50 protein-coding genes (1 of these 50 cut by a window edge) are annotated in these 56,434 nt (G+C 69.0%); 24 read left to right on the top strand and 26 right to left on the bottom strand.

All coding sequences use genetic code 11. The annotated features are described in order from the left end of the window. Window positions 1–307, top strand: partial view of a cation diffusion facilitator family transporter gene (locus tag AC0NZN_RS13850; RefSeq protein WP_474592896.1) — the end only. It extends 659 nt beyond the left edge of the window; 307 of the gene's 966 nt are visible here — the last part of the coding sequence; the start codon falls outside the window, past its left edge; the stop codon is at window positions 305–307. A 6-nt stretch (window positions 308–313) separates the two neighbouring features. Continuing rightward, a complete protein-coding gene (locus AC0NZN_RS13845; protein WP_474592895.1) occupies window positions 314–1,225 on the top strand; it encodes an LLM class F420-dependent oxidoreductase in 912 nt (303 codons plus the stop codon). Window positions 1,226–1,237: 12 nt separating this feature from the next. On the opposite strand, the gene AC0NZN_RS13840 is transcribed toward AC0NZN_RS13845, so the two are convergent. Then, window positions 1,238–1,690 (bottom strand): nucleoside deaminase, encoded by a 453-nt coding sequence (locus AC0NZN_RS13840; RefSeq protein WP_474592894.1) that lies wholly within the window; start codon window positions 1,688–1,690, stop codon window positions 1,238–1,240. A 31-nt stretch (window positions 1,691–1,721) separates the two neighbouring features. On the opposite strand from AC0NZN_RS13840, the gene upp reads away from it, so the two are divergent. Further along, a complete protein-coding gene (gene upp / locus AC0NZN_RS13835) occupies window positions 1,722–2,354 on the top strand; it encodes a uracil phosphoribosyltransferase (RefSeq protein WP_474592893.1) in 633 nt (210 codons plus the stop codon). Window positions 2,355–2,381: 27 nt separating this feature from the next. On the opposite strand, the gene AC0NZN_RS13830 is transcribed toward upp, so the two are convergent. Then, window positions 2,382–2,678, bottom strand: coding sequence for a DUF3467 domain-containing protein (locus tag AC0NZN_RS13830; protein WP_474592892.1), 297 nt, complete (start codon window positions 2,676–2,678; stop codon window positions 2,382–2,384). Between the two features lie 64 nt (window positions 2,679–2,742). Continuing rightward, a complete protein-coding gene (locus AC0NZN_RS13825) occupies window positions 2,743–6,297 on the bottom strand; it encodes a TM0106 family RecB-like putative nuclease (protein ID WP_474592891.1) in 3,555 nt (1,184 codons plus the stop codon). Between the two features lie 84 nt (window positions 6,298–6,381). On the opposite strand from AC0NZN_RS13825, the gene AC0NZN_RS13820 reads away from it, so the two are divergent. The 3 genes from AC0NZN_RS13820 to AC0NZN_RS13810 all read left to right on the top strand — a co-directional run bounded on the left by AC0NZN_RS13820 (window position 6,382) and on the right by AC0NZN_RS13810 (window position 11,391). Then, entirely contained in the window at window positions 6,382–8,427 is a 2,046-nt protein-coding gene (locus AC0NZN_RS13820; RefSeq protein WP_474592890.1) for an NAD(+) synthase, read from the top strand. Window positions 8,428–8,492: 65 nt separating this feature from the next. Continuing rightward, the gene (locus AC0NZN_RS13815) at window positions 8,493–9,926 is read left to right on the top strand and encodes a phytoene desaturase family protein (protein ID WP_474592889.1); all 1,434 of its coding nucleotides are present in this window, start codon (window positions 8,493–8,495) and stop codon (window positions 9,924–9,926) included. A gap of 4 nt (window positions 9,927–9,930) precedes the next feature. After that, window positions 9,931–11,391: a lipase maturation factor family protein gene (locus AC0NZN_RS13810; RefSeq protein WP_474592888.1), complete on the top strand. Its 1,461-nt coding sequence runs from the start codon at window positions 9,931–9,933 to the stop codon at window positions 11,389–11,391. A 31-nt stretch (window positions 11,392–11,422) separates the two neighbouring features. On the opposite strand, the gene AC0NZN_RS13805 is transcribed toward AC0NZN_RS13810, so the two are convergent. The 4 genes from AC0NZN_RS13805 to AC0NZN_RS13790 form a co-directional block, all read right to left on the bottom strand. After that, complete coding sequence (locus AC0NZN_RS13805) at window positions 11,423–12,253, bottom strand: SGNH/GDSL hydrolase family protein (RefSeq protein ID WP_474592887.1); 831 nt, start codon at window positions 12,251–12,253, stop codon at window positions 11,423–11,425. 93 nt (window positions 12,254–12,346) lie between these two features. Continuing rightward, window positions 12,347–15,400: an AAA family ATPase gene (locus AC0NZN_RS13800; protein ID WP_474592886.1), complete on the bottom strand. Its 3,054-nt coding sequence runs from the start codon at window positions 15,398–15,400 to the stop codon at window positions 12,347–12,349. After that, window positions 15,397–16,551: an exonuclease SbcCD subunit D gene (locus AC0NZN_RS13795; protein WP_474592885.1), complete on the bottom strand. Its 1,155-nt coding sequence runs from the start codon at window positions 16,549–16,551 to the stop codon at window positions 15,397–15,399. Before AC0NZN_RS13795 ends, AC0NZN_RS13800 begins: the two co-directional genes overlap by 4 nt. Window positions 16,552–16,614: 63 nt before the next feature. Then, window positions 16,615–16,911 carry a DUF2277 domain-containing protein gene (locus tag AC0NZN_RS13790; protein WP_474592884.1) on the bottom strand — a complete coding sequence of 99 codons (297 nt, stop codon included), beginning with the start codon at window positions 16,909–16,911 and terminating at the stop codon, window positions 16,615–16,617. 110 nt (window positions 16,912–17,021) lie between these two features. On the opposite strand from AC0NZN_RS13790, the gene AC0NZN_RS13785 reads away from it, so the two are divergent. Beyond that, window positions 17,022–17,252, top strand: a complete 231-nt coding sequence (locus tag AC0NZN_RS13785) for a hypothetical protein (protein ID WP_474592883.1) — start codon at window positions 17,022–17,024, stop codon at window positions 17,250–17,252. 10 nt (window positions 17,253–17,262) lie between these two features. Here the strand turns inward: AC0NZN_RS13785 and AC0NZN_RS13780 are convergent, their stop codons facing one another. The 7 genes from AC0NZN_RS13780 to AC0NZN_RS13750 all read right to left on the bottom strand — a co-directional run bounded on the left by AC0NZN_RS13780 (window position 17,263) and on the right by AC0NZN_RS13750 (window position 25,676). Further along, window positions 17,263–17,562, bottom strand: coding sequence for a GNAT family N-acetyltransferase (locus tag AC0NZN_RS13780; RefSeq protein WP_474592882.1), 300 nt, complete (start codon window positions 17,560–17,562; stop codon window positions 17,263–17,265). A gap of 39 nt (window positions 17,563–17,601) precedes the next feature. Beyond that, complete coding sequence (locus tag AC0NZN_RS13775; RefSeq protein ID WP_474592881.1) at window positions 17,602–18,999, bottom strand: GH1 family beta-glucosidase; 1,398 nt, start codon at window positions 18,997–18,999, stop codon at window positions 17,602–17,604. Next, entirely contained in the window at window positions 18,996–21,212 is a 2,217-nt protein-coding gene (gene yicI, locus AC0NZN_RS13770) for an alpha-xylosidase (RefSeq protein ID WP_474592880.1), read from the bottom strand. Before yicI ends, AC0NZN_RS13775 begins: the two co-directional genes overlap by 4 nt. Further along, a complete protein-coding gene (locus tag AC0NZN_RS13765; protein WP_474592879.1) occupies window positions 21,212–22,132 on the bottom strand; it encodes a carbohydrate ABC transporter permease in 921 nt (306 codons plus the stop codon). The genes yicI and AC0NZN_RS13765 overlap by 1 nt, the downstream gene beginning before the upstream one ends. Continuing rightward, entirely contained in the window at window positions 22,129–23,148 is a 1,020-nt protein-coding gene (locus AC0NZN_RS13760; RefSeq protein WP_474592878.1) for a carbohydrate ABC transporter permease, read from the bottom strand. The genes AC0NZN_RS13765 and AC0NZN_RS13760 overlap by 4 nt, the downstream gene beginning before the upstream one ends. 79 nt (window positions 23,149–23,227) lie before the next feature. Further along, entirely contained in the window at window positions 23,228–24,550 is a 1,323-nt protein-coding gene (locus AC0NZN_RS13755) for an ABC transporter substrate-binding protein (RefSeq protein WP_474592877.1), read from the bottom strand. A 109-nt stretch (window positions 24,551–24,659) separates the two neighbouring features. Then, the gene (locus AC0NZN_RS13750) at window positions 24,660–25,676 is read right to left on the bottom strand and encodes a LacI family DNA-binding transcriptional regulator (RefSeq protein ID WP_474592876.1); all 1,017 of its coding nucleotides are present in this window, start codon (window positions 25,674–25,676) and stop codon (window positions 24,660–24,662) included. A 563-nt stretch (window positions 25,677–26,239) separates the two neighbouring features. Here AC0NZN_RS13750 and AC0NZN_RS13745 point away from each other — a divergent pair. The 7 genes from AC0NZN_RS13745 (at window position 26,240) to AC0NZN_RS13715 (ending at window position 31,192) form a co-directional block, all read left to right on the top strand. After that, entirely contained in the window at window positions 26,240–27,091 is an 852-nt protein-coding gene (locus AC0NZN_RS13745; RefSeq protein WP_474592875.1) for a winged helix-turn-helix domain-containing protein, read from the top strand. Window positions 27,092–27,202: 111 nt separating this feature from the next. Beyond that, window positions 27,203–27,877, top strand: coding sequence for a VOC family protein (locus tag AC0NZN_RS13740; RefSeq protein ID WP_474592874.1), 675 nt, complete (start codon window positions 27,203–27,205; stop codon window positions 27,875–27,877). Between the two features lies 1 nt (window position 27,878). Continuing rightward, entirely contained in the window at window positions 27,879–28,526 is a 648-nt protein-coding gene (locus tag AC0NZN_RS13735) for a 4a-hydroxytetrahydrobiopterin dehydratase (protein WP_474592873.1), read from the top strand. A 71-nt stretch (window positions 28,527–28,597) separates the two neighbouring features. After that, entirely contained in the window at window positions 28,598–29,596 is a 999-nt protein-coding gene (locus AC0NZN_RS13730; RefSeq protein WP_474592872.1) for a DNA-3-methyladenine glycosylase family protein, read from the top strand. A gap of 114 nt (window positions 29,597–29,710) precedes the next feature. Next, window positions 29,711–30,130 (top strand): VOC family protein, encoded by a 420-nt coding sequence (locus tag AC0NZN_RS13725; protein ID WP_474592871.1) that lies wholly within the window; start codon window positions 29,711–29,713, stop codon window positions 30,128–30,130. A 52-nt stretch (window positions 30,131–30,182) separates the two neighbouring features. Further along, on the top strand, window positions 30,183–30,434 hold the full coding sequence (locus tag AC0NZN_RS13720; RefSeq protein WP_474592870.1) for a hypothetical protein: 252 nt from the start codon (window positions 30,183–30,185) through the stop codon (window positions 30,432–30,434). Beyond that, window positions 30,431–31,192: an SDR family oxidoreductase gene (locus AC0NZN_RS13715; RefSeq protein WP_474592869.1), complete on the top strand. Its 762-nt coding sequence runs from the start codon at window positions 30,431–30,433 to the stop codon at window positions 31,190–31,192. The genes AC0NZN_RS13720 and AC0NZN_RS13715 overlap by 4 nt, the downstream gene beginning before the upstream one ends. A 7-nt stretch (window positions 31,193–31,199) precedes the next feature. On the opposite strand, the gene AC0NZN_RS13710 is transcribed toward AC0NZN_RS13715, so the two are convergent. Next, window positions 31,200–32,381: an ROK family transcriptional regulator gene (locus AC0NZN_RS13710; protein WP_474592868.1), complete on the bottom strand. Its 1,182-nt coding sequence runs from the start codon at window positions 32,379–32,381 to the stop codon at window positions 31,200–31,202. A gap of 86 nt (window positions 32,382–32,467) precedes the next feature. Here AC0NZN_RS13710 and xylA point away from each other — a divergent pair, with 86 nt between their 5' ends. Then, a complete protein-coding gene (gene xylA / locus AC0NZN_RS13705; protein ID WP_474592867.1) occupies window positions 32,468–33,664 on the top strand; it encodes a xylose isomerase in 1,197 nt (398 codons plus the stop codon). 101 nt (window positions 33,665–33,765) lie between these two features. After that, window positions 33,766–35,151 (top strand): xylulokinase, encoded by a 1,386-nt coding sequence (gene xylB, locus AC0NZN_RS13700; RefSeq protein WP_474592866.1) that lies wholly within the window; start codon window positions 33,766–33,768, stop codon window positions 35,149–35,151. On the opposite strand, the gene AC0NZN_RS13695 is transcribed toward xylB, so the two are convergent. Beyond that, entirely contained in the window at window positions 35,115–35,678 is a 564-nt protein-coding gene (locus AC0NZN_RS13695) for a MarR family winged helix-turn-helix transcriptional regulator (RefSeq protein WP_474592865.1), read from the bottom strand. The two genes, xylB and AC0NZN_RS13695, sit on opposite strands and share 37 nt — an antisense overlap. A 102-nt stretch (window positions 35,679–35,780) precedes the next feature. Here AC0NZN_RS13695 and AC0NZN_RS13690 point away from each other — a divergent pair, with 102 nt between their 5' ends. Continuing rightward, window positions 35,781–36,380: an NADPH-dependent FMN reductase gene (locus AC0NZN_RS13690; RefSeq protein ID WP_474592864.1), complete on the top strand. Its 600-nt coding sequence runs from the start codon at window positions 35,781–35,783 to the stop codon at window positions 36,378–36,380. Window positions 36,381–36,437: 57 nt separating this feature from the next. Here the strand turns inward: AC0NZN_RS13690 and AC0NZN_RS13685 are convergent, their stop codons facing one another. Both AC0NZN_RS13685 and AC0NZN_RS13680 read right to left on the bottom strand, forming a co-directional pair. Further along, the gene (locus tag AC0NZN_RS13685; protein WP_474592863.1) at window positions 36,438–36,848 is read right to left on the bottom strand and encodes a DUF1622 domain-containing protein; all 411 of its coding nucleotides are present in this window, start codon (window positions 36,846–36,848) and stop codon (window positions 36,438–36,440) included. A 70-nt stretch (window positions 36,849–36,918) separates the two neighbouring features. Then, window positions 36,919–38,994 (bottom strand): heavy metal translocating P-type ATPase, encoded by a 2,076-nt coding sequence (locus AC0NZN_RS13680; RefSeq protein ID WP_474592862.1) that lies wholly within the window; start codon window positions 38,992–38,994, stop codon window positions 36,919–36,921. Between the two features lie 242 nt (window positions 38,995–39,236). Between AC0NZN_RS13680 and AC0NZN_RS13675 the strand changes: the two genes are divergently transcribed. From AC0NZN_RS13675 to AC0NZN_RS13665, 3 genes are all read left to right on the top strand, one after another. Further along, complete coding sequence (locus tag AC0NZN_RS13675) at window positions 39,237–41,564, top strand: discoidin domain-containing protein (RefSeq protein ID WP_474592861.1); 2,328 nt, start codon at window positions 39,237–39,239, stop codon at window positions 41,562–41,564. Window positions 41,565–41,975: 411 nt separating this feature from the next. Then, window positions 41,976–42,884 (top strand): TIR domain-containing protein, encoded by a 909-nt coding sequence (locus AC0NZN_RS13670; protein WP_474592860.1) that lies wholly within the window; start codon window positions 41,976–41,978, stop codon window positions 42,882–42,884. A gap of 5 nt (window positions 42,885–42,889) precedes the next feature. Continuing rightward, on the top strand, window positions 42,890–43,357 hold the full coding sequence (locus AC0NZN_RS13665; RefSeq protein ID WP_474592859.1) for a hypothetical protein: 468 nt from the start codon (window positions 42,890–42,892) through the stop codon (window positions 43,355–43,357). Between the two features lie 120 nt (window positions 43,358–43,477). Here AC0NZN_RS13665 and AC0NZN_RS13660 read toward each other — a convergent pair whose 3' ends face one another. The 6 genes from AC0NZN_RS13660 to qcrB all read right to left on the bottom strand — a co-directional run bounded on the left by AC0NZN_RS13660 (window position 43,478) and on the right by qcrB (window position 50,984). Next, complete coding sequence (locus tag AC0NZN_RS13660) at window positions 43,478–45,055, bottom strand: RNA-directed DNA polymerase (protein ID WP_474592858.1); 1,578 nt, start codon at window positions 45,053–45,055, stop codon at window positions 43,478–43,480. A gap of 176 nt (window positions 45,056–45,231) precedes the next feature. Beyond that, entirely contained in the window at window positions 45,232–46,230 is a 999-nt protein-coding gene (locus AC0NZN_RS13655; protein ID WP_474592857.1) for a hypothetical protein, read from the bottom strand. Between the two features lie 125 nt (window positions 46,231–46,355). After that, window positions 46,356–46,868: a 2'-5' RNA ligase family protein gene (locus AC0NZN_RS13650; protein ID WP_474592856.1), complete on the bottom strand. Its 513-nt coding sequence runs from the start codon at window positions 46,866–46,868 to the stop codon at window positions 46,356–46,358. A 15-nt stretch (window positions 46,869–46,883) separates the two neighbouring features. Further along, a complete protein-coding gene (locus AC0NZN_RS13645; RefSeq protein ID WP_474592855.1) occupies window positions 46,884–47,180 on the bottom strand; it encodes an NUDIX hydrolase in 297 nt (98 codons plus the stop codon). Window positions 47,181–47,563: 383 nt separating this feature from the next. Further along, a complete protein-coding gene (locus AC0NZN_RS13640; RefSeq protein ID WP_474592854.1) occupies window positions 47,564–49,219 on the bottom strand; it encodes a ferritin-like domain-containing protein in 1,656 nt (551 codons plus the stop codon). A gap of 73 nt (window positions 49,220–49,292) precedes the next feature. After that, window positions 49,293–50,984, bottom strand: a complete 1,692-nt coding sequence (qcrB, locus tag AC0NZN_RS13635; protein WP_474593009.1) for a cytochrome bc1 complex cytochrome b subunit — start codon at window positions 50,982–50,984, stop codon at window positions 49,293–49,295. A 332-nt stretch (window positions 50,985–51,316) separates the two neighbouring features. Here qcrB and AC0NZN_RS13630 point away from each other — a divergent pair, with 332 nt between their 5' ends. Next, on the top strand, window positions 51,317–53,047 hold the full coding sequence (locus AC0NZN_RS13630) for an FAD-binding protein (RefSeq protein ID WP_474592853.1): 1,731 nt from the start codon (window positions 51,317–51,319) through the stop codon (window positions 53,045–53,047). A 5-nt stretch (window positions 53,048–53,052) separates the two neighbouring features. Beyond that, entirely contained in the window at window positions 53,053–53,646 is a 594-nt protein-coding gene (locus tag AC0NZN_RS13625) for a TMEM175 family protein (protein ID WP_474592852.1), read from the top strand. 4 nt (window positions 53,647–53,650) lie between these two features. Here AC0NZN_RS13625 and AC0NZN_RS13620 read toward each other — a convergent pair whose 3' ends face one another. After that, entirely contained in the window at window positions 53,651–54,064 is a 414-nt protein-coding gene (locus AC0NZN_RS13620; RefSeq protein ID WP_474592851.1) for a GNAT family N-acetyltransferase, read from the bottom strand. A gap of 265 nt (window positions 54,065–54,329) precedes the next feature. Between AC0NZN_RS13620 and AC0NZN_RS13615 the strand changes: the two genes are divergently transcribed. Together AC0NZN_RS13615 and AC0NZN_RS13610 are read left to right on the top strand one after the other, a co-directional pair. Next, window positions 54,330–54,743 carry a cupin domain-containing protein gene (locus AC0NZN_RS13615; protein WP_474592850.1) on the top strand — a complete coding sequence of 138 codons (414 nt, stop codon included), beginning with the start codon at window positions 54,330–54,332 and terminating at the stop codon, window positions 54,741–54,743. Window positions 54,744–54,754: 11 nt separating this feature from the next. Then, window positions 54,755–55,192 carry a carboxymuconolactone decarboxylase family protein gene (locus AC0NZN_RS13610; protein ID WP_474592849.1) on the top strand — a complete coding sequence of 146 codons (438 nt, stop codon included), beginning with the start codon at window positions 54,755–54,757 and terminating at the stop codon, window positions 55,190–55,192. Between the two features lie 155 nt (window positions 55,193–55,347). Here AC0NZN_RS13610 and AC0NZN_RS13605 read toward each other — a convergent pair whose 3' ends face one another. After that, window positions 55,348–56,304: an aldehyde dehydrogenase family protein gene (locus AC0NZN_RS13605; RefSeq protein WP_474592848.1), complete on the bottom strand. Its 957-nt coding sequence runs from the start codon at window positions 56,302–56,304 to the stop codon at window positions 55,348–55,350. Window positions 56,305–56,434: the final 130 nt, after the last annotated feature.

Below are 56,434 nucleotides of genomic sequence, written 5' to 3'. Positions count from 1 at the left end.
CGAGGGCGCCGACGAGCACGACCGCGCCCGCATCGAGGACGCCATCCTCGTCGGCCACGAGATCGAGAAGCTCATCCACATGAAGACGCTCTACCTCGGACCGGACGAGCTGATGGTCGCCGCGAAGCTGGGCTTCGCCGCGGACCGCAACCTGAGCGTCGTCGCCGCCGACATCGACGCCGTGGAGGCCCGCATCCGCGAAGCCGTCCCCGCCGCCCGTGTCATCTACCTCGAACCGGACGTCTACCGCCCGGGCCTCGACCCGAACCCGTCCACCGACGCCTTCGTCGTGAAGTCGGAGAACTGAGAGCTGATGGAGCACTGCCTCTTCACGGAGCCGCAGCAGGGATTCACGTACGACGAGCAGCTCGCCTTCGCGCGGGCGGGTGAGGATGCCGGCTTCCACGGCTTCTTCCGCTCCGACCACTACATGCGCATGGGCGCGGGAGACCCGCATCCCGGCCCCACCGACGCGTGGACGACACTCGCCGGGCTCGCGCGCGAGACGTCGCGCATCCGCCTGGGCACCCTCGTCTCGTCGGTGACCTACCGGTTTCCCGGAATCCTCGCGATCCAGGTCGCCCAGGTCGACGCGATGTCGGGCGGCCGCGCGGAGCTGGGGCTCGGCACCGGCTGGTTCGAGCAGGAGCATCGGGCGTACGGCATCCCGTTCCCACCGAAGCGGTTCGACATGCTCGAGGAGCAGCTCGCCATCGTGACCGGACTGTGGGCCTCCGAGGGGCCGTTCTCGTTCGAGGGCGCGCACTACACGCTCGAGGACTCACCCGCGCTGCCGAAGCCGGTGCAGGAGCGCGTGCCGGTCATCGTCGGCGGCAACGGCCCGCAGCGCACGCCCGCGCTGGCGGCCCGCTACGCGACGGAGTACAACATCGGGTTCCGGTCCGAGGAGGTCATCGCCGAGGCGTTCGACCGGGTGCGCGCGGCCTGCGAGGCGATCGGGCGCGATCCGCAGACGCTGAAGCTCTCGGTCGCGCTGCCGACACTCGCGGCGCCGGACGAGGCCACCCTGACGCGCCGGGCGGGTGCGCTCGGGCGGCCGCTCGACTCCTTCCGCGACGGCGTCAACATCGCCGGCGACGCCGACGTGATCCGCGAGAAGGTGTCGCGCCTCGAGGCCCTCGGCGCCGCCCGCGTGTACTTCCAGCTCATGGATGCGCGCGATCTCGAGCAGGTCGCCTATCTCGGCGAGGCGCTCGCCGGCTGAGCCTCGCGGTCGTCAGCGGCGGTCGGTGAAGAACTCCTGCAGCAGCCGGGTCGCCGCTTCTTCGCCGACCCCGCCGACCACCTCCGCACGGGAGGGCAGTCGCCGATCGCGCACGACGTCGTACACCGAACCGGCAGCGCCGGCCTTCTCGTCCCACGCGCCGAACACGAGCCGCGAGACCCGGGCCTGCAGCAGCGCCCCCGCGCACATGACGCAGGGTTCGAGCGTCACGACGAGCGTGCAGCCCTCGAGGTTCCAGGTGCCGAGGGATGCCGCGGCCTCGCGCAGCGCGACGACCTCGGCGTGGGCGGTCGGATCACCCGTGACTTCGCGCAGGTTGCGGCCCTCGCCGATGACGGCGCCGTGGGCATCCAGCACCACAGCGCCGACCGGCACATCACCGGCGGCGCCCGCATCCCGGGCCAGGACCAGGGCACGCTCCATCGCTGCGGAATCGGTCACCATGCTCCGACCGTAGCGCCGATACCCTGTGCGTATGCGCGTCCACATCGCCGACCACCCTCTCATCACCCACAAGCTCACGGTGCTGCGCGACCAGCGCACCCCGTCGCCGGTGTTCCGCCAGCTCACCGAGGAGATCGTGACCCTTCTCGCCTACGAGGCGACGCGCAACGTCCGCGTCACGCCGGTGGAGATCCAGACGCCCGTGACGTCGACGACCGGCGTGCGCATCAGCGAGCCGCGGCCGCTCGTCGTGCCGATCCTGCGGGCGGGACTCGGGATGCTCGAGGGCATGGTCAAGCTGCTCCCCACCGCCGAAGTCGGCTTCCTCGGGATGGTGCGCAACGAAGAGACGCTCGAGCCGTCGACGTACGCGGAGCGCCTGCCCGACGACCTCAGCGACCGCCAGTGCTTCGTGCTCGACCCGATGCTGGCGACCGGCGGGTCGCTCGGCGCGGCCATCGACTTCCTCTTCAAGCGAGGCGCGCAGGATGTCACGGCCATCTGCATCCTCGGCGCTCCGGAGGGCATCGCCGCCATCGAGCGCCAGGTGGGCGACCGCGATGTGACGCTCGTCCTCGGCGCACGCGACGAGCACCTCAACGAGAAGGGCTACATCGTGCCCGGACTCGGCGACGCAGGCGACCGCCTCTACGGGACGGTCTGAGCCCCTCGGCGCCGTCTCTGACGCAGGTCAGGGCGTGGCGCGGCGGCCCGTCTCCTGCTCCCAGAACTCGAGCTGCTGAGTGAGGGCCTTCGCCAGCTCGAACACCTGCTCCGGAGGGATGCGGATGCGGCTCACGACCCGCGCCGGCACGACCGCGACGCGTTCGCCGTCGCTCGTGTCCTCCCGCGGCGGCTGGGCGAGCGTGACGAAGTCCATGACGAAGACCGCCGGTGTGTGCCACACGTTCGCGAAGTCGGCGTAGTTCCCGGCCACCACCTCGGGCGGGAGGTCGATCTCGAACTGCGGGGGAAGCTCGTCTGGCATGGCCGCTCCTCGGGGCTGCACTGCACCTCAGCCGACGACAGGTCGGACCGTCGGTCCCGCGAGTCTACGCGGGAAGGGTGACCCCGAGGCGGTGCGGCGCCGGGGGCTCCGCATCCGTCTCGACGAGGTCCTTCTCGACAAGGCGCGCGAACCCGCTCAGTCGCGCGACGCCGTCCGGGGTCCGCGGCAGGTCGTCGAGGATCCCCGGCGCATACACGACGTACGCGGTGTGCTTCGCTCGCGAGATCGCGACGTTGATGCGGTTGCGAAGGAGCAGGAACTCGAGGCCGCGCGGCGCATCCCGCCCGCTCGATGCGGCGAGCGACACGATCGCGACCGCCGCCTCCTGGCCCTGGAACCTGTCGACCGTGCCCACCGGGACGTCGGCGAACCCGGCGGAGGCGAGTGCCTGCTCGACGAGCACCTGCTGGGCGTTGTACGGCGTGACGACGATGACATCGCTCGCGGCCAGCGGCCGCGGCGGCACCGCACCGTCGTCCGAGACCTCCGTCCAGGCGCGCCCGACGACGGAGCGGACGAGCTCGACGACGACGGCCGCCTCCTCCGGCGACGCCGTGGAGTTGCCGTGGTGGCGCACGGGCACCGGGATGACGCCGGGCTCGATCCCCTCGAGGGTGCGCAGCGCCGTGCACGGATGCGCCTCCAGCTCGCCGTCGTACGACAGGAGCGAGACGGCCTCCGCGACCGCGGGGTGCATCCGGCGCGACTGCGGAAGGAAGAAGCCCTCATCGGGCGTGACGACATCGGCACCGTCCATCACCCAGCCGAGCGCGGACGTGTCGACGGGTGCGGGATGCGTGCCCTGGCTGACCTGCGGCAGCTGCTGCGGGTCGCCGAGCAGCAGCAGCCGCTGTGCGGCGAGCGAGACGGCGATCGTCGAGGCCAGCGAGAACTGCCCGGCCTCGTCGATGACGAGCAGGTCGAGACTGCCGCGCGGGATGCGCCCCTCGTGCGCGAAGTCCCATGCGGTGCCGCCGACGACGAATCCGGTCGCGGCCCGCTCCTCGGCGAACGCGGCGATGCCGTTCTTCTGCAGCGGCGTGAACGACAGCGGTGCGTCGCCCTCGGCGGGCGCCGACTTCGGGGCCTTGCCGACGAGCCCCGCGTCGAGACCCGCCGCGACCACACGGTCGAGGAGGTTCTCGACCACCGCGTGCGACTGCGCGACGACGCCGATGCGGTACTGCCGCTCGGCCACGAGCCGCGCGATCACGTGCGAGCCGACGTACGTCTTGCCCGTGCCGGGCGGCCCCTGGACGGGCAGGTAACTGTGGTCCAAGTCGGCGACGGCCTCGACGATCGAGTCGACTCCGGCCGTGCCGCCGTCGTAGGCCGTGGCCAGGAAGACGCCGCTTCGGGTTCGCGGGGGCCTGCGGAGGAGGATGTCGGTCGCCGGGTCGAAGGGCAGTGCGGGCGCGGACTGGATGAGCGTGTCCGCCCAGGCGTCGATCGCCTTCTGCTGGTTGCGGGCCTGGGGAGGGGCCGCCGGAGCGAGGGCGACGGGGAGGCCGTTCCACGTCTCGCCGTCGACGGCGTACTCCTCGACGATCGCGCCGTCCTCGAGCTCCTCCACGACGGTGACGCCGTGCGCCGCATGGATCCAGCGGGGCGACGCATCCACGAAGAACGGTGCTGGAAGCTCGTACACGGCGAAGGGGGTCGCGCCCTCGCGCAGCTGCGTGCCGGGAGCGAGCTCGCCCCGCAGTTCGACGATCCGCCGCAGCGCGCGCGATCGGCCCTCATCGGGAATGTGCCAGTCGGTCATCACGCGACTGCGGGCCGCATCGACGGCGAGTGTATCGCGCGTCTCTTCCCACACCGACAGCGGTTCGCGCAGGCGCTGGAAGTGGCTCGCCCAGAACGCCTTCGCCTCGCGCGGGTAGTAGTCGATCGCGGCGGCTGCGAGCCTGAGCGCCTCGGCGTCGCCCTCCTGCGCGGAGGCGGCCATCGTCTCGAGGAAGCCGGCGTGCGGCGAGGGCTCGTAGACCCGCTCCGCCGCGTCGACGTCTCCCGCCGGCCGAAGACCGGCCTCGCGGGCGCGATCGACCAGCCAGTCGCGCAGCCGGCGGGTCGAGACGCAGTCGTAGCGGTTGTAGTCGGCCAGGTCGTCGAGGATGACCTGGGCCGCCGCATCCTGCCCGTTCTCGCTCAGGGCGCGCGCTTCGACGTACCGCTCGATCGACACGTCGCCCTTCTGGACGTCGCTCGTGCGCACCTCGTCGCACATGTAGAGCGGCTCGAGCTTCTTGATCGAGTACGAGCGCGATCCGACACGCAGCGCCCGCCGCACCACCGGGTAGAGGTCGACGAACACGCCCTCGCGCAGCAGCCGGTCGATGTCACGCTCGCAGACGCCATGCCGGGCGGCCATCGCCACGAGGTGGGCGGTCTCGTACGGAGCGTAGTGATAGATGTGCATCGCGGGATGCTGCTGCCGCCGCAGATTCACGATCTCGACGAAGGTCTCGAGCGCGGCCTTCTCGTCGGCGAACGTGTGCGCCCACAGCGCGGAGTACTGCTCCCGCATGTCGACCCAGCCGAAGAGGTAGTCGATGCCCCACACCCCGGGATCGCTCTCGGTGTAGAGCGGCTCGCCCTCGAAGTCGAAGAAGATGTCGCCGTGGTCGGGACGCGGCAGCGCACCGAGCGCCTGCGGGAGCACCACCTCGTACGTCGGGGCGATCGCATCCGTCGCCTCGGACTGCAGCTGCAGCCGGGCCTGCGTCCGGAGCATCGCGAAGGTGTCGGGGTTCATGCGCTCCGGACCGGCGGCCGCCTCGGCGAGAGCGTCGATCGTCATGATCCCGACGTCGCGCAGGCGCGCGCGCTGCACCGGGCGCATGCCGGCGACGAGCAGCAGATCGCGGGATGCCTCGACCTCGGCCTCGCACGTCGCGCAGCGGCCGCACGCCGCGACGCCGAGCTCGCCCCGCTCGTCGCCCCAGGCGATCGGCTCGTAGTCGACGCCGAGGTCGACGCGCCGGTCGGCGATGAGAGCGCGCAGGCGGGAGCGCCGCAGGCGGAAGGTCGGAAGCAGGTCGTCGACCTGGTGCACGCTCGTGGTGCCGTCGCCGAGCAGCAGCTCGACCCGGTCCGCGCGCGGGACGCCGAGGCGGTCGAGCTGGTCGACGTAGGCGGCGAGCTGCATGAGCGCCGTCACACGGGCGTGGCGGGCGAGCTTCGAGTCCTGGACGACCCAGCGCACCGGGTCGTCGGCATCCCTCACCAGGAAGTCGGCGAAGCCGACGAACTCGGGCGTCGCGAACGCAGCCTGATAGACCACCGTGGCATCCGAGGCGAGGGCCGCATCCGTCAGGGCGACCGCGAGGTCGAGCGCCTCGGCATCCGACGACCGCGTCTGCGGGATCGCGATGACGCGGTCGCCGAGCTCCGCCTCGTACCGCGCGAGCACCCTGCGCTCGTGGGCGTCGCCGAGGCGGCCCGCACGGGCGAGCGTCGCATCCTCCGGGTCCTCCACCGGGGCCACGCGACCGAGCTTCGCGTCGATCGCGCGCAGCCACGCGAACTCGCATTCGGCGGCGGCCTTGAGGTCGCTCGCGCTCCACACGATCCTGCGGTCGGCCTCGATGAATCTCACTCTTCGACAGTATCCGGGGTGGCGGACACGGTCGCCGCGCGGCGCCGCCGACGAGGTGTCGGGCGGGAATGCCAGACTGGACGGATGAGCCTCGCGTACGAGAGCGCCTACCGGCACGGGTTCGCCCGCGTCGCCGCCTGCACGATCTCGGTCGCGATCGCCGATCCCGCCACGAATGCCGACGCCGTGCTCGCCGTCGCGCGCGAGTGCGATGCGGATGCCGTGGCCGTCGCGGTGTTCCCCGAGTTGTGCCTCACGGGGTACTCGATCGAGGACCTCGTCATGCAGGACGTCGTCATCGACGCCACGGTGGCGGCGATCGAGCGACTGGTCGAGGCATCCGTCGAGCTGCTTCCCGTGCTCGTCGTCGGTGCGCCGCTGCGCCACCGCAACCGCCTCTACAACTGCGCGGTCGTCATCCATCGCGGTGAGATCCTCGGCGTCGCGCCGAAGTCGTCCCTGCCCACCTACCGGGAGTTCTACGAGCGGCGCTGGTTCGCGCCGGGAGACGACCTGGCGGGCGACGACATCACGATCGGCGCGCGGCAGGCGCCGTTCGGCCCCGATCTCCTGTTCCGTGCGCTCGACGTCCCCGGGCTGGTCGTCCACGTCGAGGTGTGCGAGGACATGTGGGTGCCCATCCCGCCGTCGTCCGCAGCCGCGCTGGCCGGGGCGACCGTGCTGGTGAACATCTCCGGCAGCCCGATCACGATCGCCCGCGCCGACGATCGGGCTCTCCTGTGCCGCGCGCAGTCCCTTCGCGCCAACGCCGCCTACGTGTACGCCGCGGCGGGTGTCGGCGAGTCGACGAACGACGTCTCGTGGGACGGCCAGACCATGGTGTTCGAGGCCGGCCGGCTGCTCGCCGAGTCGGAGCGCTTCCCCGACGGCCCGCGCCGCTCGGTCGTCGACGTCGACCTCGACCTGCTGCGACAGGAGCGCATCCGCACGGGCACCTTCGACGACAACCGCCGCACGGTCCAGCCCGAGACGCGCACGGTGCACTTCCGGCTCGATCCGCCGACCGGCGACGTGGGGCTGCGGCGGCGCCTCGACCGGTTCCCGTTCGTGCCCGACGACCCCGCCCGCCTCGCGCAGGACTGCTACGAAGCGTTCAACATCCAGGTCTCCGGGCTCGTCCAGCGCTTGAGCGCGATCGGCGACCCGAAGCCCGTGATCGGCGTCTCGGGCGGCCTCGACTCGACCCACGCGCTGCTCGTCGTCGCCCGGGCGATGGATCGCCTCGGCCGCCCACGCAGCGACATCCTCGCCTACACCCTGCCCGGTTTCGCGACCTCCTCGCACACGAAGTCGAACGCCATCGCACTGGCCGAGGCGATCGGCGCGACCATCGAGACGATCGACATCACGGAGCCGGCGACCGCGATCCTGCACGGCATCCATCACCCGTACGCCGGCGGCGAGCCCGTGTACGACGTGACGTTCGAGAACGTGCAGGCCGGCGTGCGGACCGACCTGCTGTTCCGGCTGGCGAACCAGAACGGGGGGATCGTCATCGGCACGTCCGACCTCTCGGAGCTCGCGCTCGGATGGGCGACCTACGGCGTCGGCGATCAGATGAGCCATTACGGCGTGAACGCCGGCGTGCCGAAGACGCTCATCCAGCACATCATCCGGTGGGTCGTCGCCCACCGCGAGGGCGTCTCGGACGAGGCTGCGGCCGTGCTGCAGTCGGTGCTCGACACCGAGATCAGCCCCGAGCTCGTGCCACCGGGCCCCGACGGCGCGGTGCAGTCGACCGAGCAGTCGATCGGCCCGTACGCGCTGCACGACTTCACGCTGTTCCACGTGCTGCGGCGCGGGTACCGGCCGTCGAAGATCGCCTTCCTCGCGGAGCACGCCTGGCGCGATGCCGGGTCCGGCCACTGGCCCCCCGGCTACCCCGAGAAGGACCACCGCGCATACGACCGCACCGAGATCGTCGAATGGATGCGGGTCTTCCTGCGCCGCTTCTTCGGCTTCGCGCAGTTCAAGCGCTCCGCCGTGCCGAACGCCCCCAAGGTGTCGCCGGCGGGCTCGCTGTCGCCGCGCGGCGACTGGCGTGCGCCCTCCGACGGCAATGCACGTGCCTGGCTGGCCGAGCTCGACGAGGTCCCGGCGAACCGGTAGCCCGGATCTTCAGTGAGGGGCGAAAGGCCCGCGCCGGCGGCGGCACTCGGTGACAGACTGGCCGCATGACGCGGAGCGCGACGGTCATCGGCAGCGGCCCCAACGGACTGGCGGCAGCGGTCTCGCTTGCCCGCGCCGGGTACCGGGTGCGGGTTCTCGAGGCTCAGCAGACCGCCGGCGGGGGCGTGCTGACCAGAGGCCTGACCCTCCCCGGATTCCGGCACGACGTGTGCTCGGCGGTGCATCCCGTGGCGCACAGCTCTCCGTTCTTCCGCGCGTTCGGGCTCGACCGCATCGAGTGGATCCGGCCGGAGATCTCCTTCGCGCACCCGCTCGACGACGGCCGGGCCGCCATCGCCTGGCGCGACCTCGACCGCACGGCCGACGGCCTCGGCGCGGACGGCACAGCCTGGCGCTCCGTCATGCGCCCGCTGAACCGCCGCCTCGAGGGGGTCGTCGATTTCACCGGCAACCAGCTGCTGCGGATGCCTCGGCATCCCCTCACCGCCGCGAGATTCGGGATGCGGGCCCTGGAGGTGGGCACCCGGGCCATCCGCACCACGTTCCGCACCGAGGAGGGGGCGGCGCTCTACGGCGGCGTGGCCGCCCACGCCAACGCCCCGGTGATCTCGCTCGCTGCGTCGGGCGCCGCGCTGCTCCTGCTCGCCCACGCGCACTCCACCGGCTGGCCGTATCCGCGCGGCGGTGCGCAGGCGATCGCCGACGCGCTCATCGCCGACCTGCGCGCGCACGGCGGCGACGTGGAGACCGGCCGGGATGTGCGGTCGCTCGCCGACGTGAGGGATGACCTCGTCCTGCTCGACACGTCGCCCCGGCTCCTGCTCACCCACCCCGACCTGCCCTCGGACTACGCACGGGCGCTCACCCGCTACGGCTACGGACCCGCCGTCGCCAAGGTCGACTTCGCCCTCGACGGACCGGTGCCGTGGGCGAATCCGGAGGTAGCGGCATCCCCCACCGTCCACGTCGGCGGCACGCTCGACGAGATCGACGCGAGCGAGCGCGCCGTCGCCCGCGGCCGCGTGACGGACCGGCCGTACGTGCTCGTCGTGCAGCCGTCGGTGCTGGACCCGACACGAGCACCCGAGGGCTCGGCGACGCTGTGGGCGTACATGCACGTGCCGCTGAACTCGAGACTCGACCCCACCGAGCTCGTGCTGACGCAGCTGGAGAGGTTCGCGCCGGGCGTCCGCGACCGGGTGCTCGCCGTGCACGCGACCTCGGCGGCGGACCGCGCATCCCGCAACCCCGCCGAGATCGGCGGAGACGTGCTGGGCGGCTCGTTCACACTCGGTCAGGCGCTCCGGCGCCCCGTCGTGTCCCGCACACCGTGGCGCACTCCCCTGCCCGGCGTCTATCTGGCGTCGGCGTCGACTCCACCCGGACCGGGAGTGAACGGCCTCCCCGGCTGGTACGCCGCGCGGCAGGCGCTCCACGATGCAGGGATCAAGGTCGAGCTCGGGGACCTCTTCGGGTGAGATCGTGGACGGTTTCGCGGCAGTCGACTTCGGGTTCGCGCGCGAAGTGCTCCAGCGTGGCATCGCCGTCCTCTACATCGTCGCGTTCGTCTCGTCGTGGAACCAGTTCCCGGCGCTCCTCGGTGAGAAGGGGCTGCTGCCGGCGCCTCAGCTCCTGACGTACGTGAAGTCGAACGCGCGGGCACGGCGACTGCTGAAGCCGACCCTGTTCCGCTTCGTGCCGTACACCGACGGCCGCCTGCGCGCACTGTGCGCATCGGGGGTCGTCATCGCCGCGGCGCTGGCCCTCGGCATCCCCCAGCTCGGTCCGGCCTGGGTGCCGATGCTGTGCTTCCTCGTCATCTATCTCGGCTACATGTCGATCGTCTCGATCGGGCAGACGTTCTACGGCTTCGGCTGGGAGATGCTGCTGCTCGAGGCAGGATTCCTCGCGGCATTCCTCGGCGGCCGCGACGAGGCGCCGCCGACCGTGGTGATCGTCCTGTTCTGGTGGCTCGTCTTCCGGCTGGAGTTCGGCGCCGGCATGATCAAGATCCGCGGCGGCCGCGAGTGGCGCGACCTCACCGCGCTCACCTACCACCACGAGACGCAGCCGATGCCCGGACCGCTCAGCCGGCAGGCGCACCTGCTGCCGCGGTGGTTCCACAAGGGCGAGGTGCTCGGCAACCACTTCGCGCAGCTCGTGGTGCCGTGGTTCCTGTTCGCGCCGATCCTCGGGCTGTTCGTGCCGGGCCCGTGGCCCGCGCTCGTCGGCGACGTCGCCGCAGCCATCATCATCGCCACCCAGCTGTGGCTCATCGTCACGGGCAACTTCGCGTGGCTGAACTGGACGACGGTCGTGCTGGGGTTCTCAGCGGTGTCGGCGCCCGCGCCGTTCTTCCAGTCCACGGCGGCACTGCCGATCTGGTGGATCGTCGTCACCTCCGTGGTCTTCGTGGGCTATGTGGTCATCAGCTGGTGGCCCGCGCGGAACCTGCTGTCACGACGGCAGCTCATGAACGCCAGCTTCAACCGCTGGCAGCTCGGCAACGCGTACGGGGCCTTCGGCACGGTCACGAAGGAGCGGGTCGAGATCGTCGTCGAGGGGACGCTCGACAGCGATCCGGATGCCGCCACCTGGGTCGAGTACGAGTTCAAGGGCAAGCCCGGGGATGTGCGGCGCCTCCCGCCGCAGGTCGCGCCCTACCACCTGCGGCTCGACTGGCTCATGTGGTTCCTGCCGCTCGGCGGATGGCGGCGGCTCGACGAGCCGTGGTTCGAGGCGTTCCTGGGCGCCCTGCTGGCCGCGGATGCGCCGACCCTCAAGCTGCTGGCGCGCGATCCGTTCCGGGGCGAGCGGCCCCAGTTGATACGCGCGGTGGCGTATCGCTACCGCTTCACGACGCACGCGGAGTACCGCCGCGACCACGTGCGCTGGGATCGCACGCGGCTCGGGACGGTGGTGGGACCGGCGCGCCTGCGCTGACCTCACGGACTGCTCGGGGTCGATGGCAGGATCAGGAGGCCCACTGCGAGGCGGCCCAGGTGATCTGAGCCAGGTGCCCCTGCCCGGTGATCGACGGGTGGAAGTAGTCGCGCGTCGAGATGTCCGAGGTCGTGAACGGGTAGTTGTAGACCGCGTTGCCGTCGAAGCGGCAATTGGCGACCGCGGCGCACTCGGCGGCGAGTGCGCCGTTGTAGGCGACGACCTGCGCCTCGACGGCATTGCGGCGCGCGACGTCGGCGGCCGCCGTGCTCGTCGGGTTCGCGAGCATCGACTTGCACGTGCCGAACAGCGCCCACCAGAAGCGCGCGGTCGGGTTGTTCTTGCTGAGGTTGTACATGCGCAGCAGGCTCGGGACGCTGGCGACGAAGATCTGCGGGTGCGCCGCACTGTTCGCGAGCGTCGCGAGGGCGTTGTGGATGTTGGCCTGGTAGGTCGCCGTCGGTGTCATGCCGGCGACCGTCGAGGTGCACGCGTCGTTCGCGCCCATCTCGATCGTGACGTACTGCGCGCCCTGGCTGACGGCTGCGGCGGCCTGGCCGGCAAGCTGCGCGGACGCCTTGCCCGACACCGCGTCGTTGTAGGACACGAGGCTCGTCGCGCCCAGCGCCTTCAGTCGGAGGGCGTGCGAGTTCACCGAGGTCGTGGTGCCGGTCGACCAGCTGTTGGCCGGACAGGACGTGAGCGCGCTGCACGTCATGGACGCCTGCGTGATGGAGTCGCCGAGCGCAACCATCCTCGCGGGGAGCGGTGGAGCGGCCGACGCGGCGGAGGCCGTGAACAGCGTCCCGGCCACGAGGGCTGCGGCGGCGGTGAGCGAAGCGACGACTCGCGATATGCGCATGATGACTCCCCAGTGAGCGATGCGAACTGGGCCGAAGAATACACCCGTGTATCGGGGCGGCGACAGAGGGCGGCGCCCCGCCGCGCCGCCGGATCAGCCGGGGACGGCGGCGCCCTGCAGGATGCGGCTCGGCCCCTGCGGCGTCGCCTCGACCTGCAGCTGCGCCGGGACCTGCTCTTTCATCGTCTCGACATGGCTGATGATGCCGACCGTCCGGCCGCCCTGGCGCAGCTCGTCGAGGGTTCTCATCGCGAGGTCGAGCGTCTCGGTGTCGAGCGACCCGAAGCCCTCGTCGATGAAGAGCGTGTCGAGGCGGATGCCGCCGGCATTCGCCGTGACGGCCTCCGCGAGTCCGAGCGCGAGCGCGAGCGAGGCGAGGAACGTCTCGCCTCCCGACAGCGACTGCGGCGACCGGGCATGACCGGTGAACGAGTCCATGACCTCGAGTCCGAGGCCCGAGGCGGTGCGCCGGCGCGCGAGCGCGTCGGTGTGCTGGAGGCGGTACCGCCCGGCGGACATCTCGGCGAGCCGCAGGTTGGCCCGCTCGACGATCTCCTCGAGCTCCGCAGCCAGCACGAACGTCTCGAGCGTCATGAGGTGCGTGTTCGGCGGACGCCCCGCGACCGTGTGTGCCAGCCGCTGCACGACGGCGTGCCGCTCCGCGAGGTCGGCCGTCGCCGCGTGTGCGGCATCCGCGCGCTGCACCAGGTCGGCGAGCGCAGCTGCGGTCTGCTTCGCCTCGGCGGACGCCGCAACGGCGAGATCCCACGTCTCTCGCGCATCGGCCGCCGCCTGCGCCGACGCCGTCCCGTCGAGCCCGGAGCCGTCGTCGTCGGCCAGGTCGAGCTCGAGCTGCAGCAGCCGCTCCTTCTCGGACGCGAGGGCGATCTCGTGCGCGCGGATGCGGGCGGCCAGGGCATCTCGCGATGCCTCGTCGCGCAGCGCCGCCTGCACGGCGGCGACCCGCTCCCCCGCGTCGGCACCGGAGTCGGCGAAGACGGATGCGTCGATCCGCCCGTCGCGCTCGCGGATTGCGCCGTCCAGCTCGGCGGTCGCAAGCGCCCGCCCATCGAGCGCGGCCACCAGGGCGCGAGCCGCATCCCGCTCCGCCGTCGCCGCAGCGATGCGCTCCGACACGCTCGCGGCGTCGCCGCGGGCGTCTGCCACCGTCCGCTCGGCCTGCTCCGCACGGGAGCGCGCGGCCGCGGCCTGCGCCGTCGCCTCCGTAAGCAGCTGTGACGCCTCGACCCGCTCCGCCTCCGCCGCGGCGTCGCGGGCGAGGAGGTCGGTGCGCTCGGCGGTCACGGCATCGCGCAGGTCGCGCGCCGCCACAGCCGCCTCGAGCGCCGCGAGCTGCTCGGCCCGACGCAGCTCGAGAGCGGCGGCCGTCTCGCCGCCGGCACGCGCCGAGGCCTCGGCGTGGGCTGCTCTCGCCTCGCGCGCCGCCGCGGCAGCGCGGCTTTCGACGTGGGCCGCGGCATCCTTCGCCTCCTCGGCGGCGGCAAGCTCGGCGTCGGTGACCGGTTCGGCACCGGCGTCCGGACGGGCGGGTCGTGGATGCTCGGGCGATCCGCACACAGCGCACGGCTCGCCGTCGACGAGAGCATCGGCGAGCTCGGCCGCGTGCCCCGCGAGCCGGCGCCGCATGAGCGCCGTGAGTGCCGAGGCCGCGCTCTGGGTCGCCTCGATCCGCGTCGCGTACGACGACTCGGCCGCGTGCAGTGCGGTCGCGAGCGTCTCCGCCTCCCGCGCCGCGGTGAGCCGCGCCTCGAGCTCGGCGACGGCGGCCGCGGCAGGCGCGACTCCCGCCGCCCTCTCGACGAGCTCGGCGAGGCGGCCGTCGAGCTGCGCGAGGCGTGCCGGTACCGCGGCGCGGCGCTCGTCGATCGCCGCGATGAGCGTCCTTCCGGCAGCGACCGCCTCGGCTGTCACACGTGCGGCTGCGCGGATGTCGTCGAGTTCGCGCTCCACCGCCTGTGCGACGTCCCACACGGCGATCCGTCCGGTCAGCATGTCGGCGTGTGCGCGGAGCTCGGCGGTGTGGGCGGGGTCCGGCCCGTCAGCCTGGGACGGCGCCGCTGTCTCCCAGGCGCGGGACGCCTCTTCCAGCGTCGCCTGGGCGGCGGTGTGTGCGCGATCCGCCCGAGCGACGGCGGCGAGGACGTCGCGCAGCTCCTCGGCGCGGGCGGCGCGGTCGAGCACGGAGCGGTCCGCCGCGATCGCCGGCGCCTGCTCCTCCAGCGCGGCGAGCGCGGCGCGCGACCGGTCGCGGGCAGCCCGCGACTGCAGACGCAGCTGCAGAGCGGCATGCGCCGCCGACGCTCGCTCGAACGCCGCACGTGCGGCATCCCGAGCGTGTGCGGCCGACTCGGCGCGGTAGGCCGCGCGCGCCACCGCCCGCAACGCGAGGTCGAGGCGATCGGCCGGATCGGCGGCGGGAGCCTCGTCGGCGTCCGCAGACGGATCACCCAGACCGCGCTCGGCGACGAGCCGGTCGACCTGATCGAGGAGGATGCCCACGAGCGCGCCGCCCTCCCCGAGCTCGCGCTCGGCGGCTCGGCGGCGATCCTCGAGGGCCTGCTGGTACTGCTCGTAGCGACGCGTGCCGAAGAGCGTCCGCAGCAGCGTCTGCCGCTCGTCGTTCTTGGCCAGGAGGAACTGCTGGAACCGCCCCTGCGCCAGGAGGATGACCTGCAGGAACTGGTCGCGCGTGAGCCCGAGGATCTCGTCCAGCGCGAGGCCGACCTCGCGCGGGCCGGAGGCCCGCGTCATCCACTCCCCGTCGTGCCATTCGTCGAGGCGGGCACGCTGACCCTCGGTCGTGACGCCCTCGCCGCGGCGCTTCGGCCGCTGGTACTCCGGCGACCGTGCCACGCGCCAGCGCCCGCTCGAGACCTCGAACTCGAGCACGACCTCACTCGGGTCGTCCGGGTCGCAGTGGTCGCTGCGCAGCCGCTTGTCGCCGTCGGCGTAGCGCGGGACCGAGCCGTACAGGGCGAAGCACACGCCGTCCAGCACGCTGGACTTGCCGGCACCCGTGCGGCCGGTGAGCAGGAACAGCCCGTCGTCGGCGAACGCGTCGAAGTCGACGGTCTGCCGCTCGCGGAAGGGACCGAACCCCTCGAGCTCGACACGGTGCAGCTTCACGCCGACGCCTCTGCGATCACGCGTTCGTCGATGATCTCGCGGATGAGGTCGCACTCGGCATCCGTCGCCCCCTCGCCCTCGCGGACGTGCTCGAGGAATGCCTCGACCAGCTCGGCGTCGCTGCGCGCGCGGCTCACCCGCTCGGCGTACGAGGTGCGACCGTCGGACGCGCGGGCGGGCGGCGTGTGTGCCACGGTCGCGCAGAACGGGAAGCGCTTCTGAAGCGCTCGCATGGGCTCGAGGCGCGGCGTCGCGTCCGTGTACTCCGCGGCGACCCACGCATTCTCGTACTCGGCGTAGACCGGGTCGGAGAGCAGCGCGTCGAAGGTGTCGTGCAGCGTCTTCAGCGGCCGCGGGACCGGCAGCGCGAGCCACTCCGCGCCCGCGAGGCCCGCGGCATCCATCGTCACGAGCCACGAGCCGCGCGGCTTGGACTGCTCGCCGAAGCTGTAGTGCAGCGGCGCCCCCGCATACCGGACGCGCTCGGACACCTGCTGCCGCCCGTGGATGTGCCCGAGGGCGACGTAGTCCGGCCCGTCGAAGACGCTGAGGGGCACGACATCCAGCGTCCCCTGGCGGATCTCGCGCTCGACGCCCGGCGTCGCCTCCACCCCCGCGGCGAAGCAGTGCGCGATCGCCACCGAGCGGCCCGGGCGCGACGCGAGATCGGCGCGCACGAGCACCATCGCGTGGGTCATCGTCTGCGCCTGCGAGCGCAGATCGGCGTCCGGCCACACACCGCGGACGATCGCCGGCTCGAGATACGGGATGCCGTAGAACCTCACCGGGCCGTCGGCATCGGCGATCTCGATCGCCTGCCCCACGGCGCGCGGGTCGGTGAGGACGTGGATGCCGTCTCGCAGCAGCTTCGCCTGGAACCCCAGCCGCGCGGCCGAGTCGTGGTTGCCGCTGGTCACGATGACGTGCGCGCCGGCATCCCGCAGAGCCGCGAGCGTGTCGGTCAGCAGGGTGTAGCACGCGGGCGCCGGGGCGGCGGAGTCGAAGACATCGCCCGCCACCACCACGACGTCGACATCGTGCTCGCGCACCTGGGCGATCAGCGCCTCGAGCACGCCGCGCAGCGCATCGAGCGTCGCGTGACCGTGGAAGGTCCGCCCGATGTGCCAGTCGCCGGTATGCAGGATCCGCATGTGATCCACGGTATGCGCGGTGTCCGACATCGCCCCGGCGACAGGCGGGGAACCGCGGGAGCGCTACGCCTGGGCGGGCGCCGGACGCGGCGCGTAGCGGCCCGAGCGCTCCGCGCGGGCGCGGGCCTTCGCCGCCTCCTCGTCGCGGTTCTTCGGCGGCGCGGCGGCCACGAGGTCCTCGAGCAGGTGGTGGGTCGCGTGGGCGATCTCGGCCACGGCGTGGTCGAAAGCCGCCTGGTTGGCCTTGGACGGCTTGGTGGTCCCGGCGATCTTGCGGACGTACTGCAGAGCCGCCGCGTGGACTTCGTCATCGGTCGCGGCCGGCTCGAAGTTGTGGAGGGTGTGGATGTTGCGGCACATGGTCCGAGGCTACGCTCGCGGCGGCCTGAAGGCCCCCTTGGAAGAACCTGGGAATGTCGGACCCCCCTCGTAGCTTGAGATACAGCAGATCACGCAGAATCCAGGGAGACATGATGTTCGAGCTGTACGGGGTCGACGTCCGATTCCACCGCGAGTCGGAGATCCGCGACCACGATATGCACATCGCCGAGCAGCGCGCGCTGCGCCTCGTGCCGGAGATCATCCGGCGCATGCACACGTGCGCCGGCGTCGTCCGCAGCACCCTGCGCGCAAGCGGAGGGGCGTGGGCACGGCCCATCGGCATCAACTCGGGGCGCGCGCGTCGCGCCGTGGCCTCGTAAGGCTGGGCGCCTACGCCGTCCGGCGTTCGTGCAGGATGCCCGCCCGCTCGGGGTGGGCCGCGAACCAATCGGAGACGTACCAGCAGACCGGGATGATCTCGCGGTCGCCCGCCTCCTCGAGGTGGGCGACCGCGCGCTCCACCAGCTCGCCGGCGTAGCCGTGTCCGCGGAAGGTCGGGACAGTGAAGGCGCGCGTCAAGGCGACGGTACGGCCATCGTCCTTGTAGTCCAGCACGCTGACCATGTCGTCGCCGTCGTGCAGCGTGTAGCGCGACGCATCCTTCTCGTCCGTGAATCGAAGCTCTGCCACGGTGTCAGGCTAACCCGGCGCCGACCGCCCGAGGGCCGTTCAGGCCGTGACCGCAGGTCCCAATGAGCGGGTGCGGATGAGCTCCGCGTACCAGTGGGCGCTGTCCTTCGGCCGCCGCTCGAGGGTGTCGAAGTCGACGCGCACGATGCCGAATCGCTTCGCATAGCCGTACCCCCACTCGAAGTTGTCGAGCAGCGACCACACGAAGTAGCCGCGCAGGTCGACTCCTGTCTCGAGCGCTGCGTGCGCCGCCGCGAAGTGGCGCCGCAGGTAGTCGACGCGCAGCACGTCGTGCACCTGCCCGTCGTCCGAGACGACGTCATCGAACGCCGCGCCGTTCTCCGTCACCATGAGGGTCTGCTCGGGGAACTGCTCCTTCAACGAGACCAGCAGCTCCGTCAGCGCCTCCGGCTCGATGTTCCAGCCCATCGCGGTGTACGGACCCGGCTGCTCGACGAACTCCACGATCTGCTCGCTGCCCGGCCACGCCGTCCCGCCGGCGACCTTGTGGCCGTCGGCCTGCTGCATCTCACCCGAGCCGTCCCAGAGCCGGACCGCCGTCGTCGAGTAGTAGTTCACGCCGAGCACGTCGAGCGGCTGGTGGATGTCGTGCAGGTCGCCGTCCTGGACGAAGCCCCAGTCCGTGACGGATGCCGTGTCCGCGATGAGGTCCGCGGGATACGCGCCGCGCAGCATCGGCCCCGTGAAGGCCCGGTTCGCCAGCGCGTCGATGCGGCGCACCGCATCCTCCGACCCCTCGCCGACCCCGCGCAGCACATGGAAGTTGAGGGTCACCGAGACGTCGGCCTCCGACACCGCGCGGAGCGCCTGCACCGCTCGGCCGTGCGCGAGGTTGAGGTGGTGCACCGCCGCGAGCGCTGAGGCAGGCTCGGTGCGTCCGGGCGCATGACCGCCCTGGCCGTAGCCGAGGTACGCCGAGCACCAGGGCTCGTTGAGCGTGCCCCACATCGCGACGCGATCGCCGAGGGCCTGCGCGGCGATCGTCGCATACTCGGCGAACGCCTCGACGGTGCCGCGGGAGGCCCAGCCGCCCTCGTCCTCCAGAGCCTGCGGGAGGTCCCAGTGGTAGAGCGTGGCGACCGGGGCGATGCCGCGTGCGAGCATTCCGTCGACGAGCCGGGAGTAGAAGTCGAGCCCCGCCTGGTTGACCGCACCGCGACCCGTGGGCATGATCCGCGGCCACGCGATCGAGAAGCGGTACGCCTGCAGGCCGAGGTCGGCCATGAGATCGAGGTCGCTCTCCCACCGGTGGTAGTGGTCGCAGGCGATGTCGCCGGTGTCGCCGTTCCACGTCTTGCCCGGCGTGTGCGAGAACGTGTCCCAGATCGACGGGCCGCGGCCGTCGGCCTGGGCGGCGCCCTCCACCTGGTACGCGGCCGTGGCCGATCCGAACAGGAACGATTCCGGGAACCTCACTCGGTGACCTCCGTGCGATCGATCTCGAACGTCTCGACGCGCCCGTCGGGAGTCGTGACCGCCACCGTAGCGAGGCCTGCGCCGCCGCGGAAGACCCGCATCCGGAGTCCGTCCAGGTAGTCGTAGTCGGGCCGGTCGTCTCTGGCACCCCACGGCAGCACCGCACCGGGCCGCACGTAGAGCGGCAGCGAGTCGAAGCCGTGGTTCTCGGTGCGCCACGCGCCCCCGGTCACGACCTCGCCGGTGAGCAGGTGCGTCCACTGCCCCGCGGGAAGGTAGAACGACACCTCTCCCGTGGCCGAGAAGACCGGCGCGACGAGCAGGTCGGGGCCGAGCATGTACTGCCGGTCGAGGTGCCCGGTAGCGGGGTCGTCGGGGAACTCCAGCACCATGGGGCGCATGAGCGGGATGCCGGTGCGGGATGCCTCGATCCCCTGCTGGTAGAGGTACGGCATGAGCCGCATCTTGAGGTGGGTGAAGACGCGTGTGACCTCCACGGCCTCCTCGTCGAACTGCCACGGGACGCGGTACGACTGCGAGCCGTGGAACCGGCTGTGGCTGGAGAGCAGGCCGAAGGCGGTCCAGCGCTTGTAGACGCCGGCATCCGGAGTGCCCTCGAAGCCCCCGATGTCGTGGCTCCAGTGGGCGAAGCCGCTGAGGGCGAGCGAGAGGCCGCCCCGCAGTGTCTCGGCCATGGACGGGAAGGTGGATGTCGAGTCCCCACCCCAGTGCACGGGCATCGTCTGGCCGCCCGTCGTGGCCGAGCGCGCGAACAGCACGGCGTCGCCCTCGCCCCGCGCCGTGACGAGCACGTCGTGGACGGCGCGGTTGTACAGCTGCGCGTAGAGGTTGTGCATGCGTGCCGGGTCGGAGCCGTCCGCCCACACGACGTCGGTCGGGATGCGCTCGCCGAAGTCCGTCTTGAAGCAGTCGACGCCCTGGTCGATGAGGGCCCGCAGGTGGGACTGGTACCACGCCGCCGCATCCGGGTTCGTGAAGTCGACGAGGCCCATGCCCGCCTGCCAGAGGTCCCACTGCCAGACCGAGCCGTCGGGGCGATGCACCAGGTATCCGAGCGACGCGGCCTCGGCGAACAGCGGCGAGCGCTGCGCGATGTACGGGTTGATCCAGACGCAGACCCGCAGGTCCTTCGCGTGCAGGCGCGCGAGCATGCCGTCGGGGTCGGGGAAGACCCGCGGGTCCCACTCGAAGTCGCACCAGTTGAACTCGCGCATCCAGAAGCAGTCGAAGTGGAAGACCGAGACCGGCAGGTCGCGGCGGGCCATCTCGTCGATGAACGACGTGACCGTCGCCTCGTCGTAGTCCGTCGTGAACGACGTCGAGAGCCACAGTCCGTACGACCACGCGGGGACGACAGGGGGTCGGCCGGTGAGCGCCGTGTAGCGCGTGAGCACGTCCTTCGGAGTCGGGCCGGCGATGACGAAGTACTCCAGCACCTCGCCCGGCACCGAGAACTGCACCCGCTCGACGGCCTCGGAGCCCACCTCGAAGGAGACGTGACCCGGGTCGTTCACGAGCACGCCGTACCCGCGCGACGAGAGGTAGAACGGAACGCTCTTGTACGCCTGCTCGCTCGAGGTTCCGCCGTCGGCGTTCCAGATCTCGATGCTCTGGCCGTTCTTCACAAGCGGGCCGAACCGCTCGCCGAGCCCGTAGATGAGCTCGCCGACGCCGAGATCGAGCTGCTCGTGGATGAACGCGGATTCCAGGGGGATCCCGTTGTCCGCGCGGTCGTTGCCGACCACGCCGTGGTCCACTGCGGCGGTGGGGTCGAGCCGCAGCCAGCCCGCCGCGCGCGACCCGCTGCCGGTGATCCGCTCGCCGGCGACCTCGAACGAGAGATCCCAGGGGGCGCCGTCCGCGATGCGCGCCGTGAGAGGCCCGGTGGTCAGCATCCCGCCCCCCTCGGTGAGCGATGCCGACCCCACAGGTCCCTGATCGGCCACCGCGAACCCGCCATGCCAGGCACGGCCCTCGTGGTGCGCGATGCGCACCCGCACGACGCCTTCGAGGGGCGACGAGAGGGTCACGGTCAGCACCGGACGATTGAGGGTGTCGCCGCGGCCGCGGATGACCGTGGTGGGCGCGGTCACGCGGAGAGTGCCATCCGTCGCCTCGACGTCGTGCGCCTCCTGCGCGTAGAGCGCCGTGACGCCGGGGCGGACCTGCCAGTATCCATCGGTGAACTTCATTACTTGACTGCTCCTGCGGTGATGCCGCGCGTGAGGGTGCGCTGGAAGATGAGGAAGAACAGCAGGGTCGGGATGACGCCGAGAAGCGCGGAGGCGCTCGTCGTCGTGACGTCCATCAGCCGGTCGCCCTGCAGCACGCTGATCGCGACGGGGACGGTCTGATTCGCGTTGGAGACCAGGAAGGTCAGCGGGATCAGGAACTCGTTCCACGTCCAGATGAAGAAGAAGATGAGGAGTACCGACAGCGTCGGGCGGCTGATCGGGAAGATCACGCGCCACAGCGTCTGCCACCGGGTCGCCCCGTCGATCGCCGCGGCCTCGAGCACCTCCTTCGGGAACGTGCCGTACACGCTCGAGAGCAGGTAGGTGCCGAAGGCGGCCTGGATGACGGTGAAGACGATGATGACCGACCACACGTTGTTGTACAGGCCGACCGCCTTGAACATGTAGTACAGCGGGTAGAGGAGCGCCTCCTGGGGAAGCAGGTTCGCCAGCAGGAAGAGCAGCACGACCCACGTGCGCCCGCGGACGCGGCCGATCCCGATGGCGAACGCGTTCAACACCGACAGCAGCACCGCGAAGACGGCGACGGCACCCGAGATGAACACCGAGTTCCACACCTTCTCGGGGAAGTTCACGCGATCCCAGAACTTCTGGATGCCGTCGAAGGAGAGGTGCGTGGGCGGGACGAGCGGGCCGCTCGACGCATACTCCGCCGGCGACTTGAACGAGTTGATCAGGATCAGGTAGAACGGCGCGACGATGACGATGCCGGCCGCGATCGCGAACAGCAGCATGAGCCAGTCGATCGCGCGGCGCTTGCCGCTCGCTCCGCCGGCGCGGGGCCGGCGCGTGCGACGGACCTTTGCCGGCGCGTCGACGCGGCTCGCGGGACGTTCCAGGGTGGCGGTGGCGGTCATCGCTGACCCTCCCTCTCCTTGCGTTCTGCGTGGTTCTGCGCAACGACGAACAGGATCGCGACGGCGGCGATCACGATCGTGAGCGCGGTGGCGATGGTCGCGCCGTAGCCGACCTGCTGCGCCTGGAAGAACTCGCTGTAGGCGTAGTACGCGGGCACGATCGTCGACGTGCCGGGGCCGCCGCGCGTCAGCACGTACACCGGGCCGAAGACCTTCAGCGCGGCGATCGTGCAGGTCAGGGCGACGACGAAGATCTCGGGACGGATGCTCGTCACGGTGATGGCCCGGAAGCGCTGCCACCAGTTCGCGCCGTCGAGCTCCGCGGCCTCGTAGAGCTCGGGGTCGACGCGCTGCAGCGCGGCCATGAAGACGACGATCGGGTAGCCGATCTGCACCCAGACCATGACGGCCATGATCGAGGGGAGCGCCGTCTGCGGGTTGCCCAGCCAATCGTGGGCGAGGAAGCCGAGCCCGATGTTCTCGAGGATCGTGTTGAGCGCGCCGTCCTCCGGGCGGAGGATCCACCCGATGACGATGCCGGCGATCGCCGCCGGCAGCAGCTGGGGCAGGTAGTACGTCGCGCGCAGGAAGCTGGCCGTGCGGCCCCCGAACTTGCGCCCCACGAGGTCGAACAGCAGCGCGGCGAGGATCAACCCGATGATGGTCGGGATGATCACCATCGCGACGATCATCCAGACGCTGTTCTGGAACGAGGTCCAGAACTTCTCGTCGGTGAGCAGGTGCTGCCAGTTCTTCAGGCCGATCCAGCGGGGCGGACGGATGCCGCGCCACATCGTGAAGGTCAGGTAGACGTTCCACACGAGTGGGACGACCACGATGAGCGTGAGCAGCACGAAGCCGGGCAGGAGGTACAGCCAGTAGCCGCGTGCCCCGCGGCGGCCGCGGTGCGGGATGAGCGGCTCGTCGGCGTCGCGGCGACCGCGCAGCGGGGAGAGACGGTCGTCTGCGGTTCGCGCCGGCCGCCGCGGGCGGCGCACGAAGGGGACGGTGGTCATGTCGGTTCCTTGCGTCGGTTCCTGGTGTCGTGTGGGCCGTCCGGGGCGGGGCGAGGAGCACCCGCCCCGGACGGGGTCGTCACTTCAGGGTGGAGACGTACGACTCGTACTCGTCGCCGAGCGACTTCTGCACCTGCGCGGGCGTCGAGGTGCCGTTCACGAGGTTCTGGAACTGCGCGACGAGGGTGTCGTAGAACGTCGGCGTGGGCCAGTCGGGGTAGAACGACAGCCCGTCCTGCTTGGTGATGTCGGTGAACGCGGAGATGAGCTCCTTGCTCTTGGCATCCGTGATGTCGGACTCCTTGGCCGCCACGGGGACGCCGCCGTTGTTGCCGATGATCGCCTGGATCTGGGGGCTCATCGTGATGTCGATGAACTTCTCAGCGAGGTCCTTGTTCTTCGAGTTCTCGGGGACGACCCAGAGGTTGCCCGACGAGCCGAGGCTGAGCTTGCCGCCCGGGAAGGGGAAGATGCCCCAGTCGTAGCCCTTGATCTCGTTGACGAAGCGGCCGTACCACCAGCTGCCCGAGACGAACATGGGGTACTTGCCCGCGATGAACGCCGTGCCCGCGTCTTCGGCCTTCATGCCGGCGACGTCCTTGGAGAGGTAGCCCTTCTGCTCGTACTCCTTGAGCGTCTGGGTGGCGTACGAGATCTCGTCGCCCTTCCAGTCGACGGGCTTCTTGTACAGCTGGTAGTCGTTCACGAAGGCGCGGTCCGCCTTGCTCAGAGCGAGCTGGTACCAGAGCTGGCCGAGCGGGTACTCGGCGCCGGCCTCGGCGAGCGGTGTGACGCCCTTCGCGACGAACGCGTCCATGACCTTGACGAAGTCGTCGTAGGTCTTGGGGACCTCGAGTCCCGCATCCTGGAACATCTTCTTGTTGTAGTAGACCGTGACGAACTCGCCGTAGTTCGGGACGCCGTACCAGTCGCCGGAGCCCATGATGCCGTTCTCGTCGTACTTCGCCGTGGTCTGCAGCGACGGGGCGAGCTTCTTGTCCCACCCGTACTTCTTCACGGCATCGTCGAGGTTGGCGAGCAGGCCCTGGCTGGCGAGGAGGCCCGCTGTGGCATTGCCCTTGTTGTACTCCAGGATGTCGGGCGCCTGGTCGGAGTTGAGCACCTGGCTCGCCGTGGAGCGGATCTGCTCGAAGCCCTTGGCCTCGAAGGCGACCTTCGCGCCGGTCTCCTGCTCGAAGGTCTTGATGGCCTGGTCCCAGGCCTTGCCCATGGCGCCGTCGGCACTCTCGTAGTGCCACAGCGTGAGCGTGCGGCCCTTGCCGCTCGTGGGAGATGCGTCGATCGCGCTCGCTCCGCCGGAGCATGCGGCCAGCGCGACCGCCGCGACCGCGAGTGTGGCTGCAGCAAGGATGCGCCGCTTCCTGGGGTGTTGCTGTGCCATCGTCGGCACTCCTTTCTTCTCCCGCCGGAGCGGGGTGATCGGGTGGGGATATGAAGTTGTCGAAGCGCTTCGATGAATAGCGTGGCGAAACGCTTCCGAGCGGGGCGGCTCAGCTTCCGGGTGGGGCTGCGACCGACCCGCGGTCGATGTAGTGCGGGGGAAGGAGATGAAGGCCCGGGCGCTGCGCACCCTCCTCGACGGCCGCGAGCGCGAGCTCGACGGCGAGATCGCAGGACTCCTGCGCGACGAGAGGGACGCTGTCGATCGGGGTGGGCAGCGTGTCGGGATCGAGCGAGTTCGCGAGGGCGATGACCGAGACGTCGCCGGGCACGCTCAGTCCGCGCCGTCCGAGCTCGTCGACGACGGCCATCAGCACCTCGGCGGGCGAATGCACCGCGATGGCGGTCACGCCGGAGTCGGCGAGCTCGTGCACGATGCTGCGCACCCGCGCGAGATCCGGCGTCTCGTCGCAGCTCGCCCGGAGGACATGCGCCACGCCGCGCTCCGCGGCGCGACGGGCGTAGGCCGATCGCACGCGCGGCGGGAAGTTCGACCTCTCATATCCGACGGACGGGAAGCCGATGAGCGCGATCGAGCGATGGCCGGCGTCGGCGAAGCGGTCGACGGCGAGGGATGCCGCGGCCTCGAAGTCGAGGTCGACGCAGACGAGTCCCTCGCGGTCGTCGGGAACGCCGATGAACACGGTGGGCACATCGATCTGACGCGCGATCGCGACCCGCTCGTCGTCGGGTGCGACGTCGAGGACGAGCACGCCGTCGACGAGGCCGCTGGAGGCGACCCGGCGCATCCCGGCGGACGCCTCCTCCTCCGTGAGCAGGAGGATGTCGTACTCGCTGCGCCGCGCGGCGATCGAGGTGGCGAGGACGAACGCCATGTGCGTGGGGGCGTGCGTGTCCGGGCGGAACGGCTCGGTGAGCGCGAAGATGTTCGTCCGGCGTCCGGCGAGCATGCGAGCCCCGGCGTTGGGCCGGTAATCCAGCTCGCGCACGGCGGCCTCGATCCGCTGTCGCGTCGCGACCGACACGGGCCGCTTGCCGCTGAGGGCATACGACACGGTGCTGATGGAGACGCCGGCGGCCTTGGCCACCTCGTCGATCTTCGCCATCGGACTCCCTTGTCGTTCCGCCGGATGATGCTGTCGAAGCGCTTAGACGGAAACGCTTCGACACGAAGATAGAACAGCTTCGGCCTCCGCGCAAGCGATTTGTGGAATCAGCCAACAAATTCTTTCGCGAGTCGTCTCGAGGACGATTCGCCAGAGCGGTGGACGAATATGACGTCATCGTCACACTTCGTCATGGACACCGGCGGCATCCCTGTGCTATTTGACCTTCGCCGTCATGATCCGTCATAATCGGCCTCATGACTGACAACGCACGCACTCTGTCCGCCTGGGAGGCGAACGGGGCTGCCGGCTGCATGATGGCCGGCCGCGTTGTCATGTGCTGTCGAATGTGCAGCTGAGACGGTGACCACCGCCGGGCTCTCGCGCCGCGTCTGACCTGACGCTTGGAGTCAATCCGCGCCGAGCCCCCGAGACACCGGGATCCCGCGCTTACCCGCGCGCCCGCGTTGCTCGCACCCGCCCTCGATTCCGATATCTCGAGGGCCGCGCTCACAGCACCCGAACCCGACCACCGGGTTCCGGCCCTTAAGGACAGCACTGCCATGACTACCGTTCTCGACGCTCCCGTCCGCACCGCGACCGCTGCCGCCACAGACACGGCCGCTCCCGCCAATCCGGCGGAGGGCCTGCGCGCTTACGCCGCACTGACGGCCGCGACCCAGGGGCCCACCGCTGCCCAGCAGCTCGCCGCCGCCCGCGCCGCCGCCGCTCAGGAGGCAGCCGCTCAGCGCGCTGCCGCCGCAGCAGCCGCCGCCCCGGCCGCGCCCGGCGCCGGCCGCAGCCTCCCCACCGGCACCGCCCCGCGCGGTTTCGCCCTCTACGTCGGCATCGACGAGGCCAAGGCCGCCGCATCCGGTGTGTCCCTCGGCGTCCTCGTCGACGCCCTGCGTCGCACGCTGGCCGATCTCGCCCCCGCGGCCGAGACCTACGCGACCGTCGCGCTCGCCCCCGCCGGCGCCGGCGGGCGCGATGTCGACGTCGTCCGCCTCGCCCTCCACGAGCCGAGTGCGGTCGCCCGCACCAAGCCCGAGCCGGAGCCCGAGATCGAGACCTCGCCGGGCGTCATCGTCGACATCTCGCGCAAGCGCGTCGTGATCGACGGCGAGTCGGCCGCCTTCACCTTCAAGGAGTTCGAGCTCCTGCAGTACCTCGTGCTGCGCGAGGGCCGCACCATCGAGCGGGCCGAGCTCGTCTCGTCGCTGTGGCAGGGCTCGACGGACGAGGATGCGCCGGGTGAGCGCACGATCGACGTGCACGTGCGGCGTCTGCGCGCCAAGCTCGGCCGCTACGAGGACATCGTCCGCACCGTGCGCGGCGTCGGCTACCGTTTCGACCGTCACGCGGACGTCGTCATCCGCTACGGCCACGGCACGCCGTCGCCCGACCGCTTCTGAATCGACCGCGGCGGTCGCCGGTCTCCTTCTGAGCGCACCCTTGCGGGGTGCGCCGCCGTAGACGGATGTCGGAAGACGGGTCTAGCCTCGTGCGCGAGCGGAGGGGCGCAGATGAGCGACGCAGTCGGGACACCCGCGCAGCACATCAGCGCGGCGCAGTTCCACAAGGCACCAGGCACGGAGGGGTGGCACGTCCTCTACGGCGGAGCGCAGGCCGTCTTTCCCACGGACTCGCTGCAACAGGGCGCAGAGTTCGCACAGCGGGTGGCGGATGCTGCGGTCGACCTCGGCCGGGAGCCGGACATCGACCTCCGTCCGCATGCGGTGGCCGTGTGCACCGCGCGCAACCGACGCGGTCGGCTCGATCAGGTCGATGCCGAGCTCGCCCGGCAGGTATCGCAGATCGCCCGTGGGCGCGGGCTCACTCCCGACGCCTCGCGCCTTCAGACGATCCAGATCGGAGTCGCCGCGGCCCCCGGCATCGACACGACGGAGTTCTGGTGTGCAACGCTCGGCTACGAGCGCGTCGAGGATGTGCTCGTCGACCCGCTGCGCCGCGGACCGCGACTGTGGTTCTACGAGTTGGACACGCCGGGCCGCGGTCGCACCCACATCGACGTGGCCGTGCCGAACGACCAGGGCGCATCGCGGGCCGAGGCCGCTCTGGTCGCCGGCGGGCGGCTCGCCCATGCCGACGACGTGCCGGCGTGGTGGGGTCTCGCCTCGCCCGACAACCACAGCGTGGACATCGCCGCGTGGGGCGACGTCGCGCAGCAGGTGCTGTGACATGACCGACGAGACGATCACACCGAGGATGTTCCACGACGCTGACGGCGTCACGGAGTGGCGGGTGCTCTACGACGGGGCGACCGCGCATTGGCGAACGGCGTCCCTCGTCGACGGCGCGCGGTTCGCCGGGCAGATCTCAGCCGCGGCACGGGAGGTCGGCCGCGATCCCGACATCGACATCCGGCCGCGAGATGTGGTGGTCACGACCCGCCGCGAGGACGGCAGGCTCGACGCCCGAGACATCGCCCTGGCGCAGCGCGTTTCGCGCCTCGCCCGCGAAGGGGGCCTCGAGTCCGACCCGAGCGTGCTGCAGGCGATGCAGATCTTCGTTGCGGCGGCGCCGGGCGTGGACGTCCGGCCCTTCTTCCGGGCCGCATTCGGGTACGACGATGTCGGCGAGTCGGATGCCGCCGATCCGAACCGCCGCGGCATCCCCCTCGCCTTCAATCCCATCGAACGCGTAGGGCGGGGGCGCACCCACATCGACGTGTCCGTCCCCGCCGACCAGGCCGAAGCGCGCGTGCGCGCCGCCGTCGCGGCCGGTGGCCGTCTGGTCGACGACTCGCACGCTCCGTGGTGGTGGACCCTCGCATCCCCCGACAACCATGGCGTGGACATCGCGGCGTGGACGGATATCGACGGGTGACGCCCCGACGGCCTCAGCCCGGAGCCCGCATCCACCGGTCGCGTGTCGCGGCCCGCGCGTAGGGTGAGGAGATGACGTCGACCCTCCCGCCGCGCGGGCCGCGCCACACCCTCGGCGCCCGGACGGCGCCGCGGGAGCCGGCCGGCGTTCCGATTGGGAAGGCCGTCGAGACGGAGTACCGTCCCGCCGCGCCGGCGGAGGTGCGAAGCACACTGCTGGCGCATCGGCGCGGCCCCGGCGACCCCACGATGGTCGAGGATGCCGGTATCGTCTGGCGAGCGGCCCGCACCCCGGAGGGTGTGGCGACCATCGCGATCACCGCCTCGAGCGCCTCGATACGTGCGGCCGCGTGGGGGCCGGGAGCCGAGTGGGCGATCGCACAGCTGCCCGCCCTGTGCGGAGCCGACGACGACGCATCCGGCTTCGATGCGTCGCTGCATCCCCTGATCGCCGAGGCCCACCGCCGCAATCCCGGCCTGAGGATCGGGCGCACGGACCTCCTCTTCGACGCCCTCGCCGGCTCGATCATGGAGCAGAAGGTCACCGGGCTGCAGGCGTTCGGCGCATGGCGGCGCATCCTGCAGTGGTGCGGCGAGCGCGCACCCGGTCCGACGCCGCGCCCGATGTTCGCACCTCCGACGATCGACGGCTGGCGCAGCATCCCGTCGTGGACGTGGCACCGGGCAGGTCTCGAGCCGCCGCAATCCCGCACGATCGTGGCCGCGGCTGCCCGCGGACGGTCGATCGAACGGGCGATGTCGGCCGTCACCGAGGGCGACGATCGCGACCGCATCCTGACGAGCCTGGAGGGAGTCGGGCTGTGGACCGCGGCGGAGACCCGCATCCGCACCTACGGCGACCCCGATGCGGTCAGCGTCGGCGACTACCACCTCGCGCACGAGGTCGGCTACGCGCTCACCGGATCGCGTACGGACGACGACGGGATGCTGGAGCTCCTGGCCCCCTGGGCGGGTCAGCGTCAGCGGGTCATCCGCCTCATCGAGCGCGCCGGAGCGCGCGAGCCCCGCCGTGGGCCGCGTCTGCATCCTGAGGATCATCGCAGCCGCTGAAGCGCCGCGATCGATGCTGTCGCGGCGACCCGTTGTGGATGTCGGAGCCCCTCGGCACACTGGGCCATGCGCGCGTCCAGGCGGGCGGCGCTTCCACACTCAAGGAGCACTTCCGTGGCCATCCTCAACCCTTACCTCTCGTTCAAGAACAACGCCCGCGAGGCGATGGAGTTCTACCAGTCGGTGTTCGGCGGCACGCTCGACGTGTCGACGTTCGGCGACATCCCCGGCATGGCCGAAGACCCGGCCGAGGCCGACCTCGTGATGCACTCGCAGCTCACCACCAGCGACGGCTTCACGATCATGGGGTCCGACACGCCCGACCGCATGCCCTACAGCCCGCCCGCGGGAGTCACGATGTCGATCAGCGGCGACGAGGAGTCGAAGCTCGAGGGCTTCTGGAATGCTCTCGCCGACGGCGGCCAGATCACGATGCCCCTCGACACCCCGCCGTGGGGCGGCAAGTTCGGCATGCTCATCGACCGCTACGGCGTCCCGTGGATGGTGAACGTCAACGCCGCGCCGGCCGCCTGAGCGCGGCGACATGGTCTGAGCGCACGGGCCGGAGCCTGGATAGTCTCGTCGTATGACGTACTCTCCGGGCTCCGGACCCTCGCCCACTGGCTGGCCGCGCGGGCGCAAGCAGTGGATCTTCGGCACGATCGTGCTCATCGGGCTCGGAGCGCTGGTCGGGCTGCTCCTCGGCAACATCTGGATCGGGCTGCTGCTCGCCGCCGTCGTCTCGATCGGCTGGATCATGGCCTACGAATCGTCGCGCGGGCGCAACGTCGGGATGAACGAGCACGACGACGGGGACGACAACGGCGCACGGCTATGACCGCACTCCGCATCGGCGTCGCGGGAGGCCGCGGCGAGATGGGCGGGCTCGTCTCGGCGATCGCGACGGCGCGCGGGCACGAGGTCGTGTCGCTCAGCCGGCGCGATGGCGTGGATCTCACGAACGGCGCCGGCGCCGCGGAGGCCCTTGAGGGAATCGATGTGGTCGTCGACGTGCTCAACGGTCCGGACACCGGGACCACCGAGGGGTCGCGCGCCTTCTTCGGCGCGACGACGACGACTCTCCTCGCCGCCGAGAAGGCTGCGGGCGTCCGCCACCACCTCGCGATGTCGATCGTCGGCATCGATGACGCTCCCTACGACCACTACGCGGGTAAGGTCCTCCAGGAGCAGCTGATCACCGCCGGAGACGTGCCGTGGACGATCCAGCGCTCGACGCAGTGGCACTCGTTTCCGCGCTACATCTACCCGCGGCTGAAGATGGGGCCGATCCGCGTGGCCCCGCGGGCACGCCTGCAGCCCGTGGACCCGGCCGAGGTGGCGGAGCGGCTCCTGGATGCGGCCGAGCGCGGGCCCGCGGGCCGGGCAACGGACTTCGGCGGCCCGGAGGAGCTGAACCTCGCGGATATGGTCCGCATGTACGCGCACGCGATCGGCGACCGCGGGTGGATGCCGACCGTGTCGCAGCCCGGCGACTTCGGCCGCGCGGCGCGCAGCGGTGTGCTCCTGCCCGGCCGTGATGCCGACCGCGGCACGCGCACCTACGCCGAGTGGATCGCCGAGGTCGTCGCGCGCTGACGCCGGGTCACGACATCCATCTCGCCGCCGTCTGCAGGGGCACCCGCAGCAGATCGCGGTAGGCGATCTCGGCCGCGCCGACGAGCAGCCGGTCGACGCCGAGCATCGCGGGCCGGATCTCGAGGTCCTCGCCGTTGGCAGGCATGCATTGGGCGCGCACCTGCTCGAGCAGGTCGCCCGGTGCCTCGGTCGCGAGCGTCGAGAGGAATCCGCCGAGCACGACGACCGAGGGGTTCAGCACGTTGACGGCGTTTCCGAGCGCTGTGGCGAGGATGCGGGACTGCCGCGCCAGTTCTGCCGCCACGGCCGGATCGTCGCAGGCCGCGATGGCAGCGGCCAGGGCGGGCTCGTCGAGCCCGGAGATGCCCAGCATCGCCAGCACCCGGTCGCGGTTGACCTCGTCCTCGAGGACGCCGCCGGGAGCACGCCGGTCGTCCTGCGCGCCGATGCCCGGGCGGTTCTGGCCGAACTCGCCCGAGTATCCCGCAGCGCCCGAGACCGGCATCCCGTGCACGATCAGTCCGCCGCCGATGCCGCTGGCGCTGTCGAGGTACACGACGTCGTCGACGCCGCGGGCGGCGCCGTACAGGTGCTCGGCGACGGTGCCGAGGCTCGCGTCGTTGTCGACGTGCGCGGGCAGCCCGGTTGCCCGGGCGACGAGGTCGCGCAGCGGCGCGTCCCGCCAGCCGAGGTGCGGCGCCTGGCGCACGAGACCGTCCGCCGCCCGGACGAGCCCGGGCACGGCGATGCCGACGCCGACGATCCGGTGCCCCATGAGCTCGTCGGAGGCCCAGTCGCGCACCCGCTCGCCGATGAGGTCGGCCGTGGCCTCGGGGCTGAGCGGTCCGTCCACGGCGATGCGCTCGCGGACGGCGACCGTCTGGTCGAGCCGGACCGCTCCGAGGGTCACGGCATCCACTTCCGTGTTCGCCGCGATCGCGACGACCGTGGGATTAACGGAGGCCACGGGCGACGGGCGACCGACGCGCTTCGTGGGCTCGGGCGCGCTCTCGTCCACGAGGCCGAGGTCGATCAGCTCCGCGACGAGGCTCGCCGTGGTCGAGCGGTTCAGGCCGGTGCGCTCGGTGAGGGCGGCACGCGACTGCGGCCCATCGAGGTGCACGATCTGCAGCACCCTGCCGAGGTTCGCCTCGCGCGCGCCCAGCGCCGCATCCATCGCCACCGTCATCCCCTCACTGTACCCAGCCGGTGTACGACTCCAGCATATATGTTGTATGCTTCAACAAATACTCTTCGACGACGAACAGGACGGCCATGCCCACCCTCACGCCCACGCGCGACGACAAGTTCTCCTTCGGCCTCTGGACCATCGGCTACAACGGCGCCGACCCCTTCGGCGGCCCGACGCGCCCCGCACTCGATGTCGTCCACGTGGTCGAGAAGCTCTCCGAGCTCGGCGCGTACGGACTCACCTTCCACGATGACGACCTCTTCGCGTTCGGGTCGACGGATGCCGAGCGCCAGACGCAGATCGACCGCCTCAAGGGCGCGCTCGCCGACACCGGCCTCATCGTGCCGATGGTGACCACCAACCTCTTCTCCCCGCCGGTCTTCAAGGACGGCGGCTTCACCTCGAACGACCGCCAGGTGCGCCGGTACGCGCTGCGCAAGGTGCTGCGCAACCTCGACCTCGCCGCCGAGCTCGGCGCCAAGACGTTCGTCATGTGGGGCGGCCGCGAGGGTGCCGAGTACGACGCCGCCAAGGACATCCGCGCCGCGCTCGAGCGCTACCGCGAGGCCGTCAACCTCCTCGGGCAGTACGTGACCGACAAGGGCTACGACATCCGCTTCGCGATCGAGCCGAAGCCGAACGAGCCCCGCGGCGACATCCTGCTGCCGACCGTCGGCCACGCGCTCGCGTTCATCAACTCGCTCGAGCGCCCCGAGCTCGTCGGCCTCAACCCCGAGGTCGGGCACGAGCAGATGGCCGGCCTCAACTTCGCCGCCGGCATCGCCCAGGCGCTGTACCACGACAAGCTCTTCCACATCGACCTCAACGGCCAGCGCGGCATCAAGTACGACCAGGACCTCGTGTTCGGCCACGGCGACCTGCACAACGCGTTCGCCCTCGTCGACCTGCTCGAGAACGGCGGCCCGGACGGCGGCCAGGCCTACACCGGTCCCCGCCACTTCGACTACAAGCCGTCGCGCACCGAGGACGAGACGGGCGTGTGGGACTCCGCCGCCGCGAACATGCGCATGTACCTGCTGCTGAAGGAGCGCGCCCAGGCCTTCCGCGCCGACCCCGAGGTGCAGGAGGCGCTCGCCGCCGCCCGCGTCGACCAGCTGCGCACGACGACGCTCGGCGCGGGCGAGTCGTACGACGACCTGCTGGCCGACCGCTCGGCGTTCGAAGACTTCGACCCGAGCCAGTACTTCGGCGGCAAGGGCTTCGGGTTCGTGCGCCTGCAGCAGCTCGCGAGCGAGCACCTCATGGGCGCTCGCTCCTGACCCCATCCCCTTGACTTGCCCTAGAGGTACGGCACGCCCGGCGTGTCGCGTGCATCTAGGGCAGGTCAGCGATTGAACCAGCACATGAGAGAGGAAGCGCGATGACCCTCGTCGCCGGCGTCGACTCGTCGACGCAGTCCTGCAAGGTCGTGATCGTCGACGTCGCCACCGGTGCGACGGTGCGCATCGGGCGTGCGACGCATCCCGAGGGTACGGAGGTCGATCCCGAGGCCTGGTGGGTCGCCCTGCAGGCGGCGATCGCGGATGCGGGCGGACTCGACGACGTCGTCGCCATCTCGATCGCCGGCCAGCAGCACGGCATGGTCGCGCTCGACGCGCAGGGGGACGTCATCCGTCCCGCCCTGCTCTGGAACGACACCCGATCGGCGGATGCGGCGGCCGACCTCGTGCGCGAGGTCGGCGCGACGCAGTACGCGGAGCGGACGGGTGTCGTTCCCGTCGCCTCGTTCACGGCGACGAAGCTGCGGTGGCTGCGCGACGCGGAACCCGAGAACGCCGCGCGCGTGGCCGCCGTCGCACTCCCCCACGACTGGCTGACCTGGCGCCTGCGCGGGTTCGGCCCGTCACAGCCGGATCTGTCCGAGCTCGTGACCGACCGGTCGGATGCCTCGGGCACGGCGTATTGGGGCGGCGAGGAGTACGACCGCGACCTGCTCGTACGGGCGCTCGGGCACGACGTCATCGTGCCGCGGGTGCTCGGTCCGGCCGAGACTGTGCGAGCCGGCGAGCTGATCGTCGGCGCGGGCGCGGGCGACAACGCCGCTGCGGCGCTCGGCCTCGACGCGGCACCCGGCGATGTCGTCGTCTCGCTCGGCACGTCCGGCACGGTGTTCGCCGTGACCGACGCGCCCGTCTCCGACCCGACGGGGACGGTCGCCGGCTTCGCGGATGCCGCGGGCGGCTACCTGCCCCTCATCGCGACGCTCAACGCGGCCCGCGTCCTCGACGCGATCGCCGCTCTGCTCGGCGTCACGCACGACGAGCTCGGCGACCTCGCGCTCGAAGCTCCCCCCGGCTCGGACGGCGTCGTACTCGTGCCCTGGTTCGAGGGCGAGCGGACGCCGAACCTCCCCGACGCCCGCGCATCCGTCTCCGGGCTGTCGCTCGCGACGACGACCCGGCCGCACCTCGCCCGGGCGGCGATCGAGGGGATGCTGTGCTCCCTCGCGCTGGGCCTCGAGGCGATCCGCGATCTCGGCGTCGGGGCGCGACGCATCCGGCTCATCGGCGGCGCAGCGCGCAATGCCGCAGTCGCGCGGATCGCGGCGCAGGTGTTCGACATTCCGGTGACCGTGCCCCTGCCCGGAGAGTACGTCGCCATGGGCGCCGCACGTCAGGCTGCGTGGGCGCTGACCGGCTCGCGCCCCGCGTGGGAGGTCGAGGTCGAAGCCTCCCCGGCCGTCGACTCGCGGCCCGCGATCCTCGCGGCCTACCGCGCCGCGGCGGAGAAGGCCGCTTCGGCCTGATCGCCCCGGGGCGGGGTCGCCTCGGCGGCCTCGCCCTCGGGACTCCCGTCCGCATCGGCGCACGCGGTTGAGCACTGCGCGGTCGCCGCATCCACGACCTTCGCCGAGATGTCGCCCAGCGCGCGCTGCTCGCGCTCGTCGAGCACGTCGAAGAAGATCTCGCGCATGACCGTGAGACGCTCGGGCAGTGCGGCCGCGACGGTCGCGCGCCCGGTCTCGGTCAGCTCCACCCACGTGCCGCGCATGTCGGCGCTGCACTCGCGCCGTGCGATGAGCCCGCGCGATTCCATCCGGCGGAGCTGATGCGAGAGCCGGCTCTTCTCCCAGCCGATGGATGCCGCCAGTTCGCCGGCGCGCAGCGCCTGATCCTCGGCCTCGAGAAGGGCCGACAGCACCTCGAAATCGGGGCCGGAGACGGATGCGCCGTTGAGCCGGGCCTCGACCGAGGCCTCGAGCATCCGGTGCATCGTCGTGAATGCGCGCCAGACGGACCATTCGCTCTCGCTCACGGCCGGACATTCATCCATGGATTCGATCCTCTCACGAATTGCATGACGCGTCAATTTATGCGTTAGCATATGTTGACGCGTCACCAACGGACGCGCCTCTCCGCAGAGATTGGACTTCCCGTGACTGACCTCACCATCGGCATCATCGTCGGCAGCACCCGCCCCGGCCGCATCGGACACCTCGTCGGCGACTGGGTGAAGGCGAACGCGTCGGCACCCGGCGTGACCTTCGAGATCGTCGACCTGCACGACTACAAGCTGCCGCTCCTCGAGGAGTCCTTCCCGATGGGCGCGGGCAACTACGCCGGCGCCGAGGCGAACAAGTGGGCGCACAAGGTGAACGAGTTCGACGGCTACATCTTCGTCGTCGGCGAGTACAACCACTCGCTGCCCGCCGCCATCAAGAACGCCCTCGACTACGTGAAGTTCGAGTGGGCCAACAAGTCCGCCGGCATCGTCAGCTACGGCTCGATGGGCGGCGCCCGCTCGGCCGAGCACCTTCGCCAGATCTTCGGAGAGCTTCAGGTCGCCGATGTGCGCCAGCAGGTCATGTTCTCGCTGTTCACGGACTTCGCCGGCTTCGGCACGGCGGAGGTCGCCTTCACCCCGGCCGACAACAAGGCCGGCGAGCTCGACACCCTCGTCGATCAGGTCGTCTCGTGGGGTGGCGCGCTGCGCGCGGTCCGCGAGCTCGCGGCCGAGGAGCAGGCCGCGGCCTGACCCCACCTCGTCGCGAAGCCCCGGTCGTCTCGGCCGGGGCTTCGTCGTGTCTCGACGTCAGCTCTCGCGCGCGCTCGGGCGGACCGCATCCTTGATCCCTGTCGCCATCACCTGACCGCCGCTCGTCAGCAGCGCACGCCGCCACGGGAGGGTGCCGTCGATCTCGATCTGGATCGAGATCGAGAGGATCGTCCGGATCAGCACGATGATGCCGAGGATAAGGGCCTCCTCGAGCGTCGGCTCGCGCAGCGTGCGGATCAAATCCGCCGCCACGAGAACCTCGAGCGCGAGCAGGATCGCGCCGCCGAGCGTCGACCGGACGGTCCGGAAGGTGCTCGCCGCCCCGTCGCGACGGATGAGCGAACGGATGCTGAGCACGACCGCGACGAGGAACCCGACCACCAGCACGGCGGCGCCCGCGACCTCGAACACGATCGCCAGGGAATCGAAGAGGTGCTCGATGCTCACACGCCGATCGTAGGGCGACAGCGTTCCCCGTGACCACAGGGCACGGGGAACGCTGTGCAGGTCCTGGATGCTAGCGCCCGAGGATCGCCTGGGCGCTCCGCTCGGGACGCAGGTCGAGCCGGCGCAGCAGCTGAGCGTTGAGCGCGACGACGATCGTCGACAGCGACATCAGCAGTGCGCCGACGGACATCGGAAGCACGAACCCGATCGGCGCCAGCACTCCCGCCGCGAGGGGCACCGAGATGAGGTTGTATCCGGCGGCCCACCAGAGGTTCTGCGTCATCTTGCGATACGAGGCGCGCGACAGCTCGATCACCGACAGCACCGAGCGCGGGTCGGAGCTGGCGAGGATGACGCCGGCCGAGGCGATCGCGACGTCCGTGCCGGCGCCGATCGCGATGCCGACATCCGCCTGGGCGAGGGCCGGAGCGTCGTTGACGCCGTCGCCGACCATCGCCACCCGGCGACCCTCTTGCTGCAGTTCGACGACCTTCGCGGACTTGTCCTCGGGTCGCACTCCGGCGAAGACGCGGTCGATGCCGAGCTCGACGCCCACGGCGTGCGCGACCGCCTCCGCATCGCCCGTGATCATGACCACGTGGATGCCGAGCGCATGGAGCGCGTCGACCGCCTCGCGAGACTCGGCCCGCACCTCGTCGGCCAGCGCGAGTCCGCCCAGGACGACGCCGTCGCGGAGCACGTGCAGGATGATCGCCCCGTCCGACCGCCAGGCCGCCGCCGCGGGCACCTCGGCCGCGCCGCGCTCCTCGAGCAGTCGCGGGCCGCCGACGCGCACCTCGCGCCCGTCGACCATCGCGCGGACGCCGACGGCCGGCGACGACGTGAACTCGGCGGCATCCGGAATGCGGAGCCCGCGCTGGCGGGCCGCGCGGACGATGGCCATCGCGAGCGGGTGCTCACTGTCGGACTCGGCAGCGGCGGCGAGGGCGAGCAGGTCGTCCTCCGACACGCCCGGCTCCGCCGCGACGGCGACCACGGTCGGCTCCCCCTTGGTGAGCGTGCCCGTCTTGTCGAACAGGACGGTGTCGACCGTGCGCATGCTCTCGAGAGCGCGGCGGTCCTTGACAAGAACCCCGCCGCGGGCGGCGCGCTCGGTCGCGATCGCGACGACGAGCGGGATGGCGAGGCCCAGCGCGTGCGGGCAGGCGATGACGAGGACGGTGATCGTGCGCACGACGGCCTCGTCGGGAAGGCCGATCGCGGACCAGATGACGGCGGTGAGCACGGCGGCTCCGAGTGCGAACCAGAACAGCCACCCGGCCGCGCGATCGGCGAGCAGCTGCGCCCGCGACGTCGAGTTCTGCGCCTCGGCGACGAGGCGACGGATGCCGGCGAGCGCGGTGTCGTCCCCCACCGCGGTCACCTCGACCCGGAGCCCCGAGTCGGTGGCGACGGTTCCCGCGGTGACGGCGTCGCCGACGGCGCGATCGATGGTGCGCGACTCGCCGGTGACCATGGACTCGTCCATGGCCGCACGGCCGTCGACGATCCTGCCGTCAGCCGGCACGCTCCCGCCCGGGCGCACCACCACGGTGTCGCCGACGCGGAGGTCGGCAGGGCTCACCGTCTCCGTGCCATCGGGCGTCACCCGTTCCGCCTCGTCGGGGAGCAGAGCCGCCAGCGAGTCGAGCGCTGACGTGGTCTGGACGAGGGCGCGCATCTCGAGCCAATGCCCCAGCAGCATGATCACGATGAGGAGGGCCAGCTCCCACCAGAACTCGAGTTCGTGGTCGAGCAGCCCGAGGGTCGCGCCCCAGGACGCGAGGAAGGCCACCGTGATGGCGAGGCCGACGAGCAGCATCATTCCCGGCGTGCGCGCCCTCAGCTCTGCGATGGCGCCGACGAGGAACGGCCGGCCGCCGAAGACGTACATGACCGTGCCGAGGACGGGTGCGATCCAGATCGCCCACGTCGGCACCTCGTACCCGATGATCATCGCGAACATGGTCGAGCTCGCGACCACGGGGACGGCGAGGACCAGGTCGATCCAGAAGAGGCGACGGAACCGGGCCACATGATCGCCGTGGCCGGCGTGTCTCGTCGTGCCGGCGGCATGCCCCGAGTGATCAGGGCGCGGCATGCCCACGTCGGCGTGAGTGGTGTGGCTGTGGTCTGTCATCTCCATGCCTTTCGCGTTCCCTCGACATCTCCTGCAGATGTTAACCAATACCCCCCTGGGGTATTCCTGTCGAGGGTCGGCAACTGGCCGGGCACAACAGCAGGGTGGGCCGCAACGGTTTCGAAAAGCGCGAACGGGGAATTTCGATAAGGATCTGCGCGGGCCGCCACGTCAATACGATCGGGGCCCGGGCGGCACCCCTCGCCGCCCGGTGGATCTCAGCCTTCTGAGATAGCGAGGGAGCACTCATGAAAGCACTACCAGTGGTGACGCTGGGGGTGGCTGCCGTTCTCGGCGGCACCCTTCTGACGGCGACACCGGCGGCGGCGGTCACGCCCGACGACACGGACGCGGCGATGTCCGCCTTCACATCGCACTTCTTGGGGACCACCAAGTTCTACGAGACCAGCTTCCGGCAGAACGGCACGGACTGGACCGCGGGCCCCGACTTCGACAACTACATCGACCAGTACGTGCGGACGGGCACCGCAGCCTCCCGCGCGAAGATCGACGACATCTACACCCTGGTCCAGGGCTACTACGGCACGACCTGGCAGAACACGCAGGTGGACGGCAACCATCCCGGCAGCGGAAGACTGACGCTGCAGTACGACGACATCACCTGGATGGTGCTGCCCTACACGCGTGCGGCGCAGACCACGGGCGACGCGAAGTTCACCAACCAGGCCGCCGATGAGTGGAACTACGTCTACAACGACGGCTACGACACCCTCCTCGGTGGCGGCCTGCACTGGGAGAAGAACCAGCCCATCAAGTCTGCGAACACCAATGGCGGTATGGCGACTGCGGGATTCCGGCTGGCGCAGCTGAAGAACGACACGACCTACGCGGACAAGTCGCTGGGACTCGTCGACTGGATGATCGCCCACCTGTTCAACGCGACGACCGGGTTCGTCTCCAACGACCAGAACGTCAACACCGGCGCCGTCGACCTCGCCCAGGACTGGACCTACAACTACGGCGTGTTCATCGCCGCGTGCGACGGGGCCTACCAGTACACCGGGAACACCGCGTATCTGACGGCCGCGACGAAGGCGCTGGACTACGTCAAGAACCACATGACGCAGGCCAGCGGCATCATCAACGACGAGATGGATGTGAACAATTCTGCTGCGAGCGAGTTCAAGCAGGACTTCGTTCGGTATGCGTCGAGCTACATCTACAACCACGAGCTGACGTCGTACCTCCCGTGGCTGCAGATGAACGCGAACTCGGCCTGGGCGAGCCGGCGGGGCTTCGACAACCTGATGTCGCAGCAGTGGAACACCCCGACCCCGGCCGGTGAGCTGTGGAACCCGGGCGCGATCTCCGGGGTGCAGGCGATGCAGGCGGTTCCCTCGGACGGCACCAACGTGGCGCCGCAGGCAACCGTCACCGCGTCCTCGACGTTCAGCTCGGCCTACCCGGCGACCAACGCGACCGACGGTGTGCTGGGCCGATTCGGCACCGGCGAATGGGCCTCGAACGGGTCGCTCGGCCTGAACCCGTGGATCCAGCTCAACTGGTCCACCCCGCAGACGCTGGACAAGGTGGTCCTGTTCGACCGGCTGGGCGCGGACAACGCCAACGCCGGAACCCTCACCTTCAGCGACGGCTCCACGGTGAACGTGACCGGCATCCCCACCGGCGGCACGGGCGCGGCCTACAGCTTCAGCCCGCGAACGGTCACCTCGGTGAAGTTCCAGGTCACCGCCGGCGCCGGCTACAACGTCGGCCTCACCGAGTTCCAGGCCTACGCGGAGAACGACCTCGCCTACGGCAAGACCGCGACCTCGGGCAGCACCTACGGCACCGGATTCGAACCGTCCCAAGCCGTCGACAACGACCTGACCACCCGCTACTCGAGCGCACCGTCAACGGGAGACGAGTGGTACCAGGTCGACCTGGGATCGGCGCAGTCGATCAACACCGCCGAGGTCGATTGGGACGCCGCCTACGCGAAGGCCTACCAGATCTTCGTCTCCACCGACGGCACCACCTACAGCAAGGTCGCCGACCGCACCGGGATCATCCAAGCCGGCGTCACCCAGGACAAGTTCACCACCACCACCGCCCGGTACGTGAAGATCGTCATGACCGACGGATACCGCCCCGGCAGCCGGAACTTCTCGTTCTGGACGCTCAAAGTCCTCAACCAGCCGACACCGGCCGTCGAGAACGACCTCGCAGCAGGGAAGACGGTAACCGCCAGCAGCGTCTACGGTGCCGGATACGAGGCAGTCAAAGCCGTTGACGGCAACCCCCTGACCCGGTTCTCGACCGCCGGCACCACCGGGACCGAGTGGTTCCAGGTCGACCTGGGATCCGCGCAACCCTTCGACTACGTCGGTGTCGACTGGGACGCCGCATACGCGAAGGCCTACAGCATCCAGGTCTCAACGGACGGCGTCAACTACACCACCGTCGCCAACCGGAGCGGACTCACCAGCGGCGGGATCACCGAAGACCGGTTCGCCGTCACCACCGCCCGGTACGTCAAGCTCGTGATGACCCAGGGGTACAACTCCACCGCCTGGAACCTCTCGTTCTGGACGTTGAAGGTCCTCAACCAGTAGCCGCGCGAAACTGGCGGCACGCGGGGGACGGGCGGGAGCGAGCATCTGCCGCTGTTCGATGACACGGATATTTGCGCATGACGCCATCAGACTCCCGCGTGATTCTGCGGGCGGCTGACGCGCGCCAACTAGGGTTTGCGCCAAAGAACTTGTCATCGATAGATATCGACCTGCCTGTCGGTGAACGAAGTCGTTCGCAAGTAGGCGCGCCAGTGGCCGAAGCCGACCCGGATGCGTGTGCAGCCAGAGCCTGAGCGTTGGGATCTCGCGCTCGATGCGCCTCGCGCCGCGGGGCACTACGCCGCGATCGACGGCACGTCGAAGAGTTTCAATGTCGGAAGCGACTCGTAGCCTTGGCAATGGGTGTCATCCGGAGGCCCCTCTGCCCGCGGTAGCAAGGAGAAGCGTCGTTTGAACAGCCCGAGTGACAGGCGATTGGTCTTCGTCGTGCACGGACGCAATGAAGCGCTCCGCAAGGCGATGTTCGATTTCCTCCGCAGCATCAACCTGTCCCCAATGGAGTGGACAACCGCCGTTGAGCTGACCGGCGAAGGATCGCCATATATCGGGCAGGTTCTCGACGCTGCGTTCGCGCACGCCGCTGCCATCGTCGTGCTCATGACGCCGGACGAGATCGCCTACCTGCAGCCACGCTACGGGAACAGCGAGAGCGACATCGAAACGCAGCCTGCCGCGCAAGCTCGGCCTAACGTGCTTTTCGAGGCGGGCATGGCGCTCGGTCGCGACGCGAAGCGCACGGTGCTGGTCGAAGTCGGCGAGGTGCGACCGTTCAGCGATGTCGCGGGTCGCCATGCCGTCAGACTCAGCAACTCCACGGCCAGCCGTCAGGCGCTCGCGAGCAGGCTGAAGACCGCCGGCTGCGACGTCGATCTGACCGGGACCGACTGGCACACGACCGGCGACTTCTCGGCGCCGCCCCCGCCCGGCGACGGCCTTGCACTTGGCCGGCGCCTGCCGAGTTCCGCTCCGGCGCGCAAGGCGATCGACTTCGACCTCAAGTACTACGACAAGGGCGGCAACCGCATCGACAAACTCCAGGTGATCAACCGCGGCGTAGAAACGGCGTACGACGTCGCGATCGCGGTCCCGGATAACGCCGGCCTCGACATGCGGACCAACGGAAATCCAGTGATCCCAAAGATCCCCGGTGGTGGACGCTCGGTCACGATCGACGTGATGAGCTACCGCCGTTTCATGGGCAACGGCGGCAAAGACGATGCCTTCGACGTCACGATTACGGCTCGAACAGATGGCGGCGACGAATACAGCCAGAAAGTGTTTCTCGACCTGAACGGATAACGACTATGGATGACGAGATCCAGATTCCCGTAACTCTTCCCCTCGACAGTGACGGCTTCCTTCGACGTGAATGTCCGACCTGTGAGCGCGAGTTCAAGTGGTTCAGCCACGACGAAGGCGATCCGGACGCAGAAGCGGCAACGCAGTACTTCTGCCCGTTGTGCGGTCAGCCCTCCGGCCTCGACTCGTGGTGGACGCCCGCTCAGCTCGAGTACGGCTACGGCAGCGCCGGGAGCGCTATCGATCAGGCTGTCCAGGATGCGATGGCCAACATGGTTAAGGGCATGAAGGGCTTCACCTTTGAGCCCAACCCATCGTTCAGCCTGGACATCGAGACGCCAGATCCACTGATCGAACTGGACGACATGGTGATCGTCGAGCCTCCCTGTCACCCCAACGAACCGGTGAAAGTGCCCGACGACTCCACCGAGCGGATCTACTGCCTCATTTGTGGGACTGCATTCGCGGTCTAGTTCGGCTGTTGCCTACCGCAACGCGCGAGCGTGCTATGTCCGTCGAAGGCCGAATCAACTGACCATGCGCCAGGCCAGGTCCAACGTTAATCCGACAGACCCACGCCAAAGGTTACAGCGTTACCCACTCAAGCCCAGCTCGTAGAGACCAGGCAGATCCTCGTCTTCTACGTCTTCTGACTCGACGTGATCAAGGGTCTCGGACTCCAAGTCCTCGTCCTCGGACCTTGACCGCCGAGGATCCCGCAACAGCTGAACTCCTCCAGACCGGAGCTCATCGAACCCAGGGTCTGTAAACTCCTCACGCCCATCTAGGTACGCGATGTAACGGGCCGGCCACATCTCGTCACGGGCATAGTCGTCGTTCATGCTGCCGAGAGAGTTAAGGAGTTGCTGACGTCGCTGAGAGTGATGAGGTGACCGCGACTGGAGTAGGAGCGATGCACCGAGGGCGTCACCCGAGGCGACAACCGCGTCCCAGCTCTCGCCAGCAATCGGCTGGTTGCAGGACCACGCCAAGTGGAGCAGCCAACACACAGCGCTCGACTGAACGTTGTTCGCGTGCCTCTGCAGAAGCACGTCGAGCTCTACCTCCCCGAGGCGCTCCTGCCGGGCCGTAAGCACCTCGACAAGAGCAGACGTGGTGTAGGGGTGGGTGAACGATAGTTCCGCGAGACGCGCGACAATCAGCCTCGCCTCAGGATCGGAGTATTCAGGAGCCATGCGCGTCAGACGGGAGAGCACCCATCGAATTGCGCTGGCGGTGGGATCGGCTTGCGAGAGCTCGACTGCGCGGTCGAGCAACTCGCTGGGCCGGTCGCGCGTCGCTCGACGAAGCTCACGAATCCATGAAGGCTCATCAGGCTGAGGGAGGGGCTCTACGACTGTCTTGCGCGCATTGAGCTTCAATCCGTAGGTTCGCAGCGCCGCGTCGAGCGTTCTCACGAACTCCTCGGCGTCAGCCTCCGTTGCGGCGTATCCGATGTAGTCGTCGAGGAACCGTTCGTAGCGAAAAGCCTGCAGGTCGTCGTCAACCCGGCCGAGTATTAGCTCCGCAATCACGAGCGAAGTGCCGGGCCCGATGGAGACGCCCGTTGTCTCTCCACGTCTCGCATAGCGCAATGCGCTATCGATATCGTTGGCCGCGAGGTCATTCCCCCGCTGCGACTTGGCCACCGACTTGCCGAGCATCGCCCAGGGCAACGCGTGAGTGTATATGGAGTCATAAAACGTAGCGATGTCAGCTCGCACGCGAAAGCGGCTTCCGACACCAGGACGGAGAGGCCTCCTGACGTGCTGCATTGAGGCAATTCGCCCATCGGTGTGCTGACGAACCGCAAACTGTGACACTGACGACTCGAGCCTCGCCGCGAGTTCGGACTCCCAGTGGCGCGCCAGCGTCTCGACGAGGTTCGAATACGCCACGGGGTGCGGTAGCTCGATTCGCCTGGGGTTGAGCCTGTAGTGCGCGACGCGTCCTTCAGCCACCGAGTAGCCCGGATCTCTCCCAAGTCGCGCGTTCTTGACGTGCCGATGGTCGTTCACATATCGGTCGACGATTGCAGGCGAGACTGAATTCATTCCCAGGGTGTCAAAGCTCGGAGGGAGGTCGTCGCCGCGCCGCGATGCCCGCGGTATGTAGTTCTGATCCAGAAGCGCCCTGCGGACCTGTTCCCCAGATAGGTCAGTTGCGGTCATCTCGTGATCGTATCGACGGAACGACCCGACGCCGGCCCCGACGAGATTGGCGACCCCGATGCTGTAGGGGCGCGGCCTCTGCGTGCAGCATGCGTGCAAGCGCTACGCCCGCTCGATCAGCTCGCGGGTGTCTGCGCAGCCAGCTCCGAGCGCCGCAACCGAATAGAGGTCGCGCCCTAGCGAGATAGCCAGGCCTTGTATTCGATGCCAATCCGGGTGACGTCGAGCCGCTGGTTGGAGCCACCGAGGTAGGTGATGTCGGCTGCGATGATCTCACCGGTCTGTGCGCCGAGGAGGACGGCGGTCGCTGTGAATTGGGGGCGGTGCGTAGACGAGATTCTGATGGCGATGCCGTCGCGTCCGAAGCGGTCGGTGACGGTTCCGGCGACCGTCACCCGGCCGGTGTCGCGGAGCAGCTGAAGGGCGGCTGCCTGCTGAGCGGGGCTGAGTATCCACTCATCGCGGAGTGCGCTGATCGCGCCCCAGACGGCCAGGCCGTCGGTGGGATCGCTGAGTCCCGCGTATTGCTCGAGGTATGCCCGCAGCCCGTCGACGTCTGAGGGCGGGACCGCGCGGAAGCTGACGACGACTGATGGTTGGGTGGACCTGACTGGAGTGCCAGGTGTCGGCGCCGTCCCGACGGGAGCGACGATCTTTCCTTGCGCAGTCACCGAGTAGGGCGCCCCTGTGGCGGCTTCGAGGTGCCCAGTGCCGTCGGCGTCCCACACCCACTTTTGCCATTCGGGAACGATGACCGGGTCGTCCTTGCCGTCGTCGCGGAGCACCCATCGCACGACCTGCCCGTCATGTGTTGCTGCGGTCGCGGGCTCGGCTTTCAGACGCGTGATCGCTTGGGCGATCGCTTCGTCGACCGAGAGCGTGATCGGCTGCGTGACGAGCGGCGGCGGTGTGTTCGCGTACGCGGGCGTCGCCGTCATCGGCCCGAACGTCAACCCGACCGCGATTACGGCGGCAAGCGCGGGAACAGCCCAGGCAGCGCGCAAAGCGATACGGGTCGGTCGGCTGAGCAGCACCGTGCGGGCGGGCGCAGATGGTTCATCCATGATGCGGTGGAGTCGGGCCCACTCCGTCGGGCGAGGTTGGGCATTGACCGGAGTGGTGGCAGGGTCGACGCTCTTCAGGAGCGCTTCGAGCTGCTCATCGTTCAGCGGCATACGACATCACCCCTCCTCCGGGTGTGTGTTGGGGGATCTCGTGGCCACGGACAACCGCGGAACTGTTCGATTCCACGCACTTTGTCAGTCGGGCCTAGTGCGTCTCGGTGAAGTCCGCGGCTCGTCTAGGCGCCGGCGTCGACACCAGCCGCTGGCCCTTCGTCGACGGGGAGACTCACGCTGGCTTCGATCGTCGCGCGGCCTCCGTCCAAGCGCGCGAGGACGACGTCCCGCGACTCTCGAAGCCGGGTCACGTCTGCCGCTATGGAAGGCGCGAAGCTCACATGAGGTCGATAGCCCGCGCGCCAGTACGCGGGCTCGTCAGCGACGACGTCACCGACAGCGGCGAGTTCCGTTACCAGCTCGTCGTGCAGCGTTGTGGCTGTCTCCGACCGCACCAACATGACCGGGATGTCTCGGTTGGGACCGAACATCGCGGTCCCAGCAGGCTCGATTTGCATCGGTCCTTCTGACGCGAGAACGCGACGCATCGCCGATGCGAGCTGTGCGACAGTAGCTTCGGTGGTGAAGTTCGCCACGAGTGTCACATGCGCCGGCCAGTGCCTGCGATCGAACTCCGCCCCAACGTCCATCCCGCTGAACATCGCCGCGATCACGTACCGCGGCGCAGGTGCCATTTCGCTCCCCATGGCTTAGCGGGCAGCAGCAGAGGGACGCCACTGCACGCTGTCTTCCCGCTTCGGAGCGTCGGCGATCACCCTGTCGATCCACGTCGGCCTGGGCAAAGACCCGATCTGCGATCTCTCGAACCAGCCGATCTCCAGGAGTTCCTCCATGTCTGGCTCGGCATCGCTCAGGAGCTCACACTCGTACGCGGTCGTGATGTAGCCGACTCGGTCACCGTTGGGGTAGTCGACCATCATCGGCTCGCCGCCGTAGACCCCCACGATCCCCGTCGTGCGAATCCGCGCTCCGGTCTCCTCCCTCACCTCCCGGAGCAGTCTATGGATGCCCGTCGCTCCGCCATGTGAGGACGTCGACGTGTTCGCCTACCCCCACGAACACCATGAACTCTGTCGGATCTCACGACAGTTGGCACGTCGAAAGAATGCTGACCTGGGGTTTCTCACCGCAGTTGGTCAGCGGTGGTAGCAAACATTCTCACGTGACCTGCGAGTAATCACGCTTGTGCTCCCGACTCTTCGTCGCTCCACGAGCTCGAACGACTGGGAACCACCGAAAGCTCGAGAAGCCGCCGACTCCCAAGCGTTTGCACGGATGCGTCGATTGCGATGTACGAGTTCGTTTGGCCGCGCTGAGCCCGACACCTCCGGAGCCGATGATCAGGACATGAGTGGAGAACGGAGCCCCATCACGCGGGCATCCCCTTGTCGATCCAGCTACGGAAAGTCTGCTGCTGTTCATCGCTCCAGGAGCCGTCGCACGGCATGCTACCGTCTTCGACGCGCTGAAGGATCGCGTCTGCGTGTCTCGATACATCGTCGTAGGACCAGAGGTCGAACGCGAACCGCATCGAGTCTCGGTCCTTCTGCCTGAACAGGGGCTTGATCGTACTCTCGAACACCATTGGGGTCTTTCTCTCGTCAGGAATCTCAAGGTCGTCAACCGGCTCGGCCTGCTTCGCCTCAGCCTGCTCGGCGATGTGCTTTGCGAAGCCGTCGGCTATCGCGGTCAAGCGATGCTGCACAGTGCGGAGGACCTCTCCGACCTGCGCGCGCGCGCCGACTTCGATGTGATCGATAAGAGCGGCCACGTCCCGCAGTCGTTCTTCGATGAGAATCCATGCCGAGTTGCGGTGCGGAAGCAGGTCGTCGTCTTGGTAGAAGACCTCGAAGCTGGGAGCGGCACTCCGGCCGGGGAACGCCTCGCCGACGGGGAGTGTCGTGAGGAGCCCCCCGAGTGGAGCGAGCACGCTGCCCATGAGTTGGTGCGTCGTGCGCACCAATGTCGCGAGCTCGTCATCGGTCTCATCGGTGTGTGCGAAATACCGCTCCAGCACTTGCACGAGGATCTCGTAACCCACGTTGAACAGGTCGGTGCACCGCGCGGTGAGCGGATCTGTGATGCGCGGGACTGATGCATCGAACTCGTTGCGCCGCACCGTGGCGAACGTCACAGGCCGCACTGGATCGAATTCAGGGTCCTCTGAACGCATCGCGCGATATTCGGCGAGGATCGCGACGAACTGCCCGAAGTGGGAGGTCTCCCAGGCGCCTCTGGCTCCCTCGCCCTGCTCCAGGATCGTGTCGATTGCCTCCTGCGCGCTGGCGAGATTCGTGACGGCAACGAGCTCTGGAAGACCGAATGACGCGGCCGTGGCCTGCGCACGCGGTGGCCCGACGAACAGACGCTCCTCGCCGTACTTGTCGACGAGGCGCGCGAAACCGTCCTCGATTGACCGGTAGAGGTGGCTGATCGTTGCGAAGTCCTGTGCCTGCGGAACGATGTCATCCGCGTCGACGGTCGGCATCGGCTCGTCACCCGGCAACCCGTCGATACCCTCGGCGCCGGCGAACGGCATTCCCTCGGGGCGTTCCAGGAAGATGAAGTGCTCGAGCGCGGCCTCGCCGAATGGTTCCAGCAGAAGGTTCACGCCAGCGGGGAAATGATGCGCTGGGGCGGGAAGGTTAGGCCGGCTCAGATGCGGCGCCGCGCCGATCGCTGCGAGCAGATTTTGGACCAGTGCGAGGTGCAACATCTCCTCGGTCGCAACGTGGATAATCGTGCGCCGCCAGTGTGCCACCTTCTCCACCACGTCCGGGCGCAGCCCCTCCTCTGCTGCCTGTTTCAGCGAGTACGCCGCGAACATGTACTGGCACATGATGCCGTGCTCGAGTTCCGCGGCCTGGCAGAGCATGTATATGAGCGCCTCGCGGTGCTCGATCACGAACGGCGCCTCGGCCGCGGCCTTCCCACCGCGCAAGTGCAGGAGCTCCGCGAGCCGTCCGGTACCTGCATCGTTGTCGCTCGGGTCGTGTCTATTGAGTCCGTTGTTCACCGCACTCATCACTCCTTCGGTTGGGACTGTTGTGGTCTGAAGATGAAGAAAGGGCGGGCGTACTTGACGCACCGTTGCACTCTCACTCCTTGTGGTCGATCGCCTTGTGATCGTGAGAGGTAGCTCTCTCAAGCTCCGCCCGCGTGATCGGCGTGATGCGGTCTTCGAAGAACCATCGCGACATGGCGGCGCGCGTCCGCTGCGCGAACGAGATACGCCCCTTCTCATCGGGCCGTATTGTGAGCGGCTCGTATCTGTCGTAATCCATCAACGTCCACCGCTCGTACTCCCCCACGGGCTGATGCACCTCGATGTACTCGCCACCGGGCAGGCGCACGATCCGGCCCGTCTCGTATCCATGCAGCGCGATCTCACGATCCTTCTTCTGCAGCGCGAGGCAGATGCGCTTGGTGAGAAAGTAGGCGATGACCGGGCCGAGGATCAGCAGAACCTGGAGCGTGTGGATGACGCCTTCCATACTGACGGCGAAGTGTGTGGCGATGAGATCGGATGAGGCGGCAGCCCACATGACGGCGTAGAACACCACCCCGGCGGCACCGATCGCCGTGCGGGTGGGGTTGTTGCGGGGACGTTCGGCGATGTGGTGCTCGCGCTCGTCGCCGGTGATCCAGGCCTCGATGAACGGGTAGAACAACACCAGGGCGAGGAAGACGACGAGGATGACGACGGGAATGATGATGTTGAGCGACCAGGTGTGATCGAGCCACACGAACTCGAGGCCAGGCGGCATGAGCCTCAACATCCCGTCGGCGAAACCGATGTACCAGTCGGGTTGCGTTCCGGCCGAGACCGGCGAGGGATCGTACGGGCCGTAGAGCCAGATCGAGTTGATCGTGAACAGCGAGGCGATCAGCACGATGACGCCGAACACGATGAACAAATAGCCGCCCATCTTCGCCGTGTAGACCGGCAGTAAAGGGTAACCGACGACGTTGCTGTCTTTACGTCCCGCTGCCATGACCTGGGAGTGCTTGCTGATCACGAGCAGCAGCAGGTGGATGACCAGCAAGGCAATGAGGATCAGCGGCAGCAGCAGAATGTGCAGGGTGTACAGGCGGCCGACGATCTGGTTGCCGGGGAACTCCCCGCCGAAGAGGAGGAACGAAGTCCAAGTGCCGATCAGCGGCAGCCCTTTGACCAGGCCGTCGACGATGCGCAGACCGTTGCCGGAGAGGAGATCGTCGGGGAGCGAGTATCCGGTGAATCCTTCGGCGAGGGCGAGGATGAACAGGATGAAGCCGATCACCCAGTTCAGATCGCGGGGCTTGCGGAAGGTGCCGGAGAAGAAGACGCGCAGCAGGTGGACGACGTTGCCGGCGACGAATACAAGCGCTGCCCAGTGGTGGATCTGGCGGACCAGGAGGCCACCACGGATGTCGAACGACAGCCGCATCGTCGATTCGAACGCTGCTGACATCTCGACGCCGCGCATGGGGATATAGGCGCCCGCGTAGTGCGTGGGCGTCATCGAGGCTTGGAAGAAGAAGGTGAGGAAGGTGCCGGACAGGAGGATGACGACGAATGCCCACAGGGCGATCTCGCCGAGCATGAACGACCAATGGTCGGGGAAGATCTTGCGACCAAGCTCTTTGACCAATCCGGAAATGCTGGTGCGTTCGTCCAGATAGTTGGAGGCCCAACCGACGAAGCGCCCACCGAGCGGGTGGGTGGCGTCGGGCTTCCGCTCGGATGCGACCTGTGTCCGGTCGTCGGCAGAGCTCGCGGGTGCGAGCGCCTGGTCCTGATGCACCATGGTGCTCCTCGTGAACGGGGCTGTGTTCAGTGATGACCGGTCAGCACGCACAGATGTGACAGCAATACGGATCCTGCCGCGGCCCTTGCACCCAGACAGGACCCCATGATTCGGATCCGGCTCGCGCTTGCCGTCCGCCAAACTCATGTGTGGATCAAGGATCGCCAGTTTCCGGGTTGATTTCGCTCATCTTGTTACTCCTTCGCGGCGGGACGCCACCCGAGAGCCTTGATCAGGCCGCTGGTCTCGTTGCTACGAGAACAGCGGCTGTCACGTCTTGGGGATTCACCCGGTCTTACTAGTCAGCAACGACCGAACGAAGGAGCGTCTCCATGTCCACGACAGAGCATCGGCTGTCCACACACGTTCTCGTCATCGGCTCCGGCGGTGCCGGGCTCCGTGCGGCGATCGAGCTGGCTTCGCAGTCGGTGGATGTGATCGTGGTGGGTAAGCGGCCGAAGTCGGATCCACACACCGTGCTGGCCGCCGGTGGCATCAACGCCGCCCTCGCGACCATGGACAAAGAGGACAGCTGGCAGCAGCACGCGGCGGACACGATCCAGGAGAGCTACCTCCTCGCCGACCCGCGCACCGTGCAGACCGTCGCCGAAGGAGCCGCTGAAGGAATCGGGGACCTCGTGAGCTACGGCATGAAGTTCGCGCTCGAGAACGATGGGCGGATCTCCCAACGCTTCTTCGGCGCTCACACCTACCGTCGGACCGCGTTCGCCGGTGACTACACCGGGCTGGAGATCCAGAGGGCGCTCGTGCGGCGGGCGGAAGAGTTGCAGATCCCGATCATCGACACCGTCTACATCACCCGCCTCCTCGTAAACGAGAACACGATCTTCGGCGCCTACGGGTTCGATCTCGTCGACGGCTCACGCTATGTGATCGACGCGGATGCCGTCATCCTCGCCTCCGGCGGGCACACGCGCATCTGGCGTCGCACGTCCTCGCGCCGCGACGAGAACACGGGTGACTCGTTCCGGCTCGCCTACGAGGCCGGCGCACGGATTCGCGACCCCGAGCTGGTCCAGTTCCACCCGTCAGGCATCGTCGAGCCGGAGGATGCCGCGGGAACGCTCGTGTCAGAAGCTGCGCGAGGAGAAGGCGGAATCCTCCGTAACGCCCGGGGCGAGCGGTTCATGTCGAAGTACGATCCGGCTCGGATGGAGCTCTCTACCCGTGACCGTGTCGCTCTCGCGGCGTACACGGAGATTCATGAAGGACGTGGCACGGAACATGGCGGCGTCTGGCTGGATGTGTCCGATCTGCCCCGCGAAACGATCATGACCCGCCTGCCCCGCGTCTATCACCTGATGCTTGAGCTGCAGATGCTGGACATCACGAAGCAGCCGATGGAAGTCGCGCCCACGGCGCACTACTCGATGGGCGGTGTGTGGGTGCGCCCCGGCGATCATGGCACCGACGTCGACGGCCTGTATGCGATCGGTGAAGCCTCCAGCGGCCTGCACGGCGCGAACCGGCTCGGAGGGAACTCGCTGATCGAGCTCCTCGTCTACGGGCGCATCGTCGGCCGGGCCGCAGCGGAGTATTCCGCATCCCTTCAGCTGAAAGCGCGCTCGGCGGCGGCCGTCAATGATGCACGTGATGAGGTCGACCGTCTTCTCGCCGCCGATGGCGCCGAGAACGTGCGTGCGCTACAACGAGCGTTGCGGGACACGATGACAGCGCGCGCCGGTGTTGTCCGCGACGAGCAGGGGCTGGTGGCGGGGATCACCGAACTGGACGAGGTGAACCACCGGATGGGGCAGCTCGGCGTGCACCCGGATCTGGCTGGCTTCCAGGACCTCGCGCACGCGTTCGACCTCAAATCCTCGCTGCTCGCCGCTCGGGCAACCATCGACGCCGCCCTGGAGCGTCGTGAGTCCCGCGGGTGCCACAACCGCTCCGATTACCCGGACCTGGATCCTGCGCTGCAGGTGAACATGGTCTGGTCGGGCCCCGGCAAGGTGGAACGAGAGCCGATCCCGGCGATCCCCGAGGAGATCTCCCGGCTGATGAAGAACGTCTCCACCGACGGCAAGCTCGTCGAGTAACACCCATGAGTTCTTCACGTCTTGAGGCCTTCAGCGACGCTGTGCTGGCGATCATCATCACCGTGATGGTCCTGGGTCTCGCCGTGCCCGACCGCGAGGCCTGGGGCGACCTGATCCACACGGCAGGGCTGGGGCTGATCAACTACCTGCTGAGCTTCGTGTTCATCGGGATCTACTGGAGCAACCACCACCACCTGTTCCGGCTCCGCCCTCAGGTCAACGCATCCGTGCTCTGGGCGAACCTGCACCTGCTGTTCTGGCTCTCCCTGTTCCCGTTCACCACGGCCTGGTTGACCCGAACCGAGGTCGGCCAGGTACCGACCATCGTGTACGGGCTGAACCTTCTCGCGGGCTCGTTGGCGTATGTGCTCTTGCAGGCGGCGATCAACCGCCAGCCAGGTGGCGAACGGCTGCGCGAGGCGATCGGTTCCGACTGGAAGGGACGGCTCTCGCTGGTGTTGTTCGCGATCGGAATCGGGCTCGCCTTCGTCTCACCCTGGTTGGGCCTGATCCCGTTCATCGGCACCGCGGTCTGGTGGCTGGTGCCTGACCGTCGCATCGAGCGATACCTGGCAGACAACCCGCAACACGTGGATTGAGCTCCTAGCCGGTCGGAGAGTCGTACTCGGCGTGGGCTGCGACGAAGGCAGCGGCGACGGGACAGGACTCGGTCACCTGCCTTCCCGTAGCGCGGAGCTGATCAAGCACGTCTGCCAGGAAGTCCGCGGTGATGCCTCGGCCGCGAAACTCTGGGCGCACGAACGTGGAGTAGACGTCAACCTGATGCTGACCTTCGGCCCGGTAGAGGATGGCCCCGATTTCGCGGTCGTGGATGCCATCGGCCTCCCACTCGCCAAGCACGGCGACGAACCGTTGCTCGTTCGCGAGATGGTGCACCGCGATTTCGACATCTGTCTCCGATGACGGGATGTCGATCTCATCGATGATCGACATCACCTCGGCGATGAGTGCCGCGTTAGCCGCCTCGGTGCTTTCCGGCTGCTCCTGGGTGTTCATGGGGACGTGCTCTCGTACCGTCATGTCACTACAGACCGAGCGCGACACCAGGATGTGACAGGGATGGCTGACGGCGCGGTCCGTCGAGGCAAGCGAAGGCGGGATCGACAGATGTTCTGGCTCGCGAAAACGGCGAAGCTCGGCGCCGTGTTCGCCACAGCCGTACCGTGACCCATCCGTTCCGGAAACCAAACCGGAGCGGCACGTGTCACGAACCGCCCCGCCGTCCGGTCGTGACTGATGACAAGGTCCGTTTGGAGGAACCATGACTGACGAAGAACGCCAGCTCCCGCCCGGCGTCGAAGTGATCGCGACCCGCCCGAACGCCGCTGCGGTGATCCCTGCCGGCGCCGAGGCGCGGACGGTGCGCGTCACGCTCGCCCCAGGCGATCCGGGAGCACCTCCGCACCGCCACCCCGGCCCCGTCTTCGGTTACGTCACACAGGGTGAGATCCTCTTCGAACTCGAGGGAGAAGCACCGCGGATCCTGAAGCAGGGCGACACCCTGTTCGAACCCGGCGGTGACGTGATCCACTACCTGGGCGCCAACAACCTCGCAGATCACCAGTCGCAGCTGGTCGTGACGATGTTCGCTCCCGTCGGCAGCCCAGTGTTGACCGTGGTCAGCGCCGATGAGCTCGAACAGCGTCGCGACCGGCGTTATTCGGCCACCGCCTAAGAGAGTCCGCGATGGCAACCGTGAACCTCACCAAGACGAATGCGGCGGCGTTCCAGCACATGATGGAACTCGACAAGACAATCGCGACATCCCTTCGGGAGGCGGACGTCGACGAGAAGCTCATCGAACTCATTCGGGTCCGCGTCTCCCAGCTGAACGGCTGTGCGTATTGTCTTCGGCTGCATACGCGCGATGCGCTGGCGAAGGGTGAGACCACGGATCGCCTCGCCGTCGTCGCTGCGTGGTGGGAGTCGCAATACTTCTCTCCTCAGGAACGCGCCGCACTCGCTTTGGCCGAAGAGGTCACCCGCCTGTCCGTCCCCGCGGGCACAGGATGGGACGACGGTTCGCTGACCCCCGAGCAGATCTCGGCGATCAGCTGGCTCGCCATCTCGATGGGCGTCTGGAATCGCATCGCCGTGCAGAGCCAGTACCCCGTCGCACCATAGAGTCTCAGGCACGCCTCCATCCAGGACGGTGGGCCCGGAGACTGCTGTCGTGTGGCCGCCTGCTGGGAGACCCATCAGGCGGCCACTCGCGCGTGCGAGAGCAAGCGTCGGGAGAGCCCCGGCTCGCTCGGGCGGACGTACTCGAGGGCGATCGATCAGAGCAGAATTGCCTTCACTTCCGTGAACTCCTCGACGCCTACACGGCCCATTTCGCGGCCATTGCCGGACTGCTTGTACCCGCCGAACGGCGCGAGAGGGTTGAAGTCCGCCCCGTTCAGGTAGACCTGCCCTGCCTCGAGCCGGCGCGCAATACGCAACGCAGCCTCAGGATCACCGAACACGGCAGCCGTGAGACCATACATCGTCCCATTCGCGATGGACACCGCGTCATCCTCATCGATGTATGGGATGACGGAGAGCACGGGCCCGAAGATCTCTTCCTGCGCGATAGCCGAATTCGGATCGACGTCTGCGAAGATCGTGGGCCGAATGTACGCACCGCCTTCGAACCCTGGCACGCGTCCTGGACCTCCGGAGACGAGTGTCGCGCCGTCCGCGATCCCTCGTTCGATGTAGGCGTTGACGCGCTGCCACTGCTGTTCGGAGGCGAGCGGTCCCATGCGCGTGAGCTCGTCACCTGGGTCACCGATCGCGTACTCAGCTGCTGCCTCTCGCAGCTTCTCCACGATCGCCGCCTGGCCAGAGGCGGGCACGAGCAGCCGAGTCCACGCGCCGCAGGCTTGACCGGCGTTCGCCCATGCATTCATCAGCGTCCGCTGCACGGCGAGGTCGACGTCTGCACCGTCGAGAATGATGTTCGCCGACTTGCCGCCAAGCTCAAGCCCGACGCGTTTGACCGTGTCAGCGGCGACCTTGGAGATCCGCTTTCCCGCTCGAGTGGAACCGGTGAAGGAGATCATGTCGACGCCAGGGTGCGCGACGAGAGCCTCTCCGACTCTCGGCCCGGAGCCGTACACGATGTTGAGCACTCCTGCCGGAATGCCTGCGGCGGCGGCGGCCTCGGCGAGAAAACGCATCGTCAGCGGCGCGCCCTCTGCGGGCTTCAGAACAAGCGTGTTCCCAGCGAGCAGCGCGGGCGCGATCTTGGTCATCACACAGTAGTGCCCCTTAACGTGGTGTAGCCCGCGGTGGCCGAGCTCGTCGCTTGCGATGTGAGCGCGGTCACCGTGTGATCCTTCGAGGAAACTCTCACATCCCACTCGAAAGGCATCATCACGATGA

It is taken from the genome of Microbacterium sp. sgz311019 (assembly GCF_056135325.1).
Note: the sequence above shows the minus strand (reverse complement) of the source record. Positions and strands in the feature narration are given on the sequence as shown.

What these genes read in the sequence shown, in the direction of transcription:
- AC0NZN_RS13845 (WP_474592895.1), top strand. Translation starts at nt 314, where the DNA reads ATGGAGCACTGCCTCTTCACGGAGCCGCAGCAGGGATTCACGTACGAC.
- AC0NZN_RS13840 (WP_474592894.1), bottom strand. Translation starts at nt 1,690, where the DNA reads ATGGTGACCGATTCCGCAGCGATGGAGCGTGCCCTGGTCCTGGCCCGG.
- upp (WP_474592893.1), top strand. Translation starts at nt 1,722, where the DNA reads ATGCGCGTCCACATCGCCGACCACCCTCTCATCACCCACAAGCTCACG.
- AC0NZN_RS13830 (WP_474592892.1), bottom strand. Translation starts at nt 2,678, where the DNA reads ATGCCAGACGAGCTTCCCCCGCAGTTCGAGATCGACCTCCCGCCCGAG.
- AC0NZN_RS13820 (WP_474592890.1), top strand. Translation starts at nt 6,382, where the DNA reads ATGAGCCTCGCGTACGAGAGCGCCTACCGGCACGGGTTCGCCCGCGTC.
- AC0NZN_RS13815 (WP_474592889.1), top strand. Translation starts at nt 8,493, where the DNA reads ATGACGCGGAGCGCGACGGTCATCGGCAGCGGCCCCAACGGACTGGCG.
- AC0NZN_RS13805 (WP_474592887.1), bottom strand. Translation starts at nt 12,253, where the DNA reads ATGCGCATATCGCGAGTCGTCGCTTCGCTCACCGCCGCCGCAGCCCTC.
- AC0NZN_RS13795 (WP_474592885.1), bottom strand. Translation starts at nt 16,551, where the DNA reads ATGCGGATCCTGCATACCGGCGACTGGCACATCGGGCGGACCTTCCAC.
- AC0NZN_RS13790 (WP_474592884.1), bottom strand. Translation starts at nt 16,911, where the DNA reads ATGTGCCGCAACATCCACACCCTCCACAACTTCGAGCCGGCCGCGACC.
- AC0NZN_RS13785 (WP_474592883.1), top strand. Translation starts at nt 17,022, where the DNA reads ATGATGTTCGAGCTGTACGGGGTCGACGTCCGATTCCACCGCGAGTCG.
- yicI (WP_474592880.1), bottom strand. Translation starts at nt 21,212, where the DNA reads ATGAAGTTCACCGATGGATACTGGCAGGTCCGCCCCGGCGTCACGGCG.
- AC0NZN_RS13765 (WP_474592879.1), bottom strand. Translation starts at nt 22,132, where the DNA reads ATGACCGCCACCGCCACCCTGGAACGTCCCGCGAGCCGCGTCGACGCG.
- AC0NZN_RS13760 (WP_474592878.1), bottom strand. Translation starts at nt 23,148, where the DNA reads ATGACCACCGTCCCCTTCGTGCGCCGCCCGCGGCGGCCGGCGCGAACC.
- AC0NZN_RS13755 (WP_474592877.1), bottom strand. Translation starts at nt 24,550, where the DNA reads ATGGCACAGCAACACCCCAGGAAGCGGCGCATCCTTGCTGCAGCCACA.
- AC0NZN_RS13750 (WP_474592876.1), bottom strand. Translation starts at nt 25,676, where the DNA reads ATGGCGAAGATCGACGAGGTGGCCAAGGCCGCCGGCGTCTCCATCAGC.
- AC0NZN_RS13745 (WP_474592875.1), top strand. Translation starts at nt 26,240, where the DNA reads ATGACTACCGTTCTCGACGCTCCCGTCCGCACCGCGACCGCTGCCGCC.
- AC0NZN_RS13740 (WP_474592874.1), top strand. Translation starts at nt 27,203, where the DNA reads ATGAGCGACGCAGTCGGGACACCCGCGCAGCACATCAGCGCGGCGCAG.
- AC0NZN_RS13735 (WP_474592873.1), top strand. Translation starts at nt 27,879, where the DNA reads ATGACCGACGAGACGATCACACCGAGGATGTTCCACGACGCTGACGGC.
- AC0NZN_RS13730 (WP_474592872.1), top strand. Translation starts at nt 28,598, where the DNA reads ATGACGTCGACCCTCCCGCCGCGCGGGCCGCGCCACACCCTCGGCGCC.
- AC0NZN_RS13720 (WP_474592870.1), top strand. Translation starts at nt 30,183, where the DNA reads ATGACGTACTCTCCGGGCTCCGGACCCTCGCCCACTGGCTGGCCGCGC.
- AC0NZN_RS13715 (WP_474592869.1), top strand. Translation starts at nt 30,431, where the DNA reads ATGACCGCACTCCGCATCGGCGTCGCGGGAGGCCGCGGCGAGATGGGC.
- AC0NZN_RS13710 (WP_474592868.1), bottom strand. Translation starts at nt 32,381, where the DNA reads ATGACGGTGGCGATGGATGCGGCGCTGGGCGCGCGCGAGGCGAACCTC.
- xylA (WP_474592867.1), top strand. Translation starts at nt 32,468, where the DNA reads ATGCCCACCCTCACGCCCACGCGCGACGACAAGTTCTCCTTCGGCCTC.
- xylB (WP_474592866.1), top strand. Translation starts at nt 33,766, where the DNA reads ATGACCCTCGTCGCCGGCGTCGACTCGTCGACGCAGTCCTGCAAGGTC.
- AC0NZN_RS13695 (WP_474592865.1), bottom strand. Translation starts at nt 35,678, where the DNA reads ATGGATGAATGTCCGGCCGTGAGCGAGAGCGAATGGTCCGTCTGGCGC.
- AC0NZN_RS13680 (WP_474592862.1), bottom strand. Translation starts at nt 38,994, where the DNA reads ATGGAGATGACAGACCACAGCCACACCACTCACGCCGACGTGGGCATG.
- AC0NZN_RS13675 (WP_474592861.1), top strand. Translation starts at nt 39,237, where the DNA reads ATGAAAGCACTACCAGTGGTGACGCTGGGGGTGGCTGCCGTTCTCGGC.
- AC0NZN_RS13665 (WP_474592859.1), top strand. Translation starts at nt 42,890, where the DNA reads ATGGATGACGAGATCCAGATTCCCGTAACTCTTCCCCTCGACAGTGAC.
- AC0NZN_RS13660 (WP_474592858.1), bottom strand. Translation starts at nt 45,055, where the DNA reads ATGACCGCAACTGACCTATCTGGGGAACAGGTCCGCAGGGCGCTTCTG.
- AC0NZN_RS13655 (WP_474592857.1), bottom strand. Translation starts at nt 46,230, where the DNA reads ATGCCGCTGAACGATGAGCAGCTCGAAGCGCTCCTGAAGAGCGTCGAC.
- AC0NZN_RS13650 (WP_474592856.1), bottom strand. Translation starts at nt 46,868, where the DNA reads ATGGCACCTGCGCCGCGGTACGTGATCGCGGCGATGTTCAGCGGGATG.
- AC0NZN_RS13640 (WP_474592854.1), bottom strand. Translation starts at nt 49,219, where the DNA reads ATGAGTGCGGTGAACAACGGACTCAATAGACACGACCCGAGCGACAAC.
- qcrB (WP_474593009.1), bottom strand. Translation starts at nt 50,984, where the DNA reads ATGGTGCATCAGGACCAGGCGCTCGCACCCGCGAGCTCTGCCGACGAC.
- AC0NZN_RS13630 (WP_474592853.1), top strand. Translation starts at nt 51,317, where the DNA reads ATGTCCACGACAGAGCATCGGCTGTCCACACACGTTCTCGTCATCGGC.
- AC0NZN_RS13625 (WP_474592852.1), top strand. Translation starts at nt 53,053, where the DNA reads ATGAGTTCTTCACGTCTTGAGGCCTTCAGCGACGCTGTGCTGGCGATC.
- AC0NZN_RS13620 (WP_474592851.1), bottom strand. Translation starts at nt 54,064, where the DNA reads ATGAACACCCAGGAGCAGCCGGAAAGCACCGAGGCGGCTAACGCGGCA.
- AC0NZN_RS13615 (WP_474592850.1), top strand. Translation starts at nt 54,330, where the DNA reads ATGACTGACGAAGAACGCCAGCTCCCGCCCGGCGTCGAAGTGATCGCG.
- AC0NZN_RS13610 (WP_474592849.1), top strand. Translation starts at nt 54,755, where the DNA reads ATGGCAACCGTGAACCTCACCAAGACGAATGCGGCGGCGTTCCAGCAC.
- AC0NZN_RS13605 (WP_474592848.1), bottom strand. Translation starts at nt 56,304, where the DNA reads ATGACCAAGATCGCGCCCGCGCTGCTCGCTGGGAACACGCTTGTTCTG.